This is a genomic window from Candidatus Symbiopectobacterium endolongispinus (assembly GCF_018777385.1).
Taxonomy (GTDB): Bacteria; Pseudomonadota; Gammaproteobacteria; order Enterobacterales; family Enterobacteriaceae; genus Symbiopectobacterium; species Symbiopectobacterium endolongispinus.
In genome coordinates, this window is record NZ_JAFJYB010000006.1 from 115,344 (window position 1) to 173,014 (window position 57,671).

General features: G+C 53.6%; 51 protein-coding genes and 15 pseudogenes (2 of these 66 cut by a window edge). 26 read left to right on the forward strand and 40 right to left on the reverse strand.

The window, feature by feature from the left end:
- The 20 genes and pseudogenes from JZM30_RS20700 to JZM30_RS20805 form a co-directional block, all read right to left on the reverse strand.
- Window positions 1-712, reverse strand: partial view of an autotransporter outer membrane beta-barrel domain-containing protein gene (locus tag JZM30_RS20700; protein ID WP_252321081.1) — the 5' portion only. The gene continues 494 nt to the left of window position 1, outside the view; only the first 712 of its 1,206 coding nucleotides appear in the window; its start codon is at window positions 710-712; its stop codon lies off the left edge, out of view.
- 48 nt (window positions 713-760) lie between these two features.
- On the reverse strand, window positions 761-1,192 hold the full coding sequence (locus tag JZM30_RS20705) for a lactonase family protein (protein ID WP_252321083.1): 432 nt from the start codon (window positions 1,190-1,192) through the stop codon (window positions 761-763).
- A gap of 84 nt (window positions 1,193-1,276) precedes the next feature.
- Window positions 1,277-2,251 (reverse strand): WD40 repeat domain-containing protein, encoded by a 975-nt coding sequence (locus JZM30_RS20710; protein WP_252321085.1) that lies wholly within the window; start codon window positions 2,249-2,251, stop codon window positions 1,277-1,279.
- 85 nt (window positions 2,252-2,336) lie between these two features.
- Window positions 2,337-3,995, reverse strand: a complete 1,659-nt coding sequence (locus JZM30_RS20715; RefSeq protein ID WP_368858849.1) for a Tad domain-containing protein — start codon at window positions 3,993-3,995, stop codon at window positions 2,337-2,339.
- 101 nt (window positions 3,996-4,096) lie between these two features.
- Entirely contained in the window at window positions 4,097-4,699 is a 603-nt protein-coding gene (locus JZM30_RS20720; RefSeq protein WP_252321089.1) for a TadE/TadG family type IV pilus assembly protein, read from the reverse strand.
- Complete coding sequence (locus tag JZM30_RS20725) at window positions 4,686-5,213, reverse strand: hypothetical protein (protein WP_252321091.1); 528 nt, start codon at window positions 5,211-5,213, stop codon at window positions 4,686-4,688. Before JZM30_RS20725 ends, JZM30_RS20720 begins: the two co-directional genes overlap by 14 nt.
- A gap of 8 nt (window positions 5,214-5,221) precedes the next feature.
- A pseudogene (locus JZM30_RS24895) lies at window positions 5,222-6,051 on the reverse strand (tetratricopeptide repeat protein).
- Window positions 6,052-6,103: 52 nt separating this feature from the next.
- Complete coding sequence (locus tag JZM30_RS20740) at window positions 6,104-7,009, reverse strand: type II secretion system F family protein (RefSeq protein ID WP_252321097.1); 906 nt, start codon at window positions 7,007-7,009, stop codon at window positions 6,104-6,106.
- 127 nt (window positions 7,010-7,136) lie between these two features.
- Window positions 7,137-7,697 (reverse strand): type II secretion system F family protein, encoded by a 561-nt coding sequence (locus JZM30_RS20745; protein ID WP_252321098.1) that lies wholly within the window; start codon window positions 7,695-7,697, stop codon window positions 7,137-7,139.
- Window positions 7,676-7,942, reverse strand: a complete 267-nt coding sequence (locus tag JZM30_RS20750) for a hypothetical protein (protein ID WP_252321100.1) — start codon at window positions 7,940-7,942, stop codon at window positions 7,676-7,678. The genes JZM30_RS20745 and JZM30_RS20750 overlap by 22 nt, the downstream gene beginning before the upstream one ends.
- A 17-nt stretch (window positions 7,943-7,959) precedes the next feature.
- Window positions 7,960-9,356: pseudogene (locus tag JZM30_RS20755) on the reverse strand (TadA family conjugal transfer-associated ATPase).
- A 28-nt stretch (window positions 9,357-9,384) separates the two neighbouring features.
- On the reverse strand, window positions 9,385-9,558 hold the full coding sequence (locus JZM30_RS20765; RefSeq protein WP_252321105.1) for a hypothetical protein: 174 nt from the start codon (window positions 9,556-9,558) through the stop codon (window positions 9,385-9,387).
- Window positions 9,519-10,583: a CpaE/TadZ family protein gene (locus JZM30_RS20770; protein WP_252321107.1), complete on the reverse strand. Its 1,065-nt coding sequence runs from the start codon at window positions 10,581-10,583 to the stop codon at window positions 9,519-9,521. The genes JZM30_RS20765 and JZM30_RS20770 overlap by 40 nt, the downstream gene beginning before the upstream one ends.
- Before the next feature lie 14 nt (window positions 10,584-10,597).
- Entirely contained in the window at window positions 10,598-11,110 is a 513-nt protein-coding gene (locus JZM30_RS20775) for a CpaD family pilus assembly lipoprotein (RefSeq protein WP_286673699.1), read from the reverse strand.
- Between the two features lie 39 nt (window positions 11,111-11,149).
- A complete protein-coding gene (locus JZM30_RS23705; RefSeq protein ID WP_286673691.1) occupies window positions 11,150-11,275 on the reverse strand; it encodes a hypothetical protein in 126 nt (41 codons plus the stop codon).
- Between the two features lie 24 nt (window positions 11,276-11,299).
- A pseudogene (locus tag JZM30_RS20780) lies at window positions 11,300-12,730 on the reverse strand (type II and III secretion system protein family protein).
- A gap of 81 nt (window positions 12,731-12,811) precedes the next feature.
- The gene (gene cpaB / locus JZM30_RS20785; RefSeq protein WP_252321111.1) at window positions 12,812-13,726 is read right to left on the reverse strand and encodes a Flp pilus assembly protein CpaB; all 915 of its coding nucleotides are present in this window, start codon (window positions 13,724-13,726) and stop codon (window positions 12,812-12,814) included.
- Window positions 13,727-13,800: 74 nt separating this feature from the next.
- Window positions 13,801-14,352 (reverse strand): annotated as a pseudogene (locus JZM30_RS24095) (A24 family peptidase).
- 7 nt (window positions 14,353-14,359) lie between these two features.
- Entirely contained in the window at window positions 14,360-14,539 is a 180-nt protein-coding gene (locus tag JZM30_RS25040; RefSeq protein ID WP_498038019.1) for a hypothetical protein, read from the reverse strand.
- 287 nt (window positions 14,540-14,826) lie between these two features.
- Window positions 14,827-15,935 (reverse strand): annotated as a pseudogene (locus tag JZM30_RS20805) (4Fe-4S binding protein).
- A 335-nt stretch (window positions 15,936-16,270) separates the two neighbouring features.
- Between JZM30_RS20805 and JZM30_RS20810 the strand changes: the two are divergent.
- Window positions 16,271-17,047: pseudogene (locus JZM30_RS20810) on the forward strand (MBL fold metallo-hydrolase).
- Window positions 17,048-17,107: 60 nt separating this feature from the next.
- Entirely contained in the window at window positions 17,108-18,064 is a 957-nt protein-coding gene (locus tag JZM30_RS20815) for a GlxA family transcriptional regulator (protein ID WP_252321118.1), read from the forward strand.
- A 4-nt stretch (window positions 18,065-18,068) separates the two neighbouring features.
- On the opposite strand, the gene JZM30_RS20820 is transcribed toward JZM30_RS20815, so the two are convergent.
- The 3 genes from JZM30_RS20820 to JZM30_RS20830 form a co-directional block, all read right to left on the reverse strand.
- On the reverse strand, window positions 18,069-18,479 hold the full coding sequence (locus JZM30_RS20820) for a hypothetical protein (protein WP_252321120.1): 411 nt from the start codon (window positions 18,477-18,479) through the stop codon (window positions 18,069-18,071).
- Between the two features lie 228 nt (window positions 18,480-18,707).
- Window positions 18,708-19,025 carry a hypothetical protein gene (locus JZM30_RS20825; RefSeq protein WP_252321122.1) on the reverse strand — a complete coding sequence of 106 codons (318 nt, stop codon included), beginning with the start codon at window positions 19,023-19,025 and terminating at the stop codon, window positions 18,708-18,710.
- Window positions 19,009-19,428 carry a hypothetical protein gene (locus JZM30_RS20830; RefSeq protein ID WP_252321124.1) on the reverse strand — a complete coding sequence of 140 codons (420 nt, stop codon included), beginning with the start codon at window positions 19,426-19,428 and terminating at the stop codon, window positions 19,009-19,011. Before JZM30_RS20830 ends, JZM30_RS20825 begins: the two co-directional genes overlap by 17 nt.
- A 209-nt stretch (window positions 19,429-19,637) precedes the next feature.
- Between JZM30_RS20830 and JZM30_RS20835 the strand changes: the two are divergent.
- The 10 genes and pseudogenes from JZM30_RS20835 to JZM30_RS20880 all read left to right on the forward strand — a co-directional run bounded on the left by JZM30_RS20835 (window position 19,638) and on the right by JZM30_RS20880 (window position 29,938).
- A pseudogene (locus tag JZM30_RS20835) lies at window positions 19,638-20,541 on the forward strand (TroA family protein).
- Window positions 20,538-21,343, forward strand: a pseudogene (locus JZM30_RS20840) (FecCD family ABC transporter permease). Before JZM30_RS20835 ends, JZM30_RS20840 begins: the two co-directional pseudogenes overlap by 4 nt.
- A complete protein-coding gene (locus JZM30_RS20845; protein WP_438801532.1) occupies window positions 21,340-21,852 on the forward strand; it encodes an ATP-binding cassette domain-containing protein in 513 nt (170 codons plus the stop codon). The pseudogene JZM30_RS20840 and the gene JZM30_RS20845 overlap by 4 nt, the downstream one beginning before the upstream one ends.
- A complete protein-coding gene (locus JZM30_RS20850) occupies window positions 21,759-23,738 on the forward strand; it encodes a TonB-dependent receptor plug domain-containing protein (protein WP_291831026.1) in 1,980 nt (659 codons plus the stop codon). Before JZM30_RS20845 ends, JZM30_RS20850 begins: the two co-directional genes overlap by 94 nt.
- A gap of 69 nt (window positions 23,739-23,807) precedes the next feature.
- Window positions 23,808-24,368: an MOSC domain-containing protein gene (locus JZM30_RS20855; RefSeq protein WP_252321128.1), complete on the forward strand. Its 561-nt coding sequence runs from the start codon at window positions 23,808-23,810 to the stop codon at window positions 24,366-24,368.
- A 265-nt stretch (window positions 24,369-24,633) separates the two neighbouring features.
- Entirely contained in the window at window positions 24,634-25,251 is a 618-nt protein-coding gene (locus tag JZM30_RS20860) for a PRD domain-containing protein (protein ID WP_252321130.1), read from the forward strand.
- A gap of 44 nt (window positions 25,252-25,295) precedes the next feature.
- Entirely contained in the window at window positions 25,296-25,529 is a 234-nt protein-coding gene (locus JZM30_RS20865) for a PRD domain-containing protein (protein ID WP_252321192.1), read from the forward strand.
- A gap of 104 nt (window positions 25,530-25,633) precedes the next feature.
- Window positions 25,634-27,379: a glucose PTS transporter subunit IIA gene (locus tag JZM30_RS20870; RefSeq protein WP_252321132.1), complete on the forward strand. Its 1,746-nt coding sequence runs from the start codon at window positions 25,634-25,636 to the stop codon at window positions 27,377-27,379.
- Window positions 27,380-27,399: 20 nt separating this feature from the next.
- Window positions 27,400-28,858, forward strand: a pseudogene (locus tag JZM30_RS20875) (glycoside hydrolase family 1 protein).
- Window positions 28,859-28,996: 138 nt separating this feature from the next.
- On the forward strand, window positions 28,997-29,938 hold the full coding sequence (locus tag JZM30_RS20880) for an Rpn family recombination-promoting nuclease/putative transposase (protein WP_438801533.1): 942 nt from the start codon (window positions 28,997-28,999) through the stop codon (window positions 29,936-29,938).
- Window positions 29,939-29,996: 58 nt separating this feature from the next.
- On the opposite strand, the gene cbpM is transcribed toward JZM30_RS20880, so the two are convergent.
- Together cbpM and cbpA are read right to left on the reverse strand one after the other, a co-directional pair.
- Complete coding sequence (gene cbpM, locus JZM30_RS20885) at window positions 29,997-30,305, reverse strand: chaperone modulator CbpM (protein ID WP_252321134.1); 309 nt, start codon at window positions 30,303-30,305, stop codon at window positions 29,997-29,999.
- Window positions 30,305-31,225 (reverse strand): curved DNA-binding protein, encoded by a 921-nt coding sequence (cbpA, locus tag JZM30_RS20890; RefSeq protein WP_252321136.1) that lies wholly within the window; start codon window positions 31,223-31,225, stop codon window positions 30,305-30,307. The genes cbpM and cbpA overlap by 1 nt, the downstream gene beginning before the upstream one ends.
- Before the next feature lie 275 nt (window positions 31,226-31,500).
- Here cbpA and JZM30_RS20895 point away from each other — a divergent pair, with 275 nt between their 5' ends.
- From JZM30_RS20895 to JZM30_RS20915, 5 genes are all read left to right on the forward strand, one after another.
- Window positions 31,501-32,016, forward strand: a complete 516-nt coding sequence (locus tag JZM30_RS20895) for an RNA polymerase sigma factor (RefSeq protein ID WP_252321138.1) — start codon at window positions 31,501-31,503, stop codon at window positions 32,014-32,016.
- Complete coding sequence (locus JZM30_RS20900) at window positions 32,003-32,491, forward strand: FecR family protein (RefSeq protein ID WP_252321140.1); 489 nt, start codon at window positions 32,003-32,005, stop codon at window positions 32,489-32,491. Before JZM30_RS20895 ends, JZM30_RS20900 begins: the two co-directional genes overlap by 14 nt.
- Before the next feature lie 23 nt (window positions 32,492-32,514).
- Entirely contained in the window at window positions 32,515-32,889 is a 375-nt protein-coding gene (locus JZM30_RS20905) for a FecR family protein (protein ID WP_252321142.1), read from the forward strand.
- Window positions 32,890-33,022: 133 nt separating this feature from the next.
- A complete protein-coding gene (locus JZM30_RS20910; RefSeq protein WP_252321143.1) occupies window positions 33,023-33,427 on the forward strand; it encodes an STN domain-containing protein in 405 nt (134 codons plus the stop codon).
- A complete protein-coding gene (locus JZM30_RS20915) occupies window positions 33,351-34,271 on the forward strand; it encodes a TonB-dependent siderophore receptor (RefSeq protein ID WP_252321145.1) in 921 nt (306 codons plus the stop codon). The genes JZM30_RS20910 and JZM30_RS20915 overlap by 77 nt, the downstream gene beginning before the upstream one ends.
- On the opposite strand, the pseudogene JZM30_RS20920 reads toward JZM30_RS20915, so the two are convergent.
- From JZM30_RS20920 to JZM30_RS20960, 9 genes and pseudogenes are all read right to left on the reverse strand, one after another.
- Window positions 34,268-35,468: pseudogene (locus tag JZM30_RS20920) on the reverse strand (IS3 family transposase). The gene JZM30_RS20915 and the pseudogene JZM30_RS20920 sit on opposite strands and share 4 nt — an antisense overlap.
- 75 nt (window positions 35,469-35,543) lie before the next feature.
- A complete protein-coding gene (locus JZM30_RS20925) occupies window positions 35,544-35,768 on the reverse strand; it encodes a hypothetical protein (RefSeq protein WP_252321147.1) in 225 nt (74 codons plus the stop codon).
- 19 nt (window positions 35,769-35,787) lie between these two features.
- Window positions 35,788-36,446, reverse strand: a pseudogene (locus JZM30_RS20930) (ATP-binding cassette domain-containing protein).
- Window position 36,447: 1 nt separating this feature from the next.
- On the reverse strand, window positions 36,448-37,560 hold the full coding sequence (locus JZM30_RS20935) for an HlyD family efflux transporter periplasmic adaptor subunit (RefSeq protein WP_252321149.1): 1,113 nt from the start codon (window positions 37,558-37,560) through the stop codon (window positions 36,448-36,450).
- Window positions 37,561-37,707 (reverse strand): hypothetical protein, encoded by a 147-nt coding sequence (locus tag JZM30_RS20940; protein WP_252321151.1) that lies wholly within the window; start codon window positions 37,705-37,707, stop codon window positions 37,561-37,563.
- Window positions 37,708-37,713: 6 nt separating this feature from the next.
- Window positions 37,714-37,881, reverse strand: a complete 168-nt coding sequence (locus tag JZM30_RS20945; protein ID WP_252321153.1) for a hypothetical protein — start codon at window positions 37,879-37,881, stop codon at window positions 37,714-37,716.
- Window positions 37,850-39,313 carry an FtsX-like permease family protein gene (locus JZM30_RS20950; RefSeq protein WP_498038020.1) on the reverse strand — a complete coding sequence of 488 codons (1,464 nt, stop codon included), beginning with the start codon at window positions 39,311-39,313 and terminating at the stop codon, window positions 37,850-37,852. Before JZM30_RS20950 ends, JZM30_RS20945 begins: the two co-directional genes overlap by 32 nt.
- A 33-nt stretch (window positions 39,314-39,346) precedes the next feature.
- Entirely contained in the window at window positions 39,347-40,093 is a 747-nt protein-coding gene (locus tag JZM30_RS20955) for an ABC transporter permease (protein WP_252321157.1), read from the reverse strand.
- A 506-nt stretch (window positions 40,094-40,599) separates the two neighbouring features.
- Window positions 40,600-41,820, reverse strand: coding sequence for an ISL3 family transposase (locus JZM30_RS20960; protein ID WP_252321159.1), 1,221 nt, complete (start codon window positions 41,818-41,820; stop codon window positions 40,600-40,602).
- Between the two features lie 181 nt (window positions 41,821-42,001).
- On the opposite strand from JZM30_RS20960, the pseudogene JZM30_RS20965 reads away from it, so the two are divergent.
- The 5 genes and pseudogenes from JZM30_RS20965 (at window position 42,002) to JZM30_RS20985 (ending at window position 46,912) form a co-directional block, all read left to right on the forward strand.
- Window positions 42,002-42,804 (forward strand): annotated as a pseudogene (locus JZM30_RS20965) (sulfite exporter TauE/SafE family protein).
- Window positions 42,805-42,956: 152 nt separating this feature from the next.
- Window positions 42,957-43,871, forward strand: coding sequence for a glycine--tRNA ligase subunit alpha (gene glyQ, locus JZM30_RS20970; protein WP_252321161.1), 915 nt, complete (start codon window positions 42,957-42,959; stop codon window positions 43,869-43,871).
- 5 nt (window positions 43,872-43,876) lie between these two features.
- The gene (gene glyS / locus JZM30_RS20975) at window positions 43,877-45,946 is read left to right on the forward strand and encodes a glycine--tRNA ligase subunit beta (protein WP_252321163.1); all 2,070 of its coding nucleotides are present in this window, start codon (window positions 43,877-43,879) and stop codon (window positions 45,944-45,946) included.
- 338 nt (window positions 45,947-46,284) lie between these two features.
- Window positions 46,285-46,600, forward strand: a pseudogene (locus JZM30_RS20980) (type II toxin-antitoxin system RelE/ParE family toxin).
- A 3-nt stretch (window positions 46,601-46,603) separates the two neighbouring features.
- A complete protein-coding gene (locus tag JZM30_RS20985; protein WP_252321165.1) occupies window positions 46,604-46,912 on the forward strand; it encodes an addiction module antidote protein in 309 nt (102 codons plus the stop codon).
- Between the two features lie 49 nt (window positions 46,913-46,961).
- Here the strand turns inward: JZM30_RS20985 and JZM30_RS20990 are convergent, their stop codons facing one another.
- From JZM30_RS20990 to JZM30_RS21010, 5 genes are all read right to left on the reverse strand, one after another.
- Window positions 46,962-48,299, reverse strand: coding sequence for an aminotransferase class III-fold pyridoxal phosphate-dependent enzyme (locus JZM30_RS20990; protein ID WP_252321167.1), 1,338 nt, complete (start codon window positions 48,297-48,299; stop codon window positions 46,962-46,964).
- Between the two features lie 71 nt (window positions 48,300-48,370).
- Window positions 48,371-48,538 (reverse strand): hypothetical protein, encoded by a 168-nt coding sequence (locus JZM30_RS20995; RefSeq protein ID WP_252321169.1) that lies wholly within the window; start codon window positions 48,536-48,538, stop codon window positions 48,371-48,373.
- Window positions 48,523-48,828 carry a hypothetical protein gene (locus JZM30_RS21000; protein WP_252321171.1) on the reverse strand — a complete coding sequence of 102 codons (306 nt, stop codon included), beginning with the start codon at window positions 48,826-48,828 and terminating at the stop codon, window positions 48,523-48,525. Before JZM30_RS21000 ends, JZM30_RS20995 begins: the two co-directional genes overlap by 16 nt.
- Window positions 48,829-48,894: 66 nt before the next feature.
- Window positions 48,895-49,839: an APC family permease gene (locus JZM30_RS21005; protein ID WP_252321173.1), complete on the reverse strand. Its 945-nt coding sequence runs from the start codon at window positions 49,837-49,839 to the stop codon at window positions 48,895-48,897.
- A gap of 103 nt (window positions 49,840-49,942) precedes the next feature.
- On the reverse strand, window positions 49,943-50,908 hold the full coding sequence (locus tag JZM30_RS21010) for a helix-turn-helix domain-containing protein (RefSeq protein ID WP_252321175.1): 966 nt from the start codon (window positions 50,906-50,908) through the stop codon (window positions 49,943-49,945).
- Window positions 50,909-51,289: 381 nt separating this feature from the next.
- Between JZM30_RS21010 and JZM30_RS21015 the strand changes: the two are divergent.
- From JZM30_RS21015 to JZM30_RS21030, 4 genes and pseudogenes are all read left to right on the forward strand, one after another.
- Window positions 51,290-51,998, forward strand: a pseudogene (locus tag JZM30_RS21015) (DUF3053 domain-containing protein).
- Window positions 51,999-52,340: 342 nt separating this feature from the next.
- Window positions 52,341-54,137 carry a PTS mannitol transporter subunit IICBA gene (locus JZM30_RS21020; RefSeq protein ID WP_252321177.1) on the forward strand — a complete coding sequence of 599 codons (1,797 nt, stop codon included), beginning with the start codon at window positions 52,341-52,343 and terminating at the stop codon, window positions 54,135-54,137.
- Window positions 54,138-54,202: 65 nt separating this feature from the next.
- A complete protein-coding gene (locus tag JZM30_RS21025) occupies window positions 54,203-55,348 on the forward strand; it encodes a mannitol-1-phosphate 5-dehydrogenase (protein WP_252321194.1) in 1,146 nt (381 codons plus the stop codon).
- A gap of 24 nt (window positions 55,349-55,372) precedes the next feature.
- Window positions 55,373-55,900: pseudogene (locus JZM30_RS21030) on the forward strand (MltR family transcriptional regulator).
- Window positions 55,901-56,017: 117 nt separating this feature from the next.
- Here the strand turns inward: JZM30_RS21030 and JZM30_RS21035 are convergent.
- Window positions 56,018-57,671 carry the 3' portion of a methyl-accepting chemotaxis protein gene (locus JZM30_RS21035; protein ID WP_286673693.1) on the reverse strand. The gene runs 233 nt beyond the window's last position, so only the last 1,654 of its 1,887 coding nucleotides appear in the window; the start codon falls outside the window, past its right edge — the gene reads right to left on this strand; it ends in the stop codon at window positions 56,018-56,020.

Here is a 57,671-nt window from a genome sequence, read left to right on the forward strand (position 1 = left end):
TCACGTAGGCAATACCGTTGACCAGCGTTTGTGCCGCAGCGGCGGTTACGCCCACTTCATGGCTGATCGTCAGTGTGCCTGTTTCGTAGTTACGGGTGTATGTGTAGTGATAGTCACCTGCCTGACCGCTGCCGTCGCTCGCCAAATCGATGCGCGTGCCAGCGATAACAATAAATTCATTCGCAGTGTTGTCTACGCCCTCAATGGTCAACGTCAGTTCGATAATTGACTGACCTATATCACCGGCGCTGATCGTGGTATTGCTAAACGGATTGACCACCGTGCCATGGGTATCATAGGTCTTGTTGCCAATGGTGGTGGCATCGAGCGTTGGGGCGGTATTGTTGGTGATCAGCACATCCAATGTGACCGTTTGGCTGTCTGCCTTGCCGTCATTGGCGCGCAGGGCCAGTTTCACCAGCGTGCCATTGGTATCGGCACCGGTGTTGCTGTAGGTGATCTGATGCAATACCGCATTGGCATCGGCTTTACTGGCACCCGCCAGGAAGGTGATGGTGAGCGTGCCTGCACTTTGGCTGAAGGTGGCGATAGCGGTATCGCCTTTCATCACTTGCCCGTCGATCAGTTGCAGGTCACTGCCTTGCGCAAAGCCTAACTGGTCGTCGGCTGCGCGGGAAAGCGTTAACGTGGTGCCGTTATAATCCCCATTGCCGTCTGCCAGACGGTCATTGTTGGCATCAGACAGCATCAAGCCGTGCGCCTGCGTAATTTCTCCACCGCGCAACAGCGTTTGGATGGGCTAGTAGCGGCTGATACCGTTGCCAGAAATTAGAATGGAGTTGCCATCGGCAGAGACGGCGATGTCACCGCCGTTGGTAGTGCCGGTGCTGCTGCCGGTGAGCGTCAGGCTGCCATTTTCACCCACAGCGTAAACATTCAAGGTGCCCGTCGTGGTCGCGGCGTAAAGCTGAGTGCCGTCGTTGGAAGTGGTCAGCGCGTAGTCGACGGCGCTTTGCCCTGTTTTAGTGAGAATGAGGTCATCGATCAGAGTCAATGTGCCAGTCGTTGCATTACGCTGATATACCTTGATCTCGTGAGGAGCGATGAACGAGGCGCCGCTGTGAATCACATAGACATAGTCACCGGAGGTGGCAATCATGCCATTCCGATGGGCGTCCAGTTTTTGCACCTGAGTTAATGCTCCGTCGGCATCGCGGTTGTAGACATACACCTCACGTCCGGAATTGCTGCTGGCATCGACATAGACTTGCTTGCCGTCATCCGAAATCGCCAGCCCGCCGGTTGAGCCGCCGCCTTACATCTTGGTGGTGCTGACATACGCCAGCTCGCCGTCGTTAACGCTCAGTTGAATCAGGTTACCGTTACCGGCAATGGTGTAGACCGATTTGCCATCGGCACTGACCACCAGATGATTAACGGTGCCGAGGTCTTCAACCACCAGGCTCTGCTGTTGGGTTAAGCGCCAGGTGCTGTCGACGGAGAAAACGGTGATGGTGTTGTCGGAGCCAGCGGTGTACACGTGGCTGCCATCTGCGGAATAGGCAATTTCCTTCGCTTTCGCTAGTGTGCCTGCGGTAAAGGCCTCCGCTTCCTGTAATATGCTGCCGGAAAGCGCGGGCGGCACGTTAATCTTGTTGTCTACTGTCACGGTGGCGTGAATATCCAGCGTAGCGGTAGCGTCCTGATCGCGCAGACTTTTCAAGGTAACGGTGACATCACCACTTGCCACGGTGCTGTCCAGCGGTTTATAAGCAATGCCGTCGATCAGTGTGGCGACATCCGCGGGTTGATAAGCCTCTGACGAGGCAATACTCAGCGTGATGGTGGTGGTGTTACCGCTGACGGTGACCTTATAACTGTAACCGTTGTCGAGGGTCGAATCGCTCCCGGTGGTGGTGGGTTTCAGGGCAATTTCACTACCATCTATCATCAGCACTTGATTGGCACCGGCGCGATCGACGGTGATCACTAACTCGGTCAATTCCTTGCCGCTGCTATCCGTACCGGTGTCAGTGGACACGGTCACCTTACTGAACAGATCCACGGCGGCAAAGCCTGTCTCTCCCTCGTTGATGGTTACCGTACCGTGGGCGGGGGTGGCATCTACACCCGGTGCGCTGTCGGTCGGTGCGATAACCTGAGCCGCGACGGCATCAGCGGTGGCGACGGCGTCGGCGTCGGCGTCGAACATCATGCGCGGTTCCAACACAAATGCCTGACGGGGTGGGCGCGCAGGTGTATTACCGGCTTTGGAACGGGAAAATGTCATGGTGTCATGTCCTGTAGTTAAGGTGTCAAAATTAACGTGCCAACGTTGAAGGATGAATCACATCATTTCTTTTAAAGTCAGATGGTTATTCAATCAGGCGCACATGGACGCCTTCCGTTTCGATCTGGCTGGCGATACGTTCCAGACGTGCTGCCAGCGGGTCTTCCGCTGCACCAAACCCTCGACCGTCGATAAAACCCATGCGTTTATCGCCTTCGGTGCAGATCAACAACCCGGGGGTGGCAATGTCATCAAACAGATTCTGACCGTAGTTATCAGGGTACCCTGGCCGGACACCGACGAAATAGAATTTGATATTGCGTGCACGAAAGCTGGTACACAGGTCTTCAAAGCGGCGTTTTGCGAACTCACGTGAGCCATCGCTGCCTGTTTCTCCGGCGAATTGGCCGGGATTGAAGTTGTAGCTGTCGGTGTCGAACTGGCCGTGCCCGCTCGTACCTTCCGGATCGGAATAGGTATCCGCCAGAATAATGACCACTTTTTGACCGTCACCGCTGCCGTCGACATTGAAATCCAACGGCAATTTCGCGTCGCCCCAGCCTTCGCTGCCGCGCATGTTGGGCGATAGCGCAGCACCCGCCCATGACATCGCAATGACGTAGTTGACGTTAAAACGGATTGAGAATTGATCGACGCGTTCGTCCACCTTGTTCAGATCGTTGGTGAGCGGCAACAAAGCGGCATTGGGGCAACCTTTATCTGCAACCATACAACGGGTGTCGTTAACCCCTGTGGCTTGACCAAAGAAAGGATTAGGGCCAACCCATGAGATAGGCTCCGCACCGGGACTGCCGTTTTGTGGCAAGTCGGCGCGGTAATACACCCTGAATTGCGCCACCGAGGGCTCATCCCAGAAAAAATTCTCTTCTTCCAGCCCGCGATACATGCACAACAGATTGGCGCGTCTATCGGGAATACGGCGATCGGCCAGGCTGGCGTAACCGGTACGAAACAGCGAGCTAAGCTCTATCGGGTTCAGCGCTCCCGGTCTGGCCCAACGGCGAATACGGTTGGCATCCTGTGCGTCGTAGACATTCACCGCCTGGCTGAACGGCACCAGCGAGATCCACAGGTTGTCACGTTTGCCGTATGCGCTGTCCAACATGCGCTTGGCAAAATCCTTACTCAGTCGCTTTAGCGCAGCAAGATCGCGCGTGCTCATACCGTTAATGACGGGCAGCACCATCGCAATTTCCGTTGGGCGGTTGATCACTTCTGCCGTGGAGTAAACCGCCTGTTTCCGGGTACCCAGTTTTAACAAGCTGGGCTGGGTGTTGAAGCTGGCTTCGACGGTGTACGTTTTACGCGTGTTGTTTTTGCGCCCTTCCGTGACGGTGACGTCTTCACGGGTGAGTTTATTGTCGAGTGCGTTGTTTAACCCGAGGTTGTTTTTGACGTATTGATAAGCCAGTTCTTTAATTTGTTCTGGGTCATACTCGTCGCCGTTGATCGTGGCCTGATGCGCGACAGACAGTGCGGCGGCGTCTGTTGCGCGCTTGATCTGCGTGGCATCGCCAGTGGCCGTTGAGGTATCGACAATGAAGGCCGCGCTGACCAGCAGTGCCATAGTACCGAGCACGTAGAACGCCGTGCCTGCACCGGTTTCCTGATGAATAAAAGCGGACAGCGCGGCGCGCCAAAAGGGGCGGGCGCGATGGCTGTCTTTTTTCAGTTCACTGTTTTTAATCGCTTTTTTATCTGTTATTATCCTGAATGACCAAATTTACTGCATAGCTATCCCGCCCGAATAAGCGGGAAAAAATACGACATGGCTCTGTATCGGTGCGCGTGGTTATGGTGGGTCTTTTCGCCCGTCACGCGTCGTTATGTTTTATCGTTATCCAACCCAGCTTCTTTGCTCAGGGTTTCATCTAAATCCACGACGCCGATGGCAACCCGATTGATTGCCGTTGCGTGTAACAAACCACCTAATGACATGCCGCCCAGCAGTGCGACGTCTTTGCCTTGGCGACAAATCTCCACCACCAGCATGGAGGTATTCTTGTTGCCCTCTTTGGCATCGCGCTCGGGCAGGTCTGGCAGATAGGGCGTATTGGGTTGAGTCTCACTGCCTACGCACAGCCCTTTCGCCGTGCCGCGACTCAGTTGCCAATAGAGATCGCCGGTTTGACGCACGTTGCTGATCAGTAGCTTATAATTCCCTAATCCCTGATTGGGCAGTACTGTATCCAGTAACCCCTGCAACCCGGTTTCCGTCAGATCTTGCTGCATCGCCAGTATTGAGAAGATGGCACCTGCACGCTGCTCCATACGAGAGCGCTCCAGACCAACGCTGTACATGTCGGCACAGAGCGAACCAATTGCCAGAACAATCGGAAACGCCAGCGCGGTTTCCACGGCGGCGACCCCACGGCATGAGCGACGAAATCGTTTCAGGTAGCGCAATAGTGTCTTAGTTATTGTCATTGCGTAACTCCGTGCCGAACACGTGCTTGTACTGGTAGCGGAAGGTGGTGCCCAGTGTTAACACTTCCGGCAGCGGCGTGATAAACGCATTTTCAATCTGCACCGTGACGGACCACACCGGCAGCGTGGTGGTGTTCCCTTCGTCGTTTTGCGTGTCGTTTGATGCCGTACCGCTGGCGGTAAATCCACCCAACTGGTTCAGGTTTTCGAAATGCAGCACGTTAACGGTAAGGTTATCCGCGCTGAGGTAGCCATAGGCTGAATCCACCATGCGCGTTTTCATGCGCATGCTCATCTGTTCCGGGCTGGCAGCGCTGAGATTATCAAGACGGAAACTCTGCACTGCTTTACCCAGCGCCGCGCTGCCTACCGCGATCACCAACCCGATACGCGCCAGCTCAAACAGCATCATCACGCCGACCATCGCAACCGGAACCAAAAAGGCCACCTCAGTCGCGACCACGCCGTGCGCGGCGCGCCAGCGCTCGGCTTGATGTTGGAGCGTATCGCGCATGCGTGCCATTATTCCTGGTTACTCAGTTGCAGACGTTGGCGGCTGGAGGCCAACAGCGTTTCGCCACGGGTTTTATCCTGCTGCATTTGTTGCAAACGCTGATGCAGCGAGGCAATCAGGGCATAAATGCGCTGTGGTTGGGCGATGGAACCGAGTGTCGTGCGTGCGTCCTCTTCCCGGTCGCTGGCGAGATAGGCGAGCGCCAGATTCAGTTTGCCGGTGGTGTTGCCGTCATCCAGTGAGCGCAGCAACGGAATTGCTTTGTCCGGGTTGCCGCTGGCAAGCCAGGATAACGCCAGATTGTTGATGGCGGAGACATCTGCTGGGTTTACCTGCAAGGCTTTTTCGAACATCTGACGTGCCTGCGTGTGCTGTCCTGCGCTGTCCATCATCACGCCCATGCCATTGAGCGCCAGCGTGTTGTTTGGCTGTGCTTTCAGCGCACAGGTGAAATCTTTCTGCGCCATGGTGTTACGCCCCAGCGCGAGCTGTGCGCGACCCATACCGAGACAGACAGCGAGTGCTTCTTCGGGGGGACATTTTATCCGTGTCGCCGCCTAATGCCTGGCGTGCACGGCTGTACAGCTCCAGCGTTTGCTGTGGGGAGTGCGGCAACGCTGGCGTATTCCAGCATCTACGCGCCTTTCAGCATGTTGCGGCTGTCTAAACGCGTATAGACGTCGGTTGCGGCTTCTACCCGACCCTGATCGCGCAGCAAACGCGCCAGACGCAGCCCTTCGTCTTTGTTTCCCTTGATCTCCATTGAACTGCCACAACCGGCCAGCACCATACTGAGCAGCAACACGGTCAATGAGAAGGTACGGCGGCGGTAAGCCATTTTGTTACTCAACGTTATCTGACCAAACATCTTCACGGACTCCATCGGTGGTTCATTGCACCAGCAGGCGCACCACGCGCACCAGGGCGGGGGCTGCCATAATGGCGATAATCGGTGGCAGGATCAGCGTCATCAACGGTACGCTGAGTTGGGCTGGCAGCTTTCCCGCTTTCTCTTCCAACCCTAAAATCAGTGTTTTTCGACTCTTGTCGGCAATAGTGCGCAGTGCCCGAGAGAGCGGGGTGCCATAGCGTTCCGCTTGAATCAGGGTGGCGACCATACCTTCGATTTCGCTGACTCGGGTGCGCTCTGCCAGATGCATCATTGCCAAGGTACGATCGGACAAGATCTGCAACTCGGCGGCGGTGTAGTGCAGTTCATCCGCCATTTCCGGTGAAGAAAGGCCCAGCTCTTTCGATACTACGTGCAGGACACGTCCGATCGGCAAGCCAGCTTCGGCGCATACCACCATCAGATCCAGCGCGTCCGGTACCGCGCGCGCCAGCTTTTCGCCCCTATTGGCAGCACGCCAACGTAGCCACCACTCGGGCAACAGCGTGCCGACAAAAAAGCCGATAAGGCCGGTGGCGACGCCCGTCAGGCCGAGTCGATCGGCAGCGGGTAACCATCCCCAGACCAGCAGTACGGCAATCAGCGCACCGGTGATAAATTTGCCCATCACCAGCCAGCCCACCGCTTCATGACGGCGTAAACCCGCCAGATCCAACATGCGGCGCAGGTTGCGGCGATCGCGATCTGAACCAGCCAGTCGCTCGCCCTGTACCGCGAGCTGGCGCAGCAGCGCTTCCAGCCAGGGAGATAACGCGGTGCCCTGACCACGCAGGCGGTTTTCCAATAGCTTGTACTGGCGTGCTTGATGTTGTGCTCGGCCCAGTAGGATACCGGTGATGATCAGTACCAGAGCCAGCAGCAGTAAGGGGTCGCTCAATAACGTCATTTCGGCTCTCTCTTATCCAACTCGCTTGACCATTAAATGGGTCACCAACATCCCCAGCGAAACGCTGTACAGGGCGTAAATCAGCACCGAGGTGCCCACCGGGTCAGAGAACAAAAAGCTGAAATCCTCAGGTGACTTTATATACAAATAGGCGAGACAGCAGGGGAACAGCGCGGCGACAATCTTGGCAGACGCGCGCTTCTGAGGTTTTCGACTGCACTTTCAGTTGCAACTCGCGTCTATCGCGCAGCGTGGCAGAGAGCCGCTCGAGCGTCTCACCCAACCGGCCACCGGCCTCCTGGTTGATGATCAGGATCACCACGAAGAAGCGGTATTCCGCCATCGGCACCCGTGTGGCAGGGGTCTGGATCACCTGACGTAAGGGAATGCCCAGTTTGAGCCAGTGATCGATGGTTTTAAATTCGTTGGCCAGCGGGCCGCTCAGGTGCTCTGCCACGATGGCGAAGGTATTCGCCACCGGCACGCCTGCACGGCAACTGCGGGTAATTGCATCGATCGCTTCCGGTAGGCTTTCGCGCAGTGCTTTCAGGTGCTTTTGCAGCGTGGAGCGGAACAGCAACACGGCCGTGCTGACAAACAGCAGCAGGGAAAAGATCAATCCTAATGTCAACGGCAGCAGGGTACGTTGTCCCATGATCATGCCAATCAGCAGGCTGACTGCGCCCAAAGGATAGCCAGAGCACGTCCTAACATCGGCACTCGCATAAACGGTGTCGTGACTTCATCGCGCAGGATGGAGTCGGAGGTTATTTCGGCAGCGGTTGGGCTGACCTCTTTTAACACCTGTTGCCAGCGCTGTTCGCGCTGTTGGCGATACCGGCGCGCTTTCTGCCAGGCGGCGATGGCTAGCACCAACGCAAAGACGCAGCAAAATATCAGCAGGGTGATCAGATTCAGGCGTGCATCACTCATCGGCTCTCCTTCGATCTTCACTGCGCATCGAACAGGTGCGCTTTGTCGCCGTAGAACTGCTGGCGCTGAATGTGCTGCACATATTCACCGGTGAGCATGCCTTGGCCGTCCATGCCCTGGATCTGGAAGCTGAACAGATCCTGAAGCTGGATCACTTCGTTTTCCATGCCGCACACTTCGGTAATCGACACCACGCGGCGCATGCTGTCCCGCATACGTTCAATCTGCACAATCAAATGCACAGCGCTGGCGATTTGACGGCGGATAGCCATCAGCGGCAACTGCATGTTGGCCATCATCACCATGTTTTCCAGACGTTGGATGGCATCGCGCGAGGTGTTGGCGTGCACGGTACAGAGCGAGCCGTCATGGCCGGTGTTCATCGCCTGCAACATGTCGAAACTCTCGCCGCCGCGCACCTCACCAAGAATGATGCGATCCGGGCGCATACGCAGCGCGTTACGCATCAGATCGCGCTGATCGACGCGTCCGGTGCCCTCGGCGCTGACCGGCCGCGTTTCCAACCGCACCACGTGCTCCTGTTGTAATTGCAACTCAGCGGCATCTTCGATGGTGATAATGCGATCGGTACTGCCGATCTTCTGCGACAGCGCGTTGAGCAGTGTGGTTTTACCGGCACCGGTACCGCCAGACACGATGACGTTCATGCAGGCCTGCATCGCCTTATTCAGCACATCCGCCATGGCGTAGGACATACAGCGGCGTTCCGCCAGCGTTTCCAGCGACAGGTTGCGCCGCATGAATTTACGGATCGAAATGGTGGTGCCGTCGATCGCCAGCAGGTAGGTGATCACGTTAACGCGGCTGCCGTCTGGCAAGCGCGCATCGACCATCGGGCTAGCTTCATCGATACGCCGCCCCACCGCTGCTGCAATGCGCTGTGCGGTGTTGAATACATGCTCTTCATCGATAAAGGTGATCGGTGATAGTTCCAGTTTGCCGAAACGCTCGATAAACACCTGCTGTGCGCCGTTGACCAGAATGTCGTTGACGGTGTCGTCTGCCAGCAGCGGCTTAATCGGGCCTATGCCGGTCATTTCATCCAGCATTTCGGCGGCGATGGCTTCTTCTCCCTGACGCGAAAGCTGGGGGCGCTGTTCGTCACAGATGCGGCGAATCACGGTTTCAATTTGTGCCAGCAGCTTGTCGCGGCCCATCATGGCCGCTTTACCCGCATCGATCTGATCGTAAAGCTGTGCACGGATCAGGCGGAGCTGGCTGGTGCGGTTGTCCGTTTGACGCGGCGTCGCGGTAGGTGCCGCTGCCGTGCTGGCGGTGGGCGGGTGTCTGCCGCCGGACGTGCCTTCAGCTCTGTGACGGTGGCGGCCGGTGTCGCTTGCGGCGCACCTTTGTTGGCGTCCTGCTTTTGCTGCTGGCTTCTGCGAATCAACATGGTCAGTTACCTTTTCGAAAACGCCGCATCAGGCGCGTTTTAACCAGCGTGTAAACCAGCGTTTTTCTGCCGGTCTGGCACGCACGCCGCAGGCCAGATCGACCAGTTGGCACAAGCCCTGCAAGAAGGCGGGGGAGGCGGTCAGATTGAGTGCGCCCAGCGTCAGGCTGTGCGCCAGCGCGTGGCCGGCATGCGGCAACACCACGTCAATCTTGCGCCCGGTGAACTGCTCAAACTGGTCGCGGGTGAGCGGGCAGTGTTGGCAAAGCTGCTCTGGTTATGTACCAGCAGCAGGTGCTGGCCTTCGCTTTCATCACCGATCTCGTGGAGGATACGGCGCACATTGCGCGCATCTTGCAGCGTTAATTCGGTAACGATAATGCGCAGATCCGCATAGGACAGGACTTCCAGCGCGCCGGTTGGGTAGCTGTTCGGCAAATCCCAAATCACCTGATTGAACATGCGACACAGCACGCCGCCGAGATTGAGCACGTTATCCACGTCAACCGGGCTAAGCTCTCCCAACGCTGGCTTTTGCGCCAGCATATGCAGGCGCGTATCGACGCGCAGCAGGGCGCGTTGTAGCAAACGGGTATCCAGCTCCTGCGTTTCCAGCACGGCCGCGAGCCCACCGTCTTCCGTTTGTTCTTGCAGCAGCAACTGATCGCCGTTACGACGGTCGTAATCCACCAGCGCAACGGGCAAATGGCGTTCACCAGAGAGCAGACGGCTCAACCCCATCGCCACGGTGCTGCCGCCGCAACCGCCGCTGGCGCTGACCACGGCGATGGTTCTGCCCATGCGGGCGTATTCCGGCCCAGCTTGTTGGCCTTCGCACTTGGCGAGCGTCGTCGCCAGCAGGTCGAGGGTGAAAGGCTTAACCAGATAATCCACCACGCAAATCTGGAGCAATGCACGGTACAGGCCAATATCCTGCGCTTTGCCTGCCGCCACCACTTGGGTGGTTGGGCCACACACGCCCAGCAACTCTTCCAGCGCGGACAGCGGCCAGTGGGTATCATCAAGATCCACCAGCAGAATACGCGGCGGTACATTCAACTCGCACCATTGGCGTGCGCCAGTAATACCGCCGGACAGCACCGGCACAGCCTGCTGGTTCAGGCGTGATAGCAGATCGCTGACGCCAGCCGCCTCGCGGGCGTCATGCACGAAGGCGACCAGCGGTTGTGCCAACGCTTCGCCATCGGTAAGGGTAATGTCGCTCATGGAATGCCTCGCCTTTAATCTTCGTCAAAGTTAATGTTGATGAGCTCTTTCACTTCACCTTTGTGATAGCGTTCGATGCTGTTCACTGCGGTGACGCCATCGGCTGCGTCCAGCGCTTTGGCCTGGATCAGATCGCGCGGTTCAGCCACCATCTTCGCCAGGTTGTTTTGTGTGGCACAGCCGAGGTAGCCAATGCCTTCAAAAGGTTTCACCATCAACTGATCGGGATTATTCACTTCGCAGCGCGTGGTTTTCACCGCCAGCGCTTCTGAAATCACTTCCAGATCGCCGGTTTGGCCGCTTGTTGTCGAACGACGTAATTGCTTCACGTTACGCGCGTCAGCCCCGGCATTTTTCAGCACGACGGCCAGGCGATCTGCCATTTGCTCGCCGCGTACTGAATGCGGGATCAGCGTCAGGGCTTGTTTGGCGAGACGCCTCTGATCTTTCAGCATGACATTAAGCTGCTTGAGCGATTCGGGCGTAAAGCCACGTCCGTTAGGCGCAACCGCCAGCGTGACCGCCAGTGAAGTAGTGCGGACTTAGATCGGTTTGAGGGCCGGTTGTTAGAAACGATCGGCACGCATTTTATTGATGCTGCTGTCGCCGCACGCGGCCAATAACAGCGCGCATGCGCAGAGCGTCATGGAGAACAGCGTGCGCGACGTGCGCGTTGTAATGTGGTTATTCATGTTTTTCACCGTTGTCATCCAGGGTTAGTAGAGGTAACCGACGGAGCCGAAGCTCGGTGTGACGGCATCCAACGTTCTTACCACTTGCCCTGGCGTTCGCAGTTCTCCTGCATTGACCGGCTCAACGACATAGGCAGTGGCGATGATCACCAGTTCGGTTTCTTCATGGCTGGTGGATTAGTTTTCAAAGGCGCGTCCCAACAGGGGGATGCTGCTTAACCCCGGTACGCCGGTCACGGTTTGGCCGTTGGCACTGCGCAGCATGCCTGCCAGTGCGAAGCTTTGCCCACTGGTCAACTCTACCGTGGTATCGGTGCGGCGCACTTTGAGTGCCGGTACGCGTGAGCCGCCGGGGATGTTTACTGCGCCGACGTCCGTCAGTTCGCTCACTTCCGGCGCAATGTGCAGGCTGATGCGGTTGGCAGACAGTAGCGTTGGTGTCATGCGTAGGATTACGCCGTAGGATTTGTAATCGATGCTGACGCTGTTGTTAGTAATAAGTACGATAGGCACTTCGCCACCGGCGGCAAAGGCGGCCGTCTCGCCGGACATCGCGGTCAGGTTCGGTTCTGCCAACACAGTCGCCATACCCTGCTGGTTTAATGCAGTTAACAAGCCGCTGAGGCGTGAGCGACCAAAGCTTAAGAAACCGGCATCGGTGGGGTTGCTAAAGCGCCCGGTGGCGGAGTCAAACAGCCCCAGTCGCGTTCCGCTACCTGCGTTGATGTTGCCGCTGCCCGTGCTCGGTGATGCTGCCCAGTTAAAGCCCAGTTCGCTGGTCAATTTGCGCGAGACTTCCACCACACGCATCTGAATGTTGATTTGTGACGGGGTTTTGATCTTGGGCTGGTTAATCACTTTGGCGTAGGATTCGCTGCTGCCCGGCAGTTTTTCACCGCCGCCACCACCACCGCCACCTTGTGCACCGGCAGATGCGCTGATGTATGCCTGCACGCTGTCGATGACGCGTTTTGCATCTTGCGGGGTGTCTACGCTGCCACGCACAATCACGCCGCTGGGGATGGACGCTTCCAACTGGATATCAGCACCGGGAAACTCGCGTTTAATCCGCTCGCCCAGCGCTTTTAAATCGTGTTCGGACACCAGACGGATAGCATTGATCACCGTGCCGTTTTCATCCATGGCGTAGAGCGTGGTGGTGCCGACGCTTTTGGCATAGACAAACAGGTTGCCCGGAGAAGGCAACTCGAAGCTGGCGATATTGGGGTCTGCGACCAGCACGCTGTCTGGCAGGCCATCGAGTTGCAACAGGCGCCCTTGATGAACCGTCAGGTGTACCACATTGGTTTCCGCCACTTCTGATACCCATGCGGCCAGTGCGGCGGCGGGCATCACTACGGCGATGGGCAACGCAGTACTGAGTAGACTTGCAGTGAGTAATCGTTTGCATGTTTCCCGAAGGTGCGATTTCAAATACAGCGAAAACATCGTCATTTACGTTAATTTCGTTATGGCTTTTATGGTTCCATCAACAGCCCGCGGTGCGGCATTGTCAGGCTGCCTGAATGCAGTTCGTCAGCGAGCGGGGAACACCAGAACGCCCTTCTGCTCGCCGTGATACACTTTCACCTGATGGCTGGATAGCCCGTTATAAATAGTGGTGCTTTGCGACAGCGTGGTAACGCGTGAGTGGCCCTGTTTCTCATCCTGGGTATCGGGCGTGGCACTGCGCAGCGCCAGGTGCAACATCCCCACCTCTTTCGCGACCGCCAGCACTTCTGCCTGTTCGGGGGTCACTTCAACGGTGACGGTTTGGTAGCTTTGGGTTCGTGTGCTGCTCGCACTGGCAGGCGTGCGGCTGCGCACGTTGGCGTCCTGCTCACTGTCCTCTTCCACATCGCGGCGCGGACGCACATCGGTATCGGTTTGGTTATTCAGCGCCAGAACGCGCAGATCGCGTGCGATGGTCTGGGAGGCCAGCATCGGTCGGACGACAGGTTGTGTGCGGCTGGGCGGCAGTTCCGGCTGCTCATCGCGTCGCAGACTCAGAATGATGTCGACGCGATCGCCCGCGGCCACCAGACCTGAGTTGCTGGCTACCGCATTGGTTGGAATGGAGATGGCACGCATGCCTTTACGCAGTACGGCGGCGACAAAACCCGGTTCGCTGGGCTTGACCAATACGTTGCTGGTCAACGGCGACCCTTGTGCAACGGGTTCACGCAACGTGGCACCCAGCAGCAGTGACTGGCTGTCTTTGCCACGGATAAAGTTGAAATTGCGAGAAACCGTTCCCTCCACGACCTGCCAACTCAGAGAGGCCGTGTCAATAAAATCACCTGGATGCAGATCCTTTGCCGCTACCAGAATAGCGGTTTGTTCCGGAGCTTTAATCACCACCGGCGGCGGTGCGGGGGGCGTTGCGGCGAGATGGCTGCGAACCATTAGCGCAACGAGTCCTGCCAGTACATAGGTAGCGTTTACTTTCATTCAGCTTGCCTGCTTTAGCGTGTGCGCCTTAATGTTGCGACGGATTAAAACGTTCAAATTTAAAACTATCGAATTTAGAACAATGGAAAAATAAGGACATACATCGTACAAAAGGCAATGGCGACGCCATAGGGTATGCCCTGAGAAAGATCGGCGGGCAGTGCAGTAGGTAGCGGTAATCGGCTGTTAAACATCCGGTTGGTTGCTTGTATACCCAGAGCCACGGCGGTGGGAACGGTATTGAACAGCGGCAGTGTGAGCGCCAGAACGCCCCCTGCCAGCGCTGTCACCAGCACAAAAACGATCTAATGGCCCGAGCCTACCCACAGGCACAGCACGCTCATCAGTTTGACGTCGCCAGCACCTAACCGTCCGATGAGAAACAGGATAAACCCGACCACCAGCACCACTGCGGCACCCGGCAGCGCCCACAGCATTCCCTGTAACGCGGCGTTGTTTCCTCCGCCGAGTCTTACCACATCTGTGATGCCAAACAGCAACCAGCCCAACAGCAGAATCAATACCGCTCGATTGGCTATGCGCCGCACGAGCAGATCGGTACTGATACACCACGCCAGACACCCGAGCAGCAGTGCCGTTTGCAGCCACTGTGCGTTGACCGCCATCTCGTGCTTATTTCGCGCCGGAGGCCGTACCGCCACCGGTGCTGGTGCCAGCGCTGGTGATCTGATCGGCGATAGCGCTGAATTTCTCATTCAGTGCTTTCACAAAGATGCCATCGCCACCAAAAATAGCGGCCAATGGCTGCTGCCATCGCAGCGGCCAGAATGCCGTATTCAATGGCAGTGACACCGCTCTCATCGCACAGGAAAGAACGACATTTTGCTTTTATGTTTCTCATGGGAAGGTTCTCTTTATTCGCAGCCAAAGATATCATGGCTAATTCTTGAGCGGCCATGATGATAACGTAAGCAATAATGATACTTATTATCAAAAATCGCAAGTGACGTAACATTAATATTTTTCCATCTTTTATTACGTAAAATTATCCTTATTAATCAGAAGGTAAAACAATCTTTGCGCGATGCTTAATGAAGGGGAATTCCCCCCTGTTTTAAGGGGGGATTGGGATATTGAGGTTAGGGATGACCGATGGATTGTGAGCCAGGAATAAGCTTGAAGTACATCTGTTCGGGGATTGGACTGTCCCAGCCACCGATCAACATGGCGAAGCCAACGGTCGCGAAAAGGATGCCGAGAATTAGGAATGTCATCATCGCGCCGGAGAGCGTTGCCCGCTGCCACAGAGGGCGATGCGCATCCTCGCTTTTTGCCGCTGAGCGCGGTGCATTCAACAGCGATAAGCTTAACGTTGATGCTACCGGACAGGATTCGACGCAGGTCATGCAGGCATTACATTCGGCGGTTCTCACCTGGATGAGCTTATCGACGGGAATATGGGATGGGCACGCTTTGGCACACTTGCCGCAGTCGATACAGCGGTTGGCATCACGACGGATTTTTACCGGTGACAATAGTGAAAACAGGCCCAGCAGTGCACCGCAGGGACAGAGATAACGGCACCAGAAATGCCGGACAAATAGGCTGATAACGGTGAAACCAATAATAACGCCCAGAGTGATGTTGCCAATATTACGGAAGAAACCGAGCATTTTGACATCGGCAATCAGACCATAGGGGGACATCAGGAACATATAAATGCTCTGTGCTGGCATGTATAACGCAATATAAAGAAAAAAACCTAATAGCAAATATTTCAGACCGCGTAGTGGAATATCCAGCCAGGTAGGCAGCGTGAAATGCCGTTTGAATATTTTCTTGCCGACAGCAGCAATCAATTCTGAAAATGTCCCAATAGGGCACAGCCAGGAACAGAATGATTTTTTCACTAGCAGGCTAGTGATAATAAAGGCAACAAGCAGCAGCATCGAGGCAACATGGATCGGTGGCAAACGTCCCATTTCCAACAGATATTTGATATTAATTAGTCCGGCAATCGGTAACCATCCTTCGATACCACCAGGTCTGGGCAGATAAACACTGGTACCGGCGGTTTCAAAGTAACGCACCCAAAAGTAGAAGGTCACGCCGATATAGATATTGATGGTCAATAACAGTATTTGCGTCGCTCTGCGCCAGGTTAATGCGTTGCGCCAGTCATTCCATGGCAATTTCCCCCCGTGGTGCCGGGGCGGCGCTGCCAGCGTTTTCTTGTTTTTTCGCTCATTGCGCTTTTCTTTATTATTGGGTCTGTGAATACACCGTGGAAAGGTAAGGTTAAATTATCATGTCACTGTCAGCGAATAATTGATGTGTGTGCGCATTCAGCGTGAATCAAATTATTAATCTCGATCCTGTTTTTAATTAAAATTGGCGTTCAGGCATAAAAATACACCTTTATAGGGATTGAAAAAATGACGCCGTCGCGCTGCGTCAATCGGATTGTCCCAATTCCATCGATCAATGACCTGCGGGCAACTTACGCGTTTTCTTTGTGCGCTTTACACTGCAAACCATTGAAGCCCACACGGTCTTGCTGGATGTTATCCACGGGAGTTTTCTATGAAATTGACGCAAATTCGTAATGCCACGCTGAAGTTGGACTACGCTGGAACCACTTTCCTGATCGACCCTATGCTGGCGGAGAAAGAAGCCTGGGAGGGGTTTGCCGGAACGGCTCGTTCCTGGCTGCGCAATCCAATGGTGTCGCTGCCCTTGTCGTTAGAAGCACTGCTGGATGTGGATGCGGTGATTGTGACGCACACCCATTCCGACCATTGGGATTATGCCGCACAACGTCATATCCCCAAGGACATGCCGATTTATACCCAGAATCTACAAGATGCCGCATTGATTCGCTCGCAGGGGTTATCACAGGTGCAGGTATTGGCACAGGAGAATACTTTGGCGGGTATCACGCTCTGGAAAACCGGCGGGCAGCATGGGCAGCGATGCCCTCTATGCTAACCCAGGTCTGGCTGCGCGTATGGGAGAAACCAGCGGACTGGTGTTTGACAGTGCGGGAGAAAAGCGCCTTTATATTGCTGGTGACGCCGTATGGGCTCCCCTTATGTCGACAGTCTGGAGCGTTACCAACCCGAGGTGATAGTGCTGAATATCTGGTGCGCCACCGTAGAGGGTTTTGGCCCGATTATTATGGGAAAAGAGGATGCCAGTCGAACGCTCGATCTGCTGCCGCAGAGTATTGTCGTGGCCTCACACATGGAGGCGGTGAACCATTGTCTGCTTAGCCGCGCCGAACTGCGAGAATACTGTCATAAAAACAGCATCGAACAACGCGTGTTGATTCCCGACGATGGGGAAATGCTCGCGCTTTGAAGGCGTTGGTGACGACAATGGCCCGTAACCCGCAAACCGATATGCCACAGGAAATAGCCTATGCCCGCGTTACGCGTTGTCATTGTTGCCACTGAAGGATTCAGCCCGTTTCATTTTTCTGTACCCAGTATGGTCTTCGGCAAGGCATTGCCGGAGCCGGGTCGGTTTGAGATGCAGATTTGTGTACTAACGCCGGGAAAGGTGCGCTCCGATAGCGGGATTTCCATTGATGTGGAGCACGGTCTGGTGCTGTTGGAAACCGCCGATATCATTATTATTCCGTTTTGGCATCACCCGGATGAGAAACCCGCGTCTGAACTGCTGGCGGCGCTGGTTCGAGCCTGGCAGCGCGGTGCGGAAGTGGTGGGGCTATGCCTCGGCACTTACGTGCTGGCCTATGCTGGATTATTAGCAGGACGACGCGCGGCTACCCATTGGGAGTTTGAGCGCGATTTCAGCCGTCGTTTTCCTGATGTACAGTTGGACAGCAATGCGCTGTATACCCGTGACGATCGCCTGATCACCTCTGCCGGAACGGCGGCAGGGATTGATTGCTGTCTGGATATCATCCGTTGTCACTGTGGCAGTGCATTGGCCAATCGCGTGGCGCGTCGCATGGTGGTGCCCCCTTATCGGGATGGTGGCCAGGCGCAGTTTATTGAACGTCCTGTGCCGGAAATCACGCGAGACACGCATATTAATGCGCTGTTGGATTATCTGCGCAGCCATCTCGAGCAGCCGCACTCTCTAGACGCGCTGGCGGCTTTTGTCAGCATGAGTCGCCGCACCTTTACCCGCCACTTTATCAAGGCAATCGGCATGACGGTGGGCGACTGGCTTACCGCAGAGCGATTGCAGCGCAGCCAGATGCTGTTGGAAAGCAGCGATCATAGCGTCGAGGCGGTGGCTCACATGGCGGGATTTGCCTCGCCGATTTCATTCCGACAACGTTTCAAGGCACGTTTTAACCTGAGCCTGAGCGAATGGCGTCGGGCGTTTCGTGGGCCTACGCGCTGAGAGATTATTGATTCTTTTCTCTGAACGCTTTTGCCGCGCTGTTGTATGTCGAGATAAATTCTTTCAGCAAGCTTTCCGTGTCGATGTGCTCTCCTGTATCCTCAAGAAAGCGGTCGAAAAACTCGATTACCGAAGGTTCCAGCCGATCACCAAACGTTTCCACCACATCTTCCAGTGTATCGCGTGGGAACGTGATGAGCTGCTTTTTCACCTCAGTCACTTCTTTCTCGACTTTATCAAGCGTCTTCTTTTCTGCTCTCTCATCTTTCGCCTTCGCTAACGATTTGAACATTCGTTCAACGTGGTCTGCACTGGCGCGCTGTTGCAATGTGGATATGCGAGATTGGGTGCTGACTGGGTGGGTTGGTAGAAAACAACGTTTGTGGCGTCCGGACCCAGCACCCGTGAGCGCCATTGTGCTAGAGTCTCATCAGCGTCGATAGGGCTGGGAACATTGATGCGGTGTGGTTCACCGTCAAAATCGACAATCAGCGAATACGCTTTCAGTATGCGATAACAATACTCTTCTTTTTTCATGATCCGGCCTACGGTGTTTGCAGTAACTTATTGTATATAATATTTATTCTTGTTCTGTTCAAGCGGATTCTCCACGTGCATGGTATTCACTCGTTTCGCCTGAAGTCTACGGACGCATCAGCGGCTCAATACCGATCCACTCTTTCTTAGGGTGATAACACAGTGGCATCGGTGGAATTGCCACCTTTTGGCCCGCCACCGTCATTTCACCTAAATGGATGGTCCACTTGGCGTTTGCCGTAAAGCGTGGCGTTTTGAATACCACGTAGACCGAACCGTAATCGTCGTTGTTAGTGAGTTTCGGGATGCGGCGATGCGCTTCATCACTGTTGATGTCGTAAGGGGACATGCGCGCGTATTTCATATCAGAAATCGGAAAATCATAGGTGAGCGTGCCGAGAAACAGCTCAGGCCGCGCATTCACTCGTGTACCATAGTCCAGCGTGACATAAGCCTGCCGGCTGTCGTAGAGCACTGGAATGGCGGGCTCGCCTTTTTTTACCGGGGTGAGAAGGGCGCAGGCGGTTTTTGTTATAGGCGATCAGTTGGACATAAAACTCCGGTTTGGCTTCCGGCCCCTTCACGTAAGGAATAGAGAACAGCGTTTGCTTATAGCGGGAAGTGGCATAGGAGATCGCGTGATCGTAGAGGTAGGTTTCGAGCGTCAGGGTGGTTTCCCCCTGAGGGCCCGGCACCTTGAAAGTGTACTCACTTTGGCAAAGATCTGTGTAGGCGGCGCGTTGACGCTGCATTGGCACACAGGCACTGACGGATACTGCAATCAGTGTCGCCATTAGGGCGCGTGAACGCCATTGATAACATGCCATAACGACCCTCTTTTATATTTATTTTCCAAGATATTAGCTCAAGCATGGCCACTTTAGTGTATTGGCTTTACTTGTATTTTAGCGTCGGTGGAATCTGAAAAGTTACGAAGTGAATGATTACCTGAGTTATCAAATGTTGACATTGAGCAACGTTCCTTTCGTTGTGTGTTTAAATATATAACGAAATATTGCGTATTCAGGATGATGTTATGCCAGTGACACGACGACGCTTACTTCAGGCAATGGCTGCCGCAGGGTTATTGCGGGGATGGCCCGCTTTTTCCGCCGAGGCGCTGACATTCACGGTGGGAAGCTTACCGGCACCGCAACATATTCATCGCGTGATCAGCGTGGGCGCGCCTGCCGATTTGTTGCTGATGGCGGCGGCACCGGAGAAATTACTGGGTTTCTCGTCCTTCGACTTCTCTCAAACGGGCAAGGATCTGCTGCCGGAAGTGATTACCCGCTTATCCAGGTTGGGCCGTCTGGCGGGGCGTGCGACCATGCTGTCACTGGAAAAACTGCTCGCATTGAAGCCCGATCTGATTGTTGACTGTGGCAATGCGGATGACACCTGGACTTCACAAGCGCAACGTATCAGCAGCCAAACGCAAACCCCGTGGCTACTGATCAACGGCACGCTGGCGCGCACGCCGCAGCAGTTACAGGAGATCGGGAACGCGCTCGGCGTAGCGTTTCGCACCGAGCCGCAGTCGGAATTGGCGCGTCAGTTTATTGAAGAGGCGCAGTCATTCGCCCATTCGGATGCCGCCAACGTTCACTTTTATGCGGCGCGCGGGGCCAGTGGCCTGGCAACCGGACATCATTTTGGTGCAGGAGGCGGCGACTCTGCATACATTGACTCACGATCCGGTATGGTAGGGCGTGAAGGCCGTTGCGCAAAAACGCATCCTGTTTCTTAGCGGCTTGCCGTTTGGCTGGTTGGATGCGCCGCCGGGTATCAATCGACTGCTCGGCTTGCGACGTTTACACGCCTGGTTGGACAAGGATGTGGCCCATTCATTTGAAGCCGACATGATGCGCTTTGCCACGTTGTTCTGGCATGCACCGCTGAGCGAGGCGCAGTTTAACCGTATCGTAAACGCGCAATGAGAACGGCAACCCTGTTTACGCTGTTAAGCACTCTGGCGCTGTTGTGTATCGCGCTGGCTATTTTTTCCGGCGCGTATCCGTTGAGTCTTCATCAGGTGATCGGGCTGCTTTTCAGTCCTGACAGCCTTTTGCCGCAAGATCAGATCGTATTCTGGCAGATCCGCCTGCCGCGCATTGTGGCGGCGTTTACCGCTGTTGTTGATCCAGTTACTGGCATTTGCTGGTGGTGGCTGGGGTTTGGCTGATCACCCGACAGGTGACGCGGCACGATCCGGTGTTGACGTTAGTGCTGGTCGGCATTGCGCTGGGAACGGTGTGCGGCGCGGGGGTCTCGCTGATCAAAACCCTCGCCGATCCTTATGCTCAGTTGCCCTCCATTACCTTCTGGCTGCTCGGTGGGCTCTCCACGGTGACGCGCGCCGATCTTTATCTGTGTGCACCGATCATCCTGTTGGGCATGCTGCCGTTGTTGCTGCGTTGGCGTATGAACCTGCTGACGCTGGCAGACGATGAAGCTCGCGCGCTGGGGATTAATGTCACCCGCTTGCGCATGGGGCTGATTGTCTGTGCCACGCTGATGACGGCCAGCGCGCTGGCCGTGGCGGGTGTTATCGGCTGGGTCGGGCTGGTGGTGCCGCATATTGGCCGTTTGCTGACGGGCAACAATCACCAGCGTTTGTTGCCGGTTGCCATGAGCATTGGCGCCGTATTGTTGCTGCTGACCGATACGCTGGCGCGTGCGCTGAGCGCCTTTATCGGTGCGCCGTTCTTCCTGCTGCTGTTGTTACGAGGGGGCAGATGATGTCGCTGCTCGAGGTGCAGCAGGCCACTGTGGGTTACGCCCGCCGCACGGTATTGCGTGATGTGGCATTTTCCCTACCAGCAGGCAATGCTTGCTGTTTGCTGGGGGCCAATGGCTGTGGGAAAACCACGTTAATGCGCGCCATTCTTGGCGTGTTGCCACTGCTTTCTGGAGAAATTGTGCTGGCAGGCACCCCCTTGCACCGTTATTCATATGCGCAGCGCGCCAGCGTGATTGCCTGGGTGCCCCAGGCCCATGAGGGCGCGTTCGCGTTTAGCGTGCTTGATATGGTGCTGATGGGGATGATGCCGCACATGAGTACGTTTGCCGTGCCGGGTCAGCGCGAACGAGACGCCGCATTGCAGCACCTGATTGCCTACAACTCGACAAATTTACCCCTGAACAGGCGGCGAATATTGCCCGCCTCGCCCCCACACTCGCGCCTGCCTGCACGCTGTCGCTTGCTTTCGCGCATAACGCTGTTGCTGGGCTGGAAAGCGACACCATGACCGTGTGGTCGAGCCCGGTGCCTGCGGCTACCACCACGGTGCTTAATCAGGAAATCATACAAAAGCTGGATAAACGCAATGTGGCACAGGCGCTGAGCGTAGTGCCCGGCGTGGTATTGCAAAAATCGGGTGCACGTAATGAACAGCAGGTCAAGGTACGTGGCTTTGATAGCCGCCAGGTGCCGGTCTATTTTGACGGCGTACCGGTCTATGTTCCTTATGACGGCAATCTGGATTTAGGGCGTTTCCCCACCTCCGATCTGGCGTCGCTGGAAGTGTCCAAAGGCTATTCGTCGTTGCTGCAAGGCCCGAACCAGATGGGCGGTGCCATCAATATCACCAGCAAAAAGCCAACCAAACCGCTGGAGGCCAGCGTGGGATATCGTCAGGGTTGTAGTCGCAGCAAAACAAACGCCTTCGACACCCAGGCATCACTGGGCGCCAGTAATGACACGGGCTATATCCAGCTCAGCGGTAGCCGGGTAAAACAGGATTTCCTCGGCCTGCCGCGTAGCGTAGATAACCCGGTTGCCGGTCAGAATGGCAAGATGATCAACTCTGCGGCGGATGATAAACGTGGGATCGTCAAAGTGGGCTTTACCCCGCGCGAAAATGACGAATACGTATTTACCTATATCAATCAGGACGGCAGCAAAGAGAACCCGCCCTATACGGGCACAAATCCAGACCAGAAATCACGCTACTGGCACTGGCCGCAGTATGACAAAGAGAGTTATTACTATCAGGGCACTACGCAGCTTGGCGATCGTTACACCCTGAAGAGTCGTTTTTATCGCGATACTTTCGAAAATACATTGATGATGTATCAATCACTGGCCGACCTGAAGAACCGTAAAGGAAACTACAGCCATTACTCCGATTTCACTAACGGAGCCGGACTGCAACTTGCTGCCGATGTACGCACCAGTGATTTGCTCTCGTTTGCGGTGAACTGGAAGGATTATGTGCATCGGGAACGGGGCGCTGTCGATGCCCCGTTTGATCGCTACAAAGATCGCACCTGGTCTTTGGCGAGCGAATACCAGTGGGCCGCAGCCGATAATCTCGATGTGGTAGCCGGTATCAGCTATGACTGGCGTGACAGTCGCCAGGGTATGAAACACTCCGGAACTGAAATCATTTACTATGCCAACAACAGCCAGAACGCGTTTAACTGGCAGCTGATGACCAAATATCACTTCGCCAATGAAGATACGCTGTCGCTCTCTTTCTCGGATCGTACACGTTTCCCCACGCTCAAAGAGCGCTACACCACTTCGAAACCCGCTTATAACGGCCAGACGGTGCTGGTAAATCCGCATCTGAACCCAGAACGGGCGCAAACGGTTGATGTGACATGGAACGGCACCTTTACCCGCGACTGGGACTATGATGTCAGCGTCTATTATAACCGCGTCAATGATGCGATTCTGGGGCACACCATTGATGCCAATACCCTGCAAAACCGTAACAGCGGGCGCGTGGACTACACCGGCCTGGATCTCGGTATAAAAGGGCGCGTGACGGAGATGCTGGACCTTGGCCTGAGCTATGGCCTGATTCATACTGATGTGAAACAGGATGAAGTGGGTAAAGTGACCGATTTGCCGACGCATACGCTGGTGGCATGGATGACCTTCAAGCCTTGGGAACCCTTAAGCTTAACCCTGTCGCAGGAGGCGCGCTCCTCGGCTTACAACAGCAGTGACGCGAAACAGCGAGCTTCTGGCTTCACCGTGACCAACCTGCGTGCAGATTACGATGTGGGCCATGGCGTTAGTGTCAATGCCTCGGTCAATAACCTGTTCGATACCGAGTATGCCTATAACGAAGGGTTCATTGAGCAAGGGCGCAATTTCTGGGCGGGAATTGCCTACAAGTTCTGATTGTCTGCTCCCCGGCATGCTGGGAGCATCTGCATTGAGGGTGGAGGTTTTATTGAACGTGGAAGCTTTATGGAACACACAGCAACGTTATCCCGTATTTTGTGCAATGCGACATCAACAACGATCTCCCATGAGAAGAAGGTGTTTACCCAGCGGGCCTGGATTCACTCTCACGGTCTTGAAACTGAGCAGGGGGATAAAACGTACTACCCGGATCCGGACTGTGCACTATTACATTATGCGTGGGAACACTATGCTTTCTGGCGCGCTAAGTACCACGATCGCGCTGCGCTATTTGACGCCCCGGGAATTTTTGGTGAAAACTTTTCGACGCAGGGGATGACTGAACAGAGTGTGTGCGCTGGTGATATCTTCAACGTGGGGACGGCACTGCTTCAGGTATCCTGGGGCCGTATTGCGTGCAATACCATGGCGGGGCGACTGGAAGATGATGCCGCACCGGCCTTAATGCATGCGCAATCTCGCAACGGCTGGTTCTATCGCGTGTTGCAGGAGGGTGAGGTTTACGCGGGGGCCGCGTTTGAGCTGTTGGAACGCCCTTACAGTCAATGGCCACTGAGTCGCGTGCAGGAGATAATTTTCGATCTGGCCGCTGGCCGCCAGTCTTGAGGCGCTGGAAGCAGTTTATCAGATTGAAACCTTGTCGGGCACCTGGCGGGAGCAGATTCGGGATCGGTTGGAACTGCTCGACCCGCGTTGAGAGCGAAAAAACTGAGACAGGGATGTTTTTTGTTGCCAATTTTATGCAGGCTGTAGGGTTTGGTGAACACCCTGTTAATGCGTGATAATCATCACAATAAAACGAAAATTAAACATCCCCTGCTTGCAAGGTATACTGGGTTATGGTGTATTCTCAGGCATGGGTTGTTACTGTTTGAATAACAGGCAAAACCTAAAAGAGATAAAAGACTCTTTTAGGTTTTGCTTTTTTTGGGGGTGGAATATGAGAATACAGCGGGTTCTGAATAACAATGTCATCGTTGCACGCGATTTTAGCGGCAAGGAGTGCGTTGTTATTGGAAAAGGCGTTGGTTTTAACAAAAAAACTGATGCCCTGGTCAATGAGGCCTGTATTCAAAAAATATTTCGACTCGATGAAGATAACAGTATAGATAAAACCAGCGAAGCATTTAAGGATGTTCCTGATGCGCTGCTTAATATCGTTCTGGATATCGTTAAGCAGGCGACCAGTAAGCTCGATAGAAAAATTCACAAAAGCGTTTACGCCTCTTTGCTCGATCACTTGAGTTTTGCTATCGAAAGAACCCGGCAGGGTACTTATGTCGAAAATATGCTGCTGTGGGATATCAAGCGCCTTTATCGTAATGAGTTTATCATCGGTCAGTGGGCGATTGCTGAAATTAATGCCCAACTCCACGTGGCGTTGCCTGAAGACGAAGCGGGGTTTATTGCCCTGCATCTGTTGAACTCGCAGAAAGACGGCGCGATGCCAGATATAAAGGCCGTATCGAAAGTGATTCAGGATATCTGAACATTGTTAAATACCATTTAAAAATCGAATATAAAGAAGACTCAATCAATTTTCAGCGGTTTGTTACTCACCTGAAATTTTTTGCGCATCGGTTACTGAGTAATACTTATGTCACCAGCGATGACAGCTCGTTGCATGACGTTGTGGCGTTAAAATATTCTGCTTCCTATGAATGTGCCAAACGCGTGAATAAATTTATTAGCCATGATTATGGTCGCTCGCTAACCGATGATGAAATGATGTTTCTTTCTATACATATTGAACATGTGGGGAAATAGCGTTTAAAGACAGTTCTCATGATGGGATTTACTACAAGCGCTTAAACATTTGCTTATTCATTTTGTGATAAAAATACGACGATGACTATTATCGAGGTCAGCCCATGAGTAATTTTCGTTTACTTGCCGGGGAAATACTTGAGCTTATTGGCGGTGAAAAGAACGTTGGCTCGTTAACTCACTGTATTACACGCTTAAGATTTTCACTAAAAGATGGCACTAAATTTAATAAAGCCGCATTGGATAAACTGGATGGCGTTATTCTAGCCGTCGAAAGCAATAATCAATACCAGGTCGTGATTGGCAATGATGTCTCTACGGTATATCGCCTTTTAGTGGATGAGTTTGGCATTAAAGGTGGTGCCACCTCTGACAGTGAGAGCGGATCCGATGGCAAGAAAGGCAATATGGTCGGACATCTGTTCAATAAAATGTCCTCCATTTTAGTGCCAATTGTGCCTGCATTGGCCGGTGCCGGGATGCTGAAAGCATTTCTGGTGATCCTGTCGACCTACCACTTTATTGATACCGCAGGCAGTACCTATAAAATTCTGGCAGCAGCGAGCAACAGCGTGTTTTATTTTCTGCCGCTGCTGTTGGCGTTTTCCTGTGCTAAAGCGTTCAATGCACATCAGTTTGTTTCCGTTGCAATTGTCGGTGCGTTGCTGGAACCGACGTTCACCGGGTTGATGGCAAAGCAGGGGGATATTGTCGAGTTTCTGGGGGTCCCGGTGGTGCTGATGAAATATTCCTCCACGCTGATCCCGGCGATACTGGCTATCTGGGCCTACTCCTATCTGGAGCGATTGCTAAAACGCCTGATTCACCAAAGCATCGAGATGGTGTCTGTGCCGATGTTGGGGATGCTGATCATGGTGCCGGTGATGTTCAATAACCTGGCACTGCGTGGTTTTGACACCATCAAACCGGCGACGGCCGCAGCGACCTTTGCCCAGGCGGGGGCGGCGTTTGGCGTGTTCCTGAAAGCCAAAAATAAAAAGCTGAAATCATTCGCTCTGTCCAGCATGGTGCCTGCGTTGTTTGCTGGCGTAACCGAGTCTATTGTCTACGGGATTTCTATCAAATATAAACGCCCGCTGGTGGCATCGTTGATTGCCGGGACGGTCGCGGGTGGCTTTATCGGTTCAATGGGCACCACGGTTATGGCCTATATATTCCCGGCATTGACCACGTTGCCTGCGTTTATGGCCACCACGTTTGCCTATTACCTGATTGGTATCGGCATGTCATTCACGCTCTCGGCTTTGTTGACCTACCTGCTGGGCTTTGATGAGTCACTTGGCGAGTCGTCAACAGCAGGGGCAAAAACGCCAAAAACGGCCACACCCTCTGCTCCTTTGACGACAGCTGGTAGCCAAAGCCTGTTACCGGGCATCACGCTGGTGGCACCGCTCAATGGCACTATCGTGCCGCTCACCTCAGTTAAGGATGCGGTATTCGCCAGTGAAATCATAGGTAAAGGCATCGCGATTCTCACCTCTGAGGGGGTAGTGACGTCGCCAGTAAACGGCGTGGTATCAAAGCTGTTCCACAGCAAACATGCCATTGGGATCACCTCTGATTATGGTGTGGAAGTGCTGGTGCACGTCGAAATCGACACGGTGCGACTCAACGGTGAGCATTTTGCCAGCCACGTCAATGAAGGGGATCGTGTAACCACGGGGCAACTGCTGGTGACCTTCGATCTTGAGGCGCTGATCGCCAAAGACTTTGATGTAACAACGCCCGTGGTGATCGCCAATACCGATGACTATCAGTCGATTTCTGCCACTGAGCAACCTCGTGTAACCAACAACACCTTAATGACCCTGTTTAGCGCCACCGTTTAATTATCAATGGGAGAGAGAACATGAAAGATTCAGCAATTACCGGTTTTCCAAAAGGATTTTTGTGGGGGGCGCACTGGCGGCCAATCAGGTGGAAGGGGATGGAATGTGGGAGGCAAATGGCTCTCCACGGCAGACATGGCGATTCACAAAAAGAATCTGAAGCGTGAAGAGTATGAGAAGCACTATAAAATCACCGATGAGCAGATTGCTGATGCTATCGCCGCCACTGATGCCAGCGCGTACCCTAAACACCGCGGTATCGATTTTTATCACCGCTTTCGTGAAGACATTGCCCTGTTTGCCGAGATGAACTTCAAGGTGTTGCGCGTCTCCATTGCCTGGACACGAATTTTCCCCACCGGTGTTGAAGAGCAGCCGAATGAAGAGGGACTACGTTTCTATGACGAACTGTTTGATGAGCTGCGCAATAACGGTATTGAGTCATTGGTCACACTGTCCCATTACGAAATGCCGATCTATCTGGTTAACCATTTTGCCGGGTGGAATGGCAGAAAAACGGTGGATTGTTTTGAGAAATTCGCTGTTACCGTGTTGGAGCGTTATAAAGATAAAGTGAAGTACTGGCTCACGTTCAATGAGATCGACAGTATCATCCGTCACCCGTTTACCACGGGCGGAATTGTGCCGGATCGCTTCTCGAAGGATGAGATCGAAACCGTGATTTATCAGGCGCTGCATCATCAGTTTGTTGCCAGCGCGCTGGCGGTAAAACATTGTCGTCGCCTCTGCCTGGAGGCAAAAATTGGCTGCATGCTGACCTACCCAGAAAGCTGTGCGCCGGAAGATATTTTGCTGGCATACCGCGAAAACCAGCTCAACTACTTCTTTAGTGATGTCCAGATTCGCGGACGTTATCCGCGCCACATGACGCGCCGTTTTGCGGAAAAGGGCATCCACATCAACATGCTACCGGGTGATGAGGAGATCCTGCAACAGCATACGGTGGATTTCCTCTCCTTCAGCTACTACATGTCGCTGGTCACCAGCGTCAACGCCGACAAGATGGATAAAGTGGGCAGTAACATTGCCGGTGGGGTGAAGAACCCCTATCTGAAAACGACCGAATGGGACTGGCAGATCGATCCGGTTGGGCTGCGGATTGCGCTTAACAATATGTACGATCGTTATCAGATCCCCTTGTTCGTGGTGGAAAACGGCATGGGTGCTGTCGATCAGATCGACGAAGATCATCAGGTTAATGATGACTACCGTATTGCGTTCTTCCAGTCGCACCTGAAAGAGATGAAAGAAGCGGTGAAAGACGGCGTAGAACTGATGGGCTATACCTCTTGGGCACCTATCGATCTTATCAGCGCATCGACGTCAGAAATGAACAAGCGCTACGGTTTTATCTATGTAGATCAGGATAACGATGGTAACGGCACGCTGGCTCGCTACCGTAAGAAAAGTTTCTACTGGTATCAGGATGTTATCGCCATCAATGGTGAAACGCTCTAAGGTGTGAATGCGGCGATCGCGGGTGAGTCATTTCTCGGCCGCGATCGTCGTGAATGACAAAATTTACCGTTGCGATTGAATAAACCGATAAGGACGGATGATTAAAGTCACTGTGGATACATTTCAGAGCCTGCACTGATGAAAAAGTCTACGACAACACCCACTACCCATGATGCCATGTTCAAGCAGTTCTTGACTCATCCAGACACGGCAAGAGATTTTATGCAGTTGCATTTGCCCAACCACTTACGAAAATATTGCGATCTGGATACGCTAAAATTGGAGTCCGGATCTTTCATTGAAGATAATCTGCGGGCGTATTACAGCGACGTGCTTTACAGCTTGCAGACAATGGTGGGGGAAGGGTATATCCATGTGCTGATTGAACACCAGAGTTCACCGGATAAAATGATGGCGTTCAGATTAATGCGATATGCTATTGCCGCGATGCAACGACATCTCGATGCGGGTTATAAAACGCTACCGCTCGTTATCCCGATGGTGTTTTACGCCGGTGAAACAAGCCCATACCCCTATCCGCTTAACTGGTTGCAACTGTTTGACGATCCAACAGTTGTTTATCGGCTCTACACCGAAAATTTCTATCTGATCGATGTAACCGTCATTCCCGATGATGAAATTATGCAACATCGTAGTATGGCGGCGCTGACATTGGTGCAGAAGCATATACGTCAGCGAGATTTGGTTGAATTAATGGATCGATTGGCGACAATTATGCTGACAAATAGCATGACCAGACAACAGGTCCGATCGCTGATAAACTACATGGTACAGATGGGTAATACGGCGAACGCTGATACTTATGTGAGGCAACTGGCACAACGGGTGCCGCAACATGGGGATGAACTGATGACCATAGCGGAACAGTTGGAGCAGAAAGGCATTGAAAAAGGTATCGAGAAAGGCATAGCGCTGTGGGAAGCGCGTGGGCTTGAAAAATGGGAACGTGAAGTCCGATTAAAAATCGCCCGGGCGATGTTGCAAAAAGGAATGGATCACACCATCATAATGGAAATGACTAGCCTTACTGAAGACGATCTGGCGCAGCTCCATCATTGATGCACTGTGCTGCGTAGCACGTCACTACGGATTTTAAACCGTGCCACGCAGGCTGGCTTTATCCGACATGTGTAATAAAGCGGGACAGGCGTTGTTTCAGCTGTCGATTTTCTTGGCGCAACTGCGCGTTCTCTTCCAATAATGTCAGGGCTACGGCGATACCGGGCCAATCTAACGTTAACTCCCTTCTTAAACGCAGGGCGCGCTGCATAATCGTGGCTGCATGATCGTCAAATTGCCAGCATGAGTGTTCATCTTCATGGGGTTCAATCACCCCCAGGCCGACAATTTCATTCAGTTCATCTTCCGAAACGCCGGTATGTGGGCAAAACTCAGTAACGGTAAAGGTGATGGTTACTGTAGACATTATGCTTTCCCCCATGTTTTGCGAGGATCAAAGGATGGTTGGGCATCTGCCAGCTGTTGCCACAGGGCGCTGGTGCTGTCATCCGGTTTCGGTGGCATCACGATTTTTATCACGGCGTACAGATCGCCGGTATGGTGTTTACCGATAAGCCCCTTACCTTTGATACGTAACCGTTGGCCTGCCTGACTGCCCGCAGGGATCGTCAGCAGAATGCTCTCTGTCAGTGTCGGTACGGTGACCTTTGCACCCAGTGCGGCTTCCCAAGGGGCAAGCGGGACCACAATTTCCAAATCGTGCCCCACGATATCAAACAGCGGATGCGGAGCAATATGTATAACCAACCACAGATCGCCACTCGGCCCACCTTGTTCACCCGGCGTTCCCTGGCCTTTAAGGCGAATGCGCTGACCGTTGCCCACGCCTGCCGGTATCTTCACATTGAGCGTTTTGGGAATTTCCTGCTCTACTATGCCGAAGGCGTTATATACCGGTAGCCTGTAACTGATGGTTTGATTGTGCTCACTAAGGGTTTCTTCGAGGAATACCGCGACTTCGATTTCAATGTCATGACCACGGGTTGCGCGGGATTGCTGTGACTGGCGAGCATGTTGACCAAAGATAGAGGAAAAAAGATCGTCAACGTCTTCAGCCTTATAGCGCTGGCCACTTTCCTGCTGTGGCTGCCGGGTGAACTGCGGATCATTACGGTGTTGCCACAGTTGGTCATACTCTGCTCGCCGCTGTTCGTCACTCAGCACTTCCCATGCTTCAGCCACGGCTTTAAACCGTTCTTCGGCGTCGGGCTCTTTGCTGATATCCGGGTGATACTTGCGGGCCAATCGACGATAGGCGGTCTTGATGGTCTTGAGATCGTCTGTCGATTTTACGCCCATGATGGCGTAATAATCCTTTAATTCCATAACGTAATCTCGCGTCATTCAATAGGTAAATGGGATTCCTGAGCGTGTTTTCACCGCTAAGTGTAGGATAATCCCATGCAATGTATATATCCACTGCAAGACACCGGAACGATAACCGTACTAAACGTAATGCATTGATTATCATTTTTATTTGCTGGAAACGCTTGATAACATCAGCAATAATTGCCGTCCGTTCAGCCCATTCTTCCCGCGTTGTTGCACAGGATCCTTGCGCGGTTCGGCACTGTTTTTACTACCGTTCGGGGCTCGACGTCATGACCGACAAAAGCAAGGATCTTGCCGCGCTATACCTCACAGAGCATGAACGCCTGGAACGGCAGATCCGGCGTCGGGTGGGGTGCCGTAATATAGCCAGCGACCTGGTGCAGGATATTTTTCTGCGCTTGTGTGAAAAGGCGATTGAGTGGAAAGGCGACTCCGCCGCTTATCTCACCCGCTGTGCGCGTAATGCGGCAATTGACCATTTGCGGGCGGAAAAAACCAAAGCAGACTACCTTCATGGCGTGCTGCCTGAGCACTACGCTGAGGAAGCCGAGTCGCCGCAAGACATTGTATCCGCACAGCAGAACATCCATCATATTTATGAAATCCTGGCGGCCTTACCGCAAAAAACGCGGCATATCTTTTTTCTCAATCGGGTTCATGGTCGCAGTTTATCGGAAATTGCTGCGGTGATGGGGATTTCATCACGAGCGGTGGCAAAACACATGGCGCTGGCCGTAGCTGCCTGCGAAGCGCGCATAGGAGGCGAGCACGATGACACCGACTGAGACGCAGATCCGCGAACAAGCGCGCGACTGGTTTATCGCTCTGCGGGATAATCCTTCGAGCGCTCAGCGTGCCGCCTGCGACCAGTGGCGACAGAGTAACCCGGCGCACGATGACGCATATCGCGCGGTCGAGGCGGTATGGCAGGCAACCGCTGCACCTGGCAAGCGACTGGCGGAAAAGGAGTCTGCCGTACTGGCGGTCTATCTCACGGCAATCAAGCAGGAAAAACGCCATCAACGCGCAAGACGGTGGCTGATTTCGGCTAGCGCCTGCTGTGCATTGGTGTTGGCGGGGATACTCTGGCTGGAAAATCCCTACTGGATACAGAATGCGACAGCAAGCCACTCGGCGAGCAAAGGCGAACGTCGGGACGTCACGCTGGCAGATGGCTCGAGGGTGTTGCTGGATGCGGATAGCGCATTCAACGTTGAGTTTACGCCGCAAGGGCGGCGCGTCCACTTGCTGCTCTGGTGACCCTGGCAAAGGGAAGTGTCGCGGTGACAGCGGGTGGGTCTGTGACTCCCACCCTGCTTAAACCCGGACAGCAGGTGTGGTTTAGCGCCAGCGGAGCTCATGCACCTGTCAGCGTGAATGTTGCAGATGAAATGGCGTGGTGTGAAGGGCGTTATGTGTTCTATCGTGCTCGGCTGGCTGATGTGGTGCGTGAGGTGGAACGCTATCGTCCCGGGCGTATTCTCATCCCGGCATCTGCGTTGGCCAATCAAACTGTGACTGGCAGCTTTTCGCTGGTGGATAGCGAGGCGGCATTGGCGTCGTTGCAGGCTAGCGTCGGGTTTCAGATGCACAAAGTCACTGAACGGCTGGTGATTCTCTCTCTCCATAAAAATAATATTTTTTACAATGTGTTGTGATTTTTTGATTAAAAAATTCATTTTCAGGGTTCAGTGATCCGTTTTCTCATTCGTGAACGTAGTGAGAGTGCAAATGATAATTACTATTATTAACGCGCTCGCAGTTCATGACACGAGATAAGGATCTCTTCTAATGAAACAAAAAAGAGCACACCAGGCAGGCTACGTATTCGCCACCCTTTTATTGACCAGCTTTAGTGGTGCGCACAGCGCCGCAGCGCAGGTTGAGCAGCAAGTAGCGCAGCAATTCAGTTTCAATCTCCCGGCGAAACCAGTCACTCAGGCGGTGAACGACATTGGGCGTATCACTGGCCTGTCCGTTGTTTTCCGTGAAGAACCGGAAATGGCCGCCATTGGCAAACCCGTGCGTGGCACGCTGAGCGCAGAGCAGGCGCTGGCAACCCTGCTCAATGGCACTGGGCTGGGCTACCGCTTTAGTAATGCAACCACGGTGCAGATTTATGTATTGCCTCCTTCAAGCGATGACTGCATCAGGGGGGACGCCCGACACCATGGTGGTTCAGGCGCAGGGAAATAGCCGACTGGGCCCGGTGGTGGGCTATGTTGCCAGCAACAGTACCTCTGGTACCAAAACCAACACCCCGTTGATGAGAACGCCGCAGTCAGTCAGTGTGATTACCCGCGAACAGGCTGACGCGCAGGGCGCGCAAAGTCTGGTTCAGGCATTGCGCTATTCGTCGGGCGTGGCGGCAGAAGTTCGCGGTTCGGCATCGCGTTATGATTTGCCTTATGTTCGTGGCTTCGGTTCACCGACCGACAGCAACCAGTATCTTGATGGCTTACGTCTGATACGCGGCGGCGGTTATGCCATTCCGCAGATTGAAACCTATGGCATCGAGCGCATTGAATTACTCAAAGGCCCATCGTCCACGCTGTATGGCGGAGTGACTCCTGGCGGGTTGATCAATGCGATTTCCAAGGTGCCTACCAGCGAGCCGCAGCACGCGATTGAGATGCTTTACGGCAGCCATAATCGGATGCAGATCGGTGTGGATTCCGCTGGGCCGCTCAACGATGACCGCTCGTTGCTGTATCGTGTTGTCGCGCTTGGCAGGAAATCTGACACGCAGGTAGTGAATACCAAAGAAGAACGCGTCTATGTCGCCCCCTCTCTGACCTGGATCCCCGATACCGATACCTCATTCACGCTGAACATGAGCTATCAGCATGATCCCGAAGGGGGATACTACGGCGTGTTGCCCACGGTCGGTTCACTGTGGCCCAGCCCGGCATGGCAAATTCCCCGTAATTTCAACGACGGCGATCCGGCGTTTGATCAGTTCGATCGTAAGCAGAGCATGATGGGGTACCAGTTTGAGCTGGATTTGCCCCTATATTTCCAGACGCAAGATCACTCTTAAGTTAGCGATTCTCGCTGGCGACGATACTCTCGTGGTGAGCGATACCCCAGCGCGTTGTGTGGATGCTTCTCGTTATAGTGCTCGAACGCGATAGCCAGGTTTTTCAATGCCACTTGCTGATTCGGTTTGGGCATTATACTGATATAGTCGCGCTTCATCGTCTTCACGAAGCTCTCAGCCATTCCATTGCTTTGTGGACTCCTCACTGCCGTTGTCCTCGTTTCAAGATTCAATAGATGACCGAACGCCCTCGTTTCCTTCGCTGTGTAACAGGAGCCGTTATCGCTCAGGAACTCGATGGGGACCTCTGGAAGCCCATTTCCGAACCGCTTACTGACGCTGTTTACCATCACATCCATCACGATTTCACTGGTGTACCCGCCATTTGTCGCTATACAGTCCAGCGCCTCACGGTCACAACAGTCAAGCGCGAACGTGACACGCAGCTTATCGCCATTATCGCAGTTGAACTCGAAGCCATCCGAGCACCACCTGAGGTTACTTTCAGCAACCGCAACCCTGCCGTTGTGACTTCGCTGCTCTTTAGTAACGCCCTTTCTATCCAGCAACAGATGATTGTCGCGCATTACTCTGTAGACCCTTTTGGCATTAACTATCGCAAGCCTATCCTGCTGGCTTTCATCACGCAGTAATGCCCAGACTCGTCTGTAGCCATAGGTCGGCAATTCAGCAGTATGATGCCGTATTCTGCTGATAAGCTCAGCATCGTTGTGGTTAGGCTTCTGTCGGCGATCCTGCCACTCGGCAGAGCTTAGAAGATAAACCGATAACTGCGCACGCGACACATTAAGAGCGCGGCTGACCTGTGTCAGTCCGAATCCCCGGGCAGCAAGGGCGCGTGCGCTATCCATTTTTTTGCCCGGCCGTACTCCACGGCTTCTTTGAGGAGCTCAACCTCCATCGTTTTTTCCCCAGCAGCCGTTGCAGCTCTTTAATCTGCTTCATGGCAGCAGTGAGTGCAGAGGCCGGAACCACTTCTTCTGAGGCACTGACAGCAGTGAAGCTGCCATTCTGATACTGCCGGCGCCAAGTAACTACCTGATTAGGATTGATGCCGTGCAGGCGAGCCACGTGAGATACTGTCATCTTGGGCTCCATAGTCTGCTGAACAATAGCGATTTTTTCCTGAGCGGTACGCCGATGGCGGCGTTCAGGCCCTGACAGAACTGAGATCATTTTTTCGTTGTGACCGGTATTAAACATAGTTTTTAGACTACCTCTTATTTTAAGAGTGTCTATCTGTCTGGAGATCTAAGGGGCCAATCTAGCCACGGGTTGGGCGGTGACGGCTTGCTGTTGCTCGGTGTGGAAAATATGCAGTTCTTCGGTACTGAACAACGCTTGTGCCGGAATTTTGCCAATCAGATAGGCGCTCATCTGTCGGTAGTCTTGCGTGGCGATTTTTTCGAGATCGTTGGTGCTGAGTGCTGATGTTATATCAGTATCAATCTGAATAATTGGTATGATTTCGTTCATGATTTCTCTCCTTGCTATGTCATGTGAGATAACCGTCCTTCATCATTAAGTGTCGTTTGGCATACTTTGAGGCTTCGGGGGAATGCGTAACCATGACAACGGTGGTACCGGCCTGATTAATGTCTTCTAGCTGCTTCAATACGGTATTGCTGTTATTACTGTCCAGGTTGCCCGTTGGCTCATCGGCCAAAATCAATGCTGGCAGTGAAATCATGGCGCGAGCGATGGCAACTCGCTGTTGCTGACCGCCTGAAAGCTGGGCTGGGTAGTGTGCGCTTCTGCCTGATAATCCAAACTGCTCAATGGTTTGTTTAACGCGAGCTTTTCGTTCAGCTTTGGGTACATTGCGGTACTTGAGTGGTAACTCGATATTTTCATATACCGACATAAAATCGATCAGATTGAATGACTGAAATACGTAACCGATCAGTTGGCGGCGCAGCGCTACTTTTGGCCGCGGTGCATCCGTATAATGTCGTGCTGCGCCAGGTGCAATCGGCCAGCATCAAGCGTTTCAAACATGCCGAGTACGTTGAGCAGCGTGGTTTTTCCCGAACCTGATGGCCCCATAATGGAGACAAATTCCCCCGCCGTGATACGAAGATTGATGTCACGCAGCGCCAGCGTTTTCAGGGTTCGAATGGTGTAAAATTTTTCTGCGCTTTCCAGTTGTATCATCTTATTCAAACTTGATAATGTTGGATTTTTCAACGTTGCTGCCTGTAAGGACCACAACCTGTTGCCCGGCAGACAACCCACTCAGTACTTGTGATTGCGTTTCCCCCTGACGTTGAATCACCACGGGTGTTTTCACCGCGCGATGATGTTTTCCATCATAGCGGTATACCCACGTCTCATCGGTCTCGAAAAAGACGGCTTTCGCGGGAATGAGTAATGCATCGGGTTGGATTCCGAGTGAAACGCACAGATCGAGGGATTGACCACGTTTCAACGAGAGTTGTTGTGGATGAGCGAGTGTTAATTTGGCAAGGAACTTACCGTTTTCCAACACGGAAGAGGCGGAGGCGATGATCAGTGGGATATCAATGCCCGCATAGTTTGCCGTGACACGATCGTGCGGCCGGATTTTACCCAGATAATATTCGCTGAAGGAGGCTTCAAAATAATAGTAGGTATGCGGGTTGTCTACGTTAGCAACTTTTTCTCCGGGTTTAATTTGTTGGCCCATCTTGATCGTCAGCGGTGACAGAATGCCGTCAATCGGGGCAGTAATAACCAGCTTATCCAGACCGCTCTCAATTAACCGGGTCAATGTATCCAGATGCTTGACCGAAGCCGCGATTTCAGCAAGCTCGATCGGTAGCATACGATCTTGCCGTTCCTGATACGTTGTTAAAATAGCGTAGCGTGTTTTCCAATGCGCCAATTCATCCAGCAGTTGTTCATAGGTGGCTTTTTCCAGAATGCCGCGCTCGTATAATGTCTTTTTACGCGCCGTTTCTTTATCGATTTTCTCCAGATGAAAACGTGAATCTTGCCGTGCCAGGCGCGTATCGAGGTCATCCTTCTCGAGTAATCTGCGTATGTTGCGCAGGTTGTTGGTCTGTTCAGTCACATCGGCAACACACGAGGTGACCTGCAAAACGAAGTCGTCGTTCGACAATCGGGCAATGATATCTCCCTTTTTCACATCGTTGGATGCATTCTGGCGCACCTCAATGACCGTTCCGCCGCGTTCAGAGGCGATAATCACGCTTTCATTCGGGATAGCCACCGCGCGTGTCACCAGCGTATCGGTAAATGTGCCGCGCTGGGCAACGTGCAACGTCACCTAGGTAAACGGCATTTGCGTTACTTTTTCTGCGGTGGCCACGTTTATAAGCCACAGACACAACAGGCCAAAAATCACCAGAGCCATGCCGACTATCCATTTGGCAACGCGATGTCGAGTGGATTTCGGGTCTAATTGAATGTCCATAACGGCTTATCCTCGCCTTAACCGCGGGCGAGCTACCCTGCCATCGTGCAATACCAGTGACAGTGCCATAATGGCCACCACTATGAGCCCCAGCAACAGCAGTGCCGCAAACGCATTGACATAAACCAGTTCGGCAACGGTGTCATACTGCTGTAGCCAGCGCCTTAACAGCAAACATCCCAGGGCCAGTGACGCCAGTAAAGAGAACAACATGGGTAGCACATGTTGTTGCAGGAAAAACACTACGTTTGTCGCAAGAGAACCCCCCCACCGCTTCCATGATTTTCAGTGTGCTGTCTAACCGCTGAGCGTCTGACAGGCTGATCACCAAGGTGCTGATAACCATTAATATCAACGCCAAACTCGCGGTTAATGTAATGACGTTGAGCATCAGAGAATCGTTATAAAAATGACGGTTATGAAGCTCTTGTACCGTTTGCAGCGTTAAGTCAGGTGTACCATGCCGTTTAATCTGTGCGGCAATAGAGGCCTCCTGTTGATCGTTCGAATACGCGACCGTCGCGAATTTTTCCAGGTGGTCATTGATAAAGATGATCAAAGGTTGGGGCGACGAGAGGTGTTCTCCAAGGTCGATATTTTCCACTATCCGTAACACCCGAAGTGTTTTTTGTCCTTCCGGCAGTGGAATGTAATAGCGGGTATTCAGCACCTCATCGACGGTTTTCTGCCCCATGGCATCAATGAATGCGCGGGTAACGATGGTGTGGCATACACCGTCATCTGTGCTGGCTCTCAGTGTATTCTCTTGGCCCGCCACTGTTTTTAATCCCCAGACCTCCGCAAAGTATTTGTCGGCAGAAAGAGTATTGATAAGGGTAAATTGGTCTTGTACCTGTTGTTGCGCGTGCTGCACGTTGAGGATGTGACGCGACATGTCAAACGGTTGCCAACTGCTCAAACTGAAAGCCGACGTGCCTGCGGTTTCCTGGAGCCGATGTTGTAATTCACGCACGCTACTGAGTGTATAAAATCCTTCATCAAGCGCGAATGTCAGGCGGTGCGCTTTCCGGTAACCCACCTCTGCATGCATCGCCCTGTGGTGTTGCGTCATCACACCGGCCCACAGATAAACGGTAGTGCCGGCGACCAGGAGTTGCACCACCATCCCCATGCGGTTGAAGTAATAAACACTATATTTTTCATAGCGATTTGTGGTCTGTGAAGCCGGATTGGCAAACAAGAAGAAAGAGAGACTCGGCAGGTGAGAGAGTAGCATCATCAAGCCAATGAACAGAGTGACACCCAAAAATACCGTCAGCAGGCGTGTCATTGGCTGTCGGAGGAGCAATCCGCTCACGTCCGCCGACAAAGGGAACAGGGCGCAAAGCAGTAAGGTTGCCAACGTTACCGTTGTCAGGAACTGCGGCAAGAATAGGCTCAGTGATTCTGCCAGAATTTGCGTAGTTGAAGCACCTAGACTGCGCTTGATATGCAGGCTGGGGCGTCTGGCGGCATTGAGAATACCGTTGATGTTGAAAAAATTGGCCACGGTGGTGAATAGAACAAAACAGTGCTGCGGTGTACAGCGTATGAAGCAATGATTTTTCACGCGTCTTGACGAATTCATCGGCATAGCCATCGCCATAGTGCATATCAAGGATATTTTTGGCGCTGAACGTCAGAAACGAGGAAGGTGTGAAAGGTGCTCCGGGTATCTGTGGCGCATTATTGGCGACGATGCTAGCCAGCAGTTGTTGATCAAAATGCGGGTGGGAGGGAGGCGAGCGAAGGCATAGACATGGCTGTCGTACCAGTCCAGGCGTTTATCGGGGTATCCCGCTATCCGTTCTGGGGTGAAGGCGATCGTGGCGGGCAGGTGCATACTGCTGTCAGGGTGAGACTCCACGATAGCCTTGATGGTGAACTGGCCGCTTTCCCCCAAATCCACTACTTTGCCCAGTGGGTCATCTAATCCAAGATAGTGGCGGTTAAAATCGGCCGTGATGTAGATGTCATGGGGGCCAGGCACTGGCAAATCTTCACGAAAAGGGTGCAGTTGTGCCATGAACGTTGGGGTGACGGCAAATACGGTAACGCGGGGAATAACGCTGCCTTGACGGTGTAGGTGAGTATGCAACCGGTAAGCGTATCCGACGTTTTCGATATTGAGATGTTTCTGTAATGCCTCCACCAGCGGAAAAGGGACCTGCGCTGAGCGAACAATATCGCCATTAGGGAGATTGAATTGACTTTCAATGCGATATAAACGTTGATGCTCCGGCAACGACCTTTCAATATCACGGTCTGTAATATAGAGCATAACGATAAGAAATGTCGTCACCAAACTCATGGCCGTAATAATGATGGCTAACAGTGCCGCTGCTGGTTTTTGTTTTATATCGTTGGTGAACGTATTTAAGATCATCGGCAACGGATTCCAGCGTAAAATTGGCATATTAAGGTGTTGTTGTATGAAGCATAAAGCCACGGCAAGCGAGGATTAAAGCGTTATCTGGCATATGTGTTAATCAAATTAATGACTATTATATGTTCATCAAATTATGCGCACCAGTGCGCCAGCAAACCAAATCGACGCCTCAAGCATCACCACGGGCGATTCGAGGGTCATGGCTGATAAATTCTCTTGTCTTCGACCCTCAGGCGCTTATATCGCTGCTCAGGTCGCTAAAAGAAAACCCCGTCTGGCAGGACGCTAACGCGGGTTCATCGCTTCCCTGATAACGCGCACTGGCTTCGGCGGTCTGACATCGGGCATCACATGTCACCCCATCTCGCCGCCTTCCATGCGCTGACGCGCATCACAAAACAAAACCCCGCGCAACACCTCTCTGGCCATACGCGTGGCGTTGACTTCGTGTCAGAATAGACTTACTGTATTTATAAGGGTCTTCCCCTATCATGGTGGGAGACTCATAACCCCATGTTTAACCTGCCGTAATGGAACATCACTGCCACCTTAAAGCGTTCTTTGTTCCGGTATCCTCTGGACTTGATCCGCAGCAGCCTTATCTTGCTGTTTAGTGACTCTGCATTACCGTTTGATACCCTGTGTTTCATGGCATTCAGGATCCCGTACAGTCGTTTACGTAACGTCCGGGCGGCGCTGCTTAGTAGCGGGACACCAACGTCTTTTGCCATCCCTATCCATTCCAGCCACAGACGCCTGCTGTGTTCGTCATACTGGCGGTTCCAGAGTTCCCGGGCCAGCGCCTTCATTGCCCAGCAACGGCTGGTATCAGGCAGAACCATCTGCGCTGCTTCCAGTCTTTCTGCTATTCGACCATGACGTTTATGGCGACCGTACAACCACAGATAACGGGAACGATGTGCACTTTTTCGTGCCGGTAACGGGATGGTTTTCATCTCCAACTGTCGTGTTTTATCTACGACGGCACAGAGCATTTTCGCTACATGGAAGTGGTCGAACGCGATCTTCTCCACCGCGTTAGGCAGATGGAGCCGCGCTGCGCTTATATAGGATAGATTCATGTCCATCGACAGGGTTTTAATGGATTCAATCTGGCGGTCACCCAGACTCCGGAGATAGCCAGCAAGACTTTCAACTCCGCGATCATCTTTGAGTTCCAATGCCTGTCCTTGGGTATCAGAGATAACGGTGACGTACTGATGCCCCTTTTTGAAAGCGACCTCATCAACACAGAGATGACGTGCGGCCTGAGGTGTTTTTCGACGGGCCAGTCCACGCTTAACCGCCCGTTGCATAATATTATCGACAGCATTCCAGCTCAGCCTCAGCTGTTTCCTGACGGCATCCACGGTGCTGATTTTCAGCCATGAGATAACGAACGACTCGAACAACAGCGTATACCGGCTACCGGGGCCGGCCCATGGAACAGACAGCGTCTGGTAGCCATGCTCCGGGCACATAATACGGGGTACATCAGCTTCGACTATTGTCGCGAACTGACAGGTATCGAGATGGCGCCATTTACGATGTCGGTGATCGTGAATAGGACAAGATTTCCCGCAGGTTGGACAGGTTAACTGAGTGTTTTTCGCAATCTCAACTGTAACGGTAACAGAACCGGCATTTTCATCGAGAGAAAGAGACTTTACCTGCCACGGAATAGACAGGTTGAGGATATGAGCGTAGAGAGACTTTTCGTCCATGGTGGTGACCTCTGGCGATTTAATACGCCATTATCATGCCTTCAGCCACCACAACAAGGGAAGACCCATATGCAACCAGTCGTTTGTGTGCGTGCTCACAAGAAATCAATAAGATCGGCGCGTGAAAGGCACTGCACAGGTTATACACTATTACACATTGCAAGCGGGGAAGGGGAAGCACATGGCTATTGAGTGGATCGTTGCCTATCTGGCGTTGGGCGGCGTTGTCTGGTTCGTGGCGTGGCTGTTGGGGATTGGCGGCGGCGGCATCATGGTGCCGATTTTAACGGCACTGTTTGCTGCACAGGGTGTACAAGGTGAGCATCTGGTGCATTTGGCTCTGGGCACCCCAATGGCGGCGATTGTCATTACCGCGATCTCCAGCTTGCGCACCCATAACCAGCATCAGGCGGTGTTATGGCCCGTGGTGCTGCGTATTACGCCAGCGATCCTTATCGGCACCTTTGCCGCTACTTGGTTGGCGACGCTGCTGCCTACGCGGGCGCTGGCGATCTTCTTTTCCTGCTTTATGGCCTATGTTTCATTGCAGATGGTGCTCAACATCAAACCCAAAGCGCAGCGCCAACTGCCGGGAGTGGCTTATCGCTGGCGGGGCTGATTATCGGCGGTATTTCTGCGCTGGTGGCGATTGGCGGGGGATCACTCACCGTGCCGTTTCTGACCTGGTGTAATATGCGCATTCAGCAGGCGATTGGCACGTCGGCGGCGGTGGGGCTGCCTATCGCGCTGGCGGGGGCGCTGGGTTATATGATTAACGGCTGGTCCACGGCGGGGATGCCTGCCTACACGTTGGGCTATGTCTCAGTGCCTGCCGTGCTGCTGATTTCGGCGGTGAGCTTCTTTACCGCGCCGTTTGGTGCGCGTTTGGCGCATCGTTTGCCGGTTGCTACCTTGAAAAAGATCTTTGCCGCACTGCTGCTGGTGCTAAGCCTGAAAATGTTGCAAACGGTGTTCACCGCCTGAGCCGATGGGCGCGGCCCGCCATGGGCCGCGCCGTACGAAACGGGCCTCTACATCAATAAAGTGCCGCTGAAGTGAAGTTGTTGCAGCATTCTGGCTGTATATCTTATACTGGCACATTCCATATAAATCCACATGTATCGCGTGAATCTGACATGCAAAAGTTTGATACCAAGACCTTCCAGGGCCTGATCCTGACGTTGCAGGATTACTGGGCTCGCCAAGGCTGCACCATCGTCCAACCTTTGGATATGGAAGTCGGCGCTGGCACCTCTAATCCGATGACCTGTCTGCGCGCGCTGGGGCCAGAGCCTATTGCTGCTGCCTATGTACAGCCGTCGCGTCGTCCTACCGACGGTCGTTACGGGGAAAACCCGAACCGCCTGCAACACTATTATCAGTTTCAGGTCATCATCAAGCCGTCACCAGACAATATTCAGGAACTGTATCTCGGTTCGCTGAAAGAGCTGGGGCTGGACCCCACCATTCACGATATTCGTTTCGTGGAAGATAACTGGGAGAACCCGACGCTGGGTGCCTGGGGGCTAGGCTGGGAAGTGTGGTTGAATGGTATGGAAGTCACGCAGTTTACCTACTTCCAGCAGGTGGGAGTGCTTGAGTGCAAGCCGGTGACCGGCGAGATCACTTATGGTCTGGAACGTCTGGCAATGTACATTCAGGGTGTGGACAGCGTCTATGACCTGGTGTGGAGCGATGGCCCGCTGGGTAAAACCACCTACGGTGACGTGTTCCACCAAAACGAGGTGGAACAGTCCACCTATAACATCGAATACGCCGACGTCGATTTTCTGTTTACCTGCTTCGAGCAGTACGAAAAAGAAGCGCAACAGCTGCTGGCGCTGGAAAAACCGCTGCCGCTGCCTGCCTACGAGCGCATTCTGAAAGCGGCGCACAGCTTCAACTTGCTGGACGCGCGTAAAGCCATTTCCGTTACCGAACGTCAGCGCTATATTCTGCGCATTCGCACGCTGACCAAAGCGGTGGCCGAAGCCTACTACGCTTCCCGTGAAGCGCTGGGCTTCCCGATGTGTAACAAGAAAGAGAGCTAACAGCGATGACTGACAAGACTTTTCTGGTGGAAATTGGCACGGAAGAGCTGCCGCCAAAGGCGCTGCGTTCTCTGGCGGAGTCCTTTGCCGCCAATTTCACCACTGAATTGGATAATGCCGGACTGACACACGGCGACGTGAGCTGGTTTGCTGCGCCGCGTCGTTTGGCGCTGAAAGTGGCGCAACTGAGTGCCGCACAACCGGATCGTGAAGTCGAAAAACGTGGCCCGGCCATTGCTCAGGCGTATGACGCTGAGGGCAAACCGACCAAAGCGGCTGAAGGCTGGGCGCGAGGCTGCGGTATCACTGTCGATCAGGCTGAACGTTTGACGACGGACAAAGGCGAGAGGCTGTTGTATCGCGCGCTGGTAAAAGGCGGCAGCGCGCAGGGGCTGTTGGCGGATATGGTCGCAAACGCGCTGGCGAAACTTTCGATCCCGAAACTGATGCACTGGGGCGATAAAGAGACCCAGTTTGTGCGTCCGGTGCATACGGTAACGATGCTGTTGGGTGATGAACTGATCCCCGGTCAAGTACTGGGCATTGAATCCGCTCGCACCGTGCGCGGCCATCGCTTTATGGGAGAATCCGAATTCACCATCGGTAATGCTGACCAATACCCGAGCATTCTGCTGGAGCGCGGCAAGGTTATCGCCGATTATGAAGCGCGTAAGGCGTTGATCAAAGCCGATGCGCAAGCGGCTGCGCGTCAGATTGGTGGTAATGCCGATCTGAGTGAAAGCCTGCTGGAAGAAGTGACCTCACTGGTGGAATGGCCAGTGGTGCTGACCGCGCGCTTTGAAGAAAAATTCCTGGCAGTGCCTGCCGAAGCGCTGGTTTACACCATGAAGGGCGATCAGAAGTATTTCCCGGTGTATGACAACGCCGGAAAGCTGCTGCCGAATTTCATCTTTGTTGCCAACATTGAATCCAAAGATCCGCAACAGATTATTTCGGGTAACGAGAAAGTGGTGCGTCCGCGTCTGGCGGATGCCGAATTCTTCTTCAACACCGACCGTAAAAAACGTCTGGAAGATCATCTGCCGCGTCTGCAAACCGTGCTGTTCCAACAGCAGTTGGGTACGTTGCGCGACAAGACTGATCGCATTCAGGCCTTGGCGGGCTGGGTGGCGGAGAAAATCGGTGCCGACGTTGCTCACGCGAAACGTGCCGGTTTGCTTTCCAAGTGCGATCTGATGACTAACATGGTGTTCGAATTTACCGACACCCAGGGCGTAATGGGGATGCACTACGCGCGTCACGACGGCGAAGCCGAAGACGTTGCCGTTGCCCTGAACGAACAGTATCAGCCGCGTTTTGCCGGAGATGCGCTGCCTGCGTCAGGCGTGGCCTGCGCATTGGCGATTGCCGACAAGATGGACACGCTGGCGGGAATTTTCGGTATCGGTCAACACCCGAAAGGGGATAAAGACCCGTTCGCGCTGCGCCGAGCTGCGCTGGGTGTGCTGCGTATTATCGTTGAGAAACAGCTGCCGCTCGATCTGCAAACGCTGACGGAAGAAGCGTTACGTCTTTATGGCGACAAGCTGACCAACGCTAATGTGGTCGATGACGTGATCGAATTCATGCTGGGCCGTTTCCGCGCCTGGTATCAGGAAGAAGGTCATAGCGTGGACACCATTCAGGCGGTATTGGCCCGTCGCCCGACTCGCCCGGCAGATTTCGATGCCCGCGTGAAAGCGGTGAGTCATTTCCGTTCGCTGGATGCTGCTACTGCGCTGGCTGCGGCCAACAAGCGCGTGTCTAACATTCTGGCGAAATCCACCGATACGCTGAACGCCAACATTGATGCTGCTCTGCTCAAAGAGAAAGAGGAAATTCAACTGGCCACCTACGTAACCGCGCTGGAAAGCAAACTGGCACCCTGGTTTGCAGAAGGGCGCTACCAGGAAGCGTTGGCGGAACTGGCCGAACTGCGTGAACCGGTTGATAACTTCTTCGATAAGGTGATGGTTAACGCGGAAGATGAAAGCGTGCGTCTGAACCGTCTGACGCTGCTTAATCAACTGCGTAACCTGTTCCTGAAAGTAGCGGATATTTCCGTATTGCAGTAAGCGCTTTTGGGCTAGCTGTTCTTGTTCCCTTCCGCGTAGGCGGAGGGTAACAGACACTATCTCGGTAACATACTCTCTCTGCTGTTTATCTCGATACTCTCCACACCGTTCTTCGTTCGTACCCAATGCGGGGCTTTGAGTTCTGCGCAAAAGAGCCAAACCAGTTACCCTAGCAACCCCGTCAATGTCTGTTCTGCCTCCAGCGATCGTCGCTGTCTGGCAGTGTATAGCTAAAACGACGAAATCAGTGGTAGCGCTAAAAGGCGTATTGAGTAACTCGTAGCTTATAAGCTAAAATTTATTGATCATGGAGTAGCTTCTAAGCTACATTTGTGGCTATGAAAACGATAAAGACATACATAACTGCTGATTGGCGGAACTTGTACTTTGAGTTTTTTAAAAAGTTGCGTGACCCCATCGCCAAAGCAAAGGTCGCTTCCCGAATTAACCGGATGGCGTCTGACAACTTCGGCGACCACAAACCCTGTAGAGAAGGTGTCTGGGAACTCAGAATAGACCAAGGGGCTGGATATCGGGTGTATTACAGCGTGGTTGGTGGGGAACGTCCTGTTACTTCTGGCTGGTGACAAACGCACACAGGATGCAGATATCGATGAGGCTATTCGTTGCCTCAAAGATTATTTAAAGAGGTGATGTATGGCTAAAGAACGTTTATATGATGATGTCATGATGGATGCTCTCCGAGACGATCCGGCCTTTGCTCAGGCCTATTTGCATCAGGCATTTCTTGATATGGATGAAGATGGCGGTCAGGAAGCCTTTTTACTTGCGCTGCGCCATGTGGTTGAAGCCAGAGGAGGAATGGCTATGGTTGCTCAGAAAGCCGGTGTCTCACGTGAATCGTTATACCGCACTCTTTCTGCGACAGGCAATCCAACTTTGAAGACACTCCGCCGTGTCGTTCATGCAACGGGTTTCCAGTTCTCAGTACTTGCCAGTGCCTAAGCGAAGCGCCTGACTTAGTCAGGCGCTATATAATATTCTACGTAACGCGCTAGCTATCTTCCTTCTCAAACGCTGTTTGCAGTGCCATCACCAGCGTATCGCAACCGGCTTTATCGATGGTTAATGGTGGAGCCAACACCAGTTTCGGTCCGACCGGACGTACCACCGCACCGGCATCGCGTGCCGCTTCTGCAATACGGAATGCCAGCCCGTTATCCGGCGCTAATGACCGTTTGCTCGCTTTGTCCTCTAGCATCAGCCCTTTGCCCCGTACGTTGCCTACGGAGCGGAAGCGCGACTCAAACGGCAGCAGTTGACCCAGCAAGTATTTCCCCTGATGTGCGGCATTGGCAGGCAGATTCTCCTGCTCAACAATATCCAACACCGCCAGCCCGGCGGCGCAAGCCAGCGGGTGACCACCGTAGGTAAAACCCGTCATCAGCAATCCACGCGCATCGCGGTTGTCCAGATAGGCCGCTTCGATACGCTGATTCAGCATGGTAGCAGACAGCGGCACATATCCGGCGGTGAGTGCTTTGGCAAACACCATGATGTCTGGTTTTACGCCCCAACCGCGTGAACCAAACATCGCCCCGCTGCGGCCAAATCCGGTGACTACCTCATCGGCGATCAGTAGCACGCCGTATTTATCACAGATCTCGCGCACCAGCGGCCAGAAGTTAGCGGGTGGCACAATCACACCGCCTGCGCCCTGCACGGGTTCAGCGATGAAGGCGGCGACCGTATCCGGTCCGTAATAAAGAATTTCACGTTCTAACTGTTCAGCCACCCGTTTGCCTAACGTATCGGGATCGTCGCAGTTCCACGGGTTGCGATACTGCCAGGGAGATTCGATCTGCGGGCAGCCTTCCAGCATTGGGCCATAGTTAAGACGATAAATCGGCAGGCCAGACACCGAGGTACCCCCTATGTGTACGCCGTGATAGGCATTCTTTAGCGAGATAAAGCGCGTGCGTTGCGGCTTACCTTGCAAAATCCAGTACTGACGCGCCACCTTGAGGGCGGTTTCCACAACGTCTGAGCCGCCCATGCCGTAAAACACCAGCCGCATATCTTCTTGCTGCGTCATCTGAATGAGGCGATTAGATAGCGCTTCAGCCATCGGGTGGCTCACGCCGTCAAACAGTTGGTAGTAAGCCAGTTCATCCATCTGTTTGGCGATGGCGGCTTTCACTTCCGGGCGATTGTGGCCCACGTTTACACACCACAGCCCAGCGAAGCCATCGAGCATTTTGCGCCCTTTATCATCCCAGATGTAGAGGCCGTCGCCTTTAACAATGCGCAGCGGTTCGCGTTCGGCCCAGTCATTCGGGTGTGCCATCTGGTGCCAAAAACGATAATTGGTGTGGTTATAGGGTGTTGTCATTGTGAACTCCATGAAATCAGATGACGGTGAGCCGTTACCGCCGGAGCGGCAACGGACGAATCAGCGTGGCGTTACAGGGTTTCGACCATTTGGCCGATGCGTGAATAGCGCTCGGGGCTCAATCGACGCAGGAAGTGCGCACTCATAAACCCGGCAAACGCCACCATCAGCACCAGATAGGGTAGCGATGACACCACCTGCGAGGAGGATCCGCTCAGTACGTCTAGGTTATTGACCACCAGCGCCAGCGTTGCCAGCATGCCGAGGGCGGAGGGGCCGGAGCGATAAGGCGGCTCCAGCGTGACACCGGCAGCGAAGGATTACGCTGGAAGTATGCGATAACGGCGAGCGAGACGCTGAATTGCAGCACCAGAATCGACATGCTGCCCAAGGCGGAAGCCCAGGAGAAAACGTTCGCCATCGGGTCTAACTGCGCCAGGGCGAACAGCGCGGTGGCGCACAGCATAAACGCGCCTTGCACCAGAATGGCGATATAGGGCGTCTGGTGCGTGCGGTGGGTTTTTGCCATTTTCGACCACAGTAAACCGTCACGGCTAATGGCGAACAGGTAGCGGGACAGCGTGTTATGGAACGCCTATGTAGCGGCAAATAGACTGGTGATCAGCAAGACTGACATCACCTGTATAGCCCATGGGCCAAGCACCTGTTCGGTGACGGTAAACACAAACATCCCGGGATCTTTGGCGGCGAGCTCGGCAACGTGAGCAGCCCACGTATATTGCACAAATGCCCAGCCGGAGAGGGCGAAAAAGCTGGTGATCAGCACCACGGCGAGTAGTGTGGCGCGTGGGATTACCTTGGCCGGTTGCCGACACTCTTCCGAGTAGATCGCAGTCGCTTCAAAGCCGACGAAAGAGCAAATGGCGAAGATCATCGCAATGCCCACATCGCCATGAAACACGGTGGAAGAGGTAAACGCGCTGATATCAAAGGCAATAGGCTGGGTAACAATGGCGGCGTCAACCAGCAACACAATGCCGACTTCCATCAGCATCAATACGCCAAGCACTTTGCCGCCCAGTTCCACTTTGGCAATGCCAAGCGCGACGACTGCCGCTTGCATCAGCAGCGAGAACAGCCACCAGGGTGCTGCTATACCGGTGTGCATCTGCACGAACTGCGCGAAGAAGAAGCCAAACATGGCGGTGACGGCAAGCTGAATGGCGGTGTAGGCCAACAGTGCGATACCGAGCCCGGCGATGCCACTGTGGGTGCCCAACCCTTGTGCGATATAGGCGTAGAAAGCGCCAGCGTTTACCACATAACGGCTCATGGCGATAAAACCAAAGCTGAAAATAAGCAGCAATGTGCCCGCCAGAACATAAACACCGGGTACGCCTGCGCCGTTGCCTGCCATAAAGGCGACGGGCAAGCCTCCGACGACGCCGGTTAAGGGCGATGCGGCGGCAATAACAAAAAAGATGATCGACCAAAGGCCAAGGCTGCCTTTCTGGAGCTGGTTCCCCTTCGGCAATGCCGTCTGGGGCAGCGCGTGCGCTGATGATGAGTGCTGTGCCATGTTCCGTTCCCCTACGTGATGGTTCATGGTCAGTCTATGAAGGGCTCTGGCGTGTGCGTTATCGAAATCTGGTAAACCTGAATATGGCGAATAGTCATCATTTTCAGATCAAATGATGAACCGCACGCCGCGTGTGAGAGGGCAGTTTAGCAAACAGGCGTTTGTAGTCGGCGGTAAACTGCGACAGGTGCCAGAAGCCCCACTTGGAGGCGATTTCGCTGATCTGTGCGTACTCTCCTTCCATCACCAGCATGCGTTTTACCCCGTTGAGTCGCATGTTTTTCAGGAATACTGCCGGGCTTTGGCCCGTGACGGTTTCAAAACAGTTTTGCAGGGTGCGACGCGAGGTGTGGGTCAGTTGGCACAGCTCATCCATAGTCAGTGGCCGATCGCGATGTGCGATCAGTGCGTCCTGTGCTTTGGTGACGACACGCTGCGCCTTTTGCAAAGAAGGGCGCACGCTGATGGTCTGCGTGCCGACGGCAGTGAAAAAGGCAAAGGCAAGCTCGCGAATATCGCTGAGAAATTGCAACCGCGCCTGCCGTTGCGCAAATTGCAGCGGATGTTCCATCACGCTGTGCAACATGGCCAAAATGTGTTCGCGCAGTCGGTTGGCAAGGAGATCGTGATGAATGGCGTAGACCCGGTGCGGCAGCTCATCGGTGATATCCGATAACAGCGCCAAAGGAATGCTCAGTACCAATAGCGAAGAGGTTTCCGGCGTTTGCAGTATCAACTCGTCGCCGTCGTAGGACCAGGTAATGTCCTGCTGCGTCAGACTGTTTCCCATCCAGCGCGCTTCTCCCGACAGTGCATTAAACACCCCGAGGCAGAGCGTGCCCGTTCGGCCTTGGCCGCGTTGAAACACCGATTGTGACAGTTGCTCTTGGTAGAACTGTACACCGTCCAGCCAGGCCTCTTTCAGGCTACCTTCAAATCGTCCGTGAGAGATCTGGTCATAGCGTAATGCCCAATCGGTCAGCAGTTGACTGTGTTGTGCCAGTTCCTGAATGCGCGATGCGCAACGAAAACCGTTTTGCTCACCAAGATGAAATGCGGGTGTCATCATCTGTCTTTCCTGCGTCGTGATGGGATATACCCACTTAGCAAGAATCACACCAGCTTAATAGCAAAAAATGGCAGATTTTATCTCTGCATTTTGGGGCTGTGAGTGATGTTTTTGCTGAATATGGTCGTAAAACAGCGGGAAATAGAGTGATTCCTGCCATAGGCATGTTTTGCGCTGTGGCGTTGCACCGTTATGGATGTATTGCTCAATTTTGCAGCAGTGCGTTGTTATCCGGCCACCGCATTCTAAGTATCCCGTTAGCTTGGCAGAAAAACGAGGGTATCGCGCTGATTCGACTATGCTTAGGGATAAGGCGGAGCAATGTGGTCCGCTTCTTCACCGGATAAGACGTGCGATAAGGAGTATGGCATGACGATAACAATGGGGTGGCGCGCGCGATGGCTATTGCCGGTGCTGGCGTTGGGTATGGTGTTCCAACTGGCGGCATGCGGTGATAGCGAAGCGGATCAGCGCAAGGCGTTTATGACGGTATTGCAAAGCGTGCCATCGCAATCGGGTAGCGTGCCGCCTGCACTGAGTGACGATCAGAAAAAACGGTTAGGACCTTTTGCCAACGATTACGCCATCTTAACCACCTTTTCCCAGCAGTTGCAGCAAAGCATGGCGGTGAGCCTCAAACCGTTATTGGAGCACGTTTCTCAGATTCGTGTGCCACAGGATTATTTGACGCAACGCGACGGCGTGCGTAGCGCTGTTGGGGCAATAAACCTGCTGGGGCAGCAGGTGCAGGCGGCAAAAACCCAGGCAGATTCAGCCCACCGTAACCTGAGCCAGCCGCAAGAGGTGCAAGTGCTGTATGAGCGTTTACTCGCAAGTGGTTGCCCAACCGGCGGCGGCATTGGGGAACGTGGTACCAACTGCCGCCATGCTGGCACAGCAGTTGGCGCAGGTGGGCGACTTCCTTCAGGCTCAGGGCAAGCAGGTCACTTTTGTGGGAAATCAGGCGCAGTTTGAAACGGCGCAGCAGGCGGCGCGTTACAACGCGCTTATTACGCCTCTGGCAACACAGCAGCGCGATTTGATGAACGGATTACCACCACTTTTACCGTTGTTGAAACCATCGCTATAGGGCAATAACGTGAGGTGGTAATGATATTTAGTGATTTGAATCACATAATCAAAACAAAATCACGGCGTTGTAATGTGATTTAGGTCACATTGTGCTGCCGTTGATGCGGATGATGATGCGTCGAATTGACCGTATTCGGTGATTTTATGTGAACTCAATCACTAAAATGTAGCAATCATGTGGGAATTATGTGTGATGTTTGTCACATATGACCGTGAGGTTGCGGTATCAAACCGACGTGCTAGAGTCCGCACGATCTCTACCGACGGAAGGCAGTCACACCGTCTCACGATAATGACCACACGCGCTTGCGATCGCGCGTTTGAATAGGGGTGTGTTTTTATGCTCACAGCAGATACAAAGGTCAAAGTTCAGAATTTTGGCCGCTTCCTGAGCAACATGGTAATGCCTAATATCGGGGCGTTTATCGCTTGGGGCCTGATTACCGCGTTGTTTATTCCAACCGGCTGGCTGCCGAATGCTACGCTCGCCAAGCTGGTGGGACCGATGATCACCTATCTGCTGCCGCTGCTTATCGGTTACACCGGCGGCCGTTTGGTGGCGGGCGATCGCGGTGGCGTGGTCGGTGCTATCACCACGATGGGGGTGATCGTCGGTGTGGATATGCCGATGTTCCTCGGCGCAATGATCGTTGGCCCGTTGGGCGGGTGGGCCATCAAACGTTTTGACCGCGCTGTTGATGGTAAAATCAAAAGCGGTTTTGAAATGCTGGCCAACAACTTCTCGGCCGGTATTATCGGCATGTTGTTGGCTATACTGGCGTTTTGGGCTATTGGTCCGCTCGTCGAAGGGTTGTCGAAAATTCTGGTGGCGGGTGTAAACCTGATGGTGCAGACCAACCTGTTGCCGTTGGCCTCCATCTTTGTCGAACCGGCCAAAATACTGTTCCTGAATAACTCCATTAACCACGGTATCTTCTCGCCGCTGGGTATCCAACAGGCGACGGAAACCGGTAAGTCTATTTTCTTCCTGATTGAAGCCAACCCTGGTCCGGGCATGGGTGTGCTGATGGGCTACATGTTCTTTGGCCGCGGTAATGCTAAAGAGTCCGCACCGGGTGCCGCCATCATTCACTTCCTGGGCGGTGGTCTGGTTTCTCCGGCTTCTCCGGGCTCTATTCTGGCCGTGTTGGCAATTACGCCGAAAGGGGCTTATTTTGCCAATATCGTGGCGATTGCTGCTGCGTTTGCCGTCTCCTTCGTGCTGTCAGCGATTCTGCTGAAAAGCACCAAGGTAAAAGAGGGTGACGATCTCGATGAAGCCACACGCCGTGTGCAAGAGATGAAAGCAGCCTCCAAAGGCGGTTCAGTGCCCACTGGCATCAGCGGCGATCTGAGCACCGTGCGCAAAATCATTGTGGCCTGTGATGCTGGCATGGGCTCCAGCGCCATGGGGGCTGGCGTATTGCGCAAGAAAGTGCAGGATGCCGGGCTGACGCAAATTTCTGTCACCAATAGCGCCATCAACAGCTTGCCTGAGGATGTCGATCTGGTGATTACGCATCGTGATTTGACCGAACGCGCCCTGCGCCATGCACCACAAGCACAGCATATTTCGCTGACCAACTTCCTCGACAGCCAGTTGTACAGCGATCTGGTGAGCCGTCTGGCCGCCGCTCAACCTGCGGGTGGTAGCGTTGCCGCTGCGCCGGTTTCTGAGCCGCAAGCCGCCACCTTGTTCCAACTGGGCGTTGCTAACGTGTTCTTGAACTTGCAGGCGAGCGATAAAGAGCGGGCGATTCGTTTTGCCGGTGAGCAACTGGTGAAAGGTGGCTATGTCAAGCCAGAATATGTGGATGCGATGCTGGCGCGTGAAAAGCTGACCTCGACTTATCTGGGCGAATCCATCTCTGTGCCTCATGGCACCATTGAAGCCAAAGATCGCGTGCTGAAAACCAGCATCGTCTTCTGCCAATATCCGCAGGGGGTGCGCTTCGGTGATGATGAGGATGACGTCGCAAAATTGGTGATCGGTATCGCGGCGCGTAATAACGAACATATTGCGGTGATCACCCGCCTGACCAATGCGCTGGACGATGACACCGTGATTGCCCGTTTAGCGCAGACCCAGGATGTGCAGGAAGTGCTAGACCTGCTCTCCGAGAAAAAGAGTGCCTGATGCATCGGCAGCGCCGCCTTCGGGCGGCCTCTTTTTTTGCCATTGTTTTTAAAGGTTAACGCATGATGAAAGCTTTACATTTTGGTGCCGGAAATATCGGACGCGGGTTTATCGGAAAACTGCTGGCAGATGCCAACATCGAACTCACCTTTGCAGATGTGAACCAGCCGTTGCTGGATGCCATCAACAGCCGTAAGCAGTATCAGGTGAAAGTGGTCGGCGAGCAGGCACAGTTGGAAACGGTCAGCAACGTCAGCGCGGTGCACAGCGCAAGCCCGGAAGCCGTGGCGTTGATTGCCGAGGCCGATGTGGTGACGACGGCGGTAGGGCCGCAAATTCTCGAAAAAATCGCGGGTGCCATTGCTCAGGGGTTGGTGAAGCGCCATGCGCAGGGCAATACGCGCCCACTGAATATCATTGCTTGTGAAAATATGGTGCGCGGCACCACGCAGTTAAAACAACACGTGTGGAAGCATCTGCCGGAGAACGAGCAGGCATGGGTCAACGAGCACGTAGGTTTTGTTGATTCGGCGGTAGACCGCATTGTTCCACCGGTGGAAGCGAGCCAGGACGATCCCTTGGTCGTGACGGTAGAAACTTTCAGTGAATGGATTGTCGACCAAACCCAATTCGTCGGGCCTTTACCGCAGATCGCGGGCATGGAATTAACCGACAATCTGATGGCATTTGTTGAACGTAAGCTGTTTACACTCAATACCGGACATGCCATTACTGCGTATCTTGGGCAGCAGGCTCGTCATCAGACGATCCGCGATGCCATTCTGGATACCGAGCGCGCTGTCGTGCGTGGGGCGATGGAAGAGAGCGGAGCCGTGCTGATTAAGCGTTATGGCTTTGATGCCGAGAAGCATGCTGTCTACATCAACAAGATTTTAAGCCGCTTCGAAAACCCCTATCTGCATGACGATGTTGAGCGGGTTGGGCGTCAGCCGCTGCGTAAACTTAGCGCTGGCGATCGCCTGATCAAACCGCTGCTGGGCACGCTGAAGTATCAATTGCCCAATGACAACCTGATTATCGGTATCGCGGCGGCGATGCATTATCGCAGCGAGCAGGACCCGCAGGCGCAGGAACTGGCGGCGTTGTTGGATAAACTGGGGCCGCAGGCTGTGTTGGCGCAAATTTCTGGTCTGGATGTGCAGAGCAAGGTTGTGGAGCAAGCAGTGAGTGTGTATAACGCCATGCAATAATTCGCGCCGTTCGGCAGGGACGTTATGATGGAAGAAACTCAAGCCTTTGAGAATCGCGTGCTGGAATCCCTCAATGCGGCGAAAACGGTGCGCAGCTTTATGCTGAAAGCGGTTGAGCTGTTGGCGGAAGCCGTGAGTATTCTCATGCTGCAAACTTCCGTAAAGACGATTATGCGGTGAAATACGCGGTAGAGCCGTTAATGACTGGCAGTGGTCCGTTAGGGGATCTCTCGGTACGTTTAAAGCTGATTTACGGTCTGGGTATGATCAGCCGTAAAGAGTATGAAGATGCCGAGTTGGTGATGGCGTTAGGGGAAGAGTTATTCCACGACGAAAACGACTATCGTTTTACCGATGATGAGATTCTCGGGCCGATTACCGAACTACACTGTGTCACCGCGTTGCCGCATCCTCCTGAACGGCTAATGGGGGGATCCTGCAGATCCATTGCTGATCCCGATGCAGCAGCGTTATCAGAAGGTGGTACGTTCCACGCTGGTGCTCTCTCTGACGGCATTAATCTCGCAGATTAGCCTTAAAAAAGCTTTTTAGGTTGCGGTTCAGAACGTCGACGGGCGGTGCGCTTTTGATAGTGCACCGCCAGTTTTTTTACGACGCGGAATGTTATATTAACCTTATCTCTGGTCGGTTGTTGCTTACCGCGGCTATTTACCGCTGATAGTCGAGCTGTGCCGGGCGTTCGCCATAGCCGAGGGTGGAAGTAGCCCCATCTGCGGCTTGTGTAAGGCGAAATACCGATACCGCTTCCGTCAACACCTGCGTTTGCTCTTCCAGTGAGTTAGCGGCGGCGGATTGCTCTACCAACGCGGCGTTCTGCTGCGTGGTGCCATCCATTTCCGCAATCGCCTGACTGACCTGAGCAATACCACGGCTCTGCTCTTCAGACGCGGTGGCGATTTCACCCATGATATCGTGCACCTGCGTTACCGATTTCACGATGTTATCCATGGTCTTGCCCGCGTTGGTGACCAGATTGGCACCCTGGCTGATTTGCGTGACGGATTCACTGATAAGCCCTTTGATCTCTTTGGCGGCTTGTGAGCTGCGCTGTGCCAGATTGCGCACTTCCCCAGCAACCACAGCAAAACCACGCCCTTGTTCCCCGGCGCGTGCCGCTTCAACCGCTGCGTTCAGTGCCAGAATGTTGGTCTGGAAGGCAATACTGTTGATAACCGACGTGATTTCGGCAATGCGCTTGGAGCTTTGTTCGATATCCACCATGGTTTGCACCACATGGCCTACCTGTTCGCCACCCTGTTTAGCGGTTTGCGAGGCATTCACCACCAGCTTGTTGGCATGGTTGGCGTTATCCGCATTTTGCTTCACGGTGGCGGTCAGTTGCTCCATGCTGGCCGCCGTTTGCTCAACGGCTGCTGCTTGCTGCTTGGTGCGAGAAGAGAGATCGGTGTTACCAGCGACGATCTCGCTGGCAGCGGTAGAGATTTGACCGACGCCAACGCGGATATCATCAATCATTTGGTGCAGATTACCGTTCATTTTTGCCATGGCGTTCAATAACTGGCCCAGTTCATCACGGCGCGAGGTCGACATGTTCATGGTCAGATCCCCCGTGGCAATGCGCTCAGCGATGGTGAGCGTATGGTTGAGCGGCGCGGTGATTTGTCGCGAAATAAACCAGGCAATCAACAGCCCAGCCAGCAGGGTGATCAGGGCCGTTACGGTCAACTGGATTTCTGAGGTGCGCACGTTGTGGTCGGTTTGCTGTAGCTGTGCGTGCAGCAGCTCGGTGATGCGATCGCTCAGCGTTACGGCGATGTCGTTCATCTGCGTGACGCTCTCCATCTCCTTATGGTAAGCCGGCATGTAAGAGAGCGCCTGCTCCTCATAATGGTTCATGGTGCTCAGAACCGGGTCCAGCGTTTCCCGCTGTTCGACGGAAAGGCTCTGACTCAGGAAGTTCAATGCTGTCTGCGCTTCATTGATGGAGTCGGTCAGCGTTTCTTCTGCTGCCTTGGTGCGTTCCAGCAGCAAATTGTCCAGATGGAAGCGCACTGTCATCAGCTTGGTTTTGAAATCAGCCAGCAGCAGTTGCTGTGATTGGCTATCGCCCGTCGCGCGCAACTGGTCGTCAAGCTTGCTCATCGTCTGATCGGTGCCGTCCAGGCTCCAGCTTTTTCTGACGTTATCTTTGGTGGTAACAGCATCCAGATAGTTTTGGCGCTGCTGCTTGTAACTATTGATCGTGGTCGTGATGCTATCGAGCGTTTTGCTATCCTGAGCAGACCAGCTTAGCGTCTTGGCCTGGGCGACTAGCGTATTGATGTTGTCGATATGAATACTG

Bases quoted from the DNA above. Each gene is read 5' to 3' on its own strand.
- cbpM (WP_252321134.1), bottom strand. From the start codon at position 30,305: ATGTCTACAGTAACCATCACCTTTACCGTTACTGAGTTTTGCCCACAT.
- JZM30_RS20955 (WP_252321157.1), bottom strand. From the start codon at position 40,093: ATGATCTTAAATACGTTCACCAACGATATAAAACAAAAACCAGCAGCG.
- JZM30_RS20925 (WP_252321147.1), bottom strand. From the start codon at position 35,768: ATGAACGAAATCATACCAATTATTCAGATTGATACTGATATAACATCA.
- JZM30_RS20720 (WP_252321089.1), bottom strand. From the start codon at position 4,699: ATGACAATAACTAAGACACTATTGCGCTACCTGAAACGATTTCGTCGC.
- cpaB (WP_252321111.1), bottom strand. From the start codon at position 13,726: ATGAAAGTAAACGCTACCTATGTACTGGCAGGACTCGTTGCGCTAATG.
- JZM30_RS20910 (WP_252321143.1), top strand. From the start codon at position 33,023: ATGAAACAAAAAAGAGCACACCAGGCAGGCTACGTATTCGCCACCCTT.
- JZM30_RS21000 (WP_252321171.1), bottom strand. From the start codon at position 48,828: ATGGCAAAAACCCACCGCACGCACCAGACGCCCTATATCGCCATTCTG.
- JZM30_RS20900 (WP_252321140.1), top strand. From the start codon at position 32,003: ATGACACCGACTGAGACGCAGATCCGCGAACAAGCGCGCGACTGGTTT.
- cbpA (WP_252321136.1), bottom strand. From the start codon at position 31,225: ATGGAATTAAAGGATTATTACGCCATCATGGGCGTAAAATCGACAGAC.
- JZM30_RS20710 (WP_252321085.1), bottom strand. From the start codon at position 2,251: ATGACATTTTCCCGTTCCAAAGCCGGTAATACACCTGCGCGCCCACCC.
- JZM30_RS20830 (WP_252321124.1), bottom strand. From the start codon at position 19,428: ATGGCATGTTATCAATGGCGTTCACGCGCCCTAATGGCGACACTGATT.
- JZM30_RS20870 (WP_252321132.1), top strand. From the start codon at position 25,634: ATGAGTAATTTTCGTTTACTTGCCGGGGAAATACTTGAGCTTATTGGC.
- JZM30_RS20855 (WP_252321128.1), top strand. From the start codon at position 23,808: ATGGAACACACAGCAACGTTATCCCGTATTTTGTGCAATGCGACATCA.
- glyQ (WP_252321161.1), top strand. From the start codon at position 42,957: ATGCAAAAGTTTGATACCAAGACCTTCCAGGGCCTGATCCTGACGTTG.
- JZM30_RS20990 (WP_252321167.1), bottom strand. From the start codon at position 48,299: ATGACAACACCCTATAACCACACCAATTATCGTTTTTGGCACCAGATG.
- JZM30_RS20880 (WP_438801533.1), top strand. From the start codon at position 28,997: ATGAAAAAGTCTACGACAACACCCACTACCCATGATGCCATGTTCAAG.
- JZM30_RS20895 (WP_252321138.1), top strand. From the start codon at position 31,501: ATGACCGACAAAAGCAAGGATCTTGCCGCGCTATACCTCACAGAGCAT.
- JZM30_RS20815 (WP_252321118.1), top strand. From the start codon at position 17,108: ATGCCCGCGTTACGCGTTGTCATTGTTGCCACTGAAGGATTCAGCCCG.
- JZM30_RS21010 (WP_252321175.1), bottom strand. From the start codon at position 50,908: ATGATGACACCCGCATTTCATCTTGGTGAGCAAAACGGTTTTCGTTGC.
- JZM30_RS20960 (WP_252321159.1), bottom strand. From the start codon at position 41,820: ATGGACGAAAAGTCTCTCTACGCTCATATCCTCAACCTGTCTATTCCG.
- JZM30_RS20940 (WP_252321151.1), bottom strand. From the start codon at position 37,707: ATGGACATTCAATTAGACCCGAAATCCACTCGACATCGCGTTGCCAAA.
- JZM30_RS20950 (WP_498038020.1), bottom strand. From the start codon at position 39,313: ATGGCGATGGCTATGCCGATGAATTCGTCAAGACGCGTGAAAAATCAT.
- JZM30_RS20770 (WP_252321107.1), bottom strand. From the start codon at position 10,583: ATGAGCGACATTACCCTTACCGATGGCGAAGCGTTGGCACAACCGCTG.
- JZM30_RS20740 (WP_252321097.1), bottom strand. From the start codon at position 7,009: ATGACGTTATTGAGCGACCCCTTACTGCTGCTGGCTCTGGTACTGATC.
- JZM30_RS20820 (WP_252321120.1), bottom strand. From the start codon at position 18,479: ATGGCGCTCACGGGTGCTGGGTCCGGACGCCACAAACGTTGTTTTCTA.
- JZM30_RS20750 (WP_252321100.1), bottom strand. From the start codon at position 7,942: ATGAGTGATGCACGCCTGAATCTGATCACCCTGCTGATATTTTGCTGC.
- JZM30_RS20725 (WP_252321091.1), bottom strand. From the start codon at position 5,213: ATGCGCGATACGCTCCAACATCAAGCCGAGCGCTGGCGCGCCGCGCAC.
- JZM30_RS20845 (WP_438801532.1), top strand. From the start codon at position 21,340: ATGATGTCGCTGCTCGAGGTGCAGCAGGCCACTGTGGGTTACGCCCGC.
- JZM30_RS20985 (WP_252321165.1), top strand. From the start codon at position 46,604: ATGGCTAAAGAACGTTTATATGATGATGTCATGATGGATGCTCTCCGA.
- JZM30_RS21005 (WP_252321173.1), bottom strand. From the start codon at position 49,839: ATGGCACAGCACTCATCATCAGCGCACGCGCTGCCCCAGACGGCATTG.
- JZM30_RS21025 (WP_252321194.1), top strand. From the start codon at position 54,203: ATGAAAGCTTTACATTTTGGTGCCGGAAATATCGGACGCGGGTTTATC.
- JZM30_RS20915 (WP_252321145.1), top strand. From the start codon at position 33,351: ATGTATTGCCTCCTTCAAGCGATGACTGCATCAGGGGGGACGCCCGAC.
- JZM30_RS23705 (WP_286673691.1), bottom strand. From the start codon at position 11,275: ATGAATAACCACATTACAACGCGCACGTCGCGCACGCTGTTCTCCATG.
- glyS (WP_252321163.1), top strand. From the start codon at position 43,877: ATGACTGACAAGACTTTTCTGGTGGAAATTGGCACGGAAGAGCTGCCG.
- JZM30_RS21020 (WP_252321177.1), top strand. From the start codon at position 52,341: ATGCTCACAGCAGATACAAAGGTCAAAGTTCAGAATTTTGGCCGCTTC.